Source organism: Shimia marina (genome assembly GCF_001458175.1).
In the GTDB taxonomy this organism is placed as follows: domain Bacteria; phylum Pseudomonadota; class Alphaproteobacteria; order Rhodobacterales; family Rhodobacteraceae; genus Shimia; species Shimia marina.
This window is the reverse complement of the sequence record NZ_CYPW01000017.1, coordinates 138,881-192,467: the sequence shown is the minus strand read 5'-3', so window position 1 is coordinate 192,467 and position 53,587 is coordinate 138,881. Positions and strand designations below refer to the sequence as shown.

At 56.1% G+C, this 53,587-nt stretch carries 60 protein-coding genes and 1 other RNA gene (1 of these 61 only partly in view); 35 read left to right on the top strand and 26 right to left on the bottom strand.

The annotated features are described in order from the left end of the window. Nucleotides 1-848: the 3' portion of an SEL1-like repeat protein gene (locus SHM7688_RS09255; protein WP_058239643.1), read on the top strand. The gene continues 256 nt to the left of window position 1, outside the view; 848 of the gene's 1,104 nt are visible here — the last part of the coding sequence; its start codon lies off the left edge, out of view; its stop codon occupies nucleotides 846-848. A 66-nt stretch (nucleotides 849-914) separates the two neighbouring features. Here SHM7688_RS09255 and SHM7688_RS09250 read toward each other — a convergent pair whose 3' ends face one another. From SHM7688_RS09250 to ffh, 11 genes are all read right to left on the bottom strand, one after another. Continuing rightward, a complete protein-coding gene (locus SHM7688_RS09250; protein WP_058239642.1) occupies nucleotides 915-1,250 on the bottom strand; it encodes a YegP family protein in 336 nt (111 codons plus the stop codon). 97 nt (nucleotides 1,251-1,347) lie between these two features. Then, complete coding sequence (gene trmD / locus SHM7688_RS09245; protein ID WP_058239641.1) at nucleotides 1,348-2,154, bottom strand: tRNA (guanosine(37)-N1)-methyltransferase TrmD; 807 nt, start codon at nucleotides 2,152-2,154, stop codon at nucleotides 1,348-1,350. Next, entirely contained in the window at nucleotides 2,154-2,672 is a 519-nt protein-coding gene (rimM, locus tag SHM7688_RS09240; RefSeq protein ID WP_058239716.1) for a ribosome maturation factor RimM, read from the bottom strand. The genes trmD and rimM overlap by 1 nt, the downstream gene beginning before the upstream one ends. Nucleotides 2,673-2,737: 65 nt before the next feature. Continuing rightward, nucleotides 2,738-3,367, bottom strand: coding sequence for a 5,6-dimethylbenzimidazole synthase (bluB, locus tag SHM7688_RS09235; RefSeq protein ID WP_058239640.1), 630 nt, complete (start codon nucleotides 3,365-3,367; stop codon nucleotides 2,738-2,740). Between the two features lie 17 nt (nucleotides 3,368-3,384). After that, nucleotides 3,385-3,738, bottom strand: a complete 354-nt coding sequence (gene rpsP / locus SHM7688_RS09230; protein WP_058239639.1) for a 30S ribosomal protein S16 — start codon at nucleotides 3,736-3,738, stop codon at nucleotides 3,385-3,387. Nucleotides 3,739-3,854: 116 nt separating this feature from the next. Further along, complete coding sequence (locus tag SHM7688_RS09225) at nucleotides 3,855-4,151, bottom strand: chorismate mutase (protein ID WP_058239638.1); 297 nt, start codon at nucleotides 4,149-4,151, stop codon at nucleotides 3,855-3,857. Continuing rightward, a complete protein-coding gene (locus SHM7688_RS20035; RefSeq protein WP_058239637.1) occupies nucleotides 4,144-4,749 on the bottom strand; it encodes a GNAT family N-acetyltransferase in 606 nt (201 codons plus the stop codon). Before SHM7688_RS20035 ends, SHM7688_RS09225 begins: the two co-directional genes overlap by 8 nt. Beyond that, nucleotides 4,749-5,294 carry a GNAT family N-acetyltransferase gene (locus SHM7688_RS09215; protein ID WP_058239715.1) on the bottom strand — a complete coding sequence of 182 codons (546 nt, stop codon included), beginning with the start codon at nucleotides 5,292-5,294 and terminating at the stop codon, nucleotides 4,749-4,751. Before SHM7688_RS09215 ends, SHM7688_RS20035 begins: the two co-directional genes overlap by 1 nt. Continuing rightward, a complete protein-coding gene (locus tag SHM7688_RS09210; protein WP_058239636.1) occupies nucleotides 5,294-5,803 on the bottom strand; it encodes a GNAT family N-acetyltransferase in 510 nt (169 codons plus the stop codon). The genes SHM7688_RS09215 and SHM7688_RS09210 overlap by 1 nt, the downstream gene beginning before the upstream one ends. Before the next feature lie 16 nt (nucleotides 5,804-5,819). Next, on the bottom strand, nucleotides 5,820-6,164 hold the full coding sequence (locus SHM7688_RS09205) for a hypothetical protein (protein ID WP_144432535.1): 345 nt from the start codon (nucleotides 6,162-6,164) through the stop codon (nucleotides 5,820-5,822). Between the two features lie 16 nt (nucleotides 6,165-6,180). After that, nucleotides 6,181-7,716: a signal recognition particle protein gene (ffh, locus tag SHM7688_RS09200; protein WP_058239634.1), complete on the bottom strand. Its 1,536-nt coding sequence runs from the start codon at nucleotides 7,714-7,716 to the stop codon at nucleotides 6,181-6,183. Between the two features lie 265 nt (nucleotides 7,717-7,981). Here ffh and SHM7688_RS09195 point away from each other — a divergent pair, with 265 nt between their 5' ends. After that, nucleotides 7,982-8,524, top strand: a complete 543-nt coding sequence (locus tag SHM7688_RS09195; protein ID WP_058239633.1) for a prolyl-tRNA synthetase associated domain-containing protein — start codon at nucleotides 7,982-7,984, stop codon at nucleotides 8,522-8,524. 90 nt (nucleotides 8,525-8,614) lie between these two features. Here the strand turns inward: SHM7688_RS09195 and SHM7688_RS09190 are convergent, their stop codons facing one another. Next, nucleotides 8,615-9,160 carry an FMN-dependent NADH-azoreductase gene (locus SHM7688_RS09190; protein ID WP_058239632.1) on the bottom strand — a complete coding sequence of 182 codons (546 nt, stop codon included), beginning with the start codon at nucleotides 9,158-9,160 and terminating at the stop codon, nucleotides 8,615-8,617. A 125-nt stretch (nucleotides 9,161-9,285) separates the two neighbouring features. Here SHM7688_RS09190 and SHM7688_RS09185 point away from each other — a divergent pair, with 125 nt between their 5' ends. From SHM7688_RS09185 to SHM7688_RS09175, 3 genes are all read left to right on the top strand, one after another. After that, nucleotides 9,286-10,170, top strand: coding sequence for a LysR family transcriptional regulator (locus SHM7688_RS09185; protein WP_058239631.1), 885 nt, complete (start codon nucleotides 9,286-9,288; stop codon nucleotides 10,168-10,170). Beyond that, nucleotides 10,167-11,084 (top strand): DMT family transporter, encoded by a 918-nt coding sequence (locus SHM7688_RS09180; RefSeq protein WP_370733257.1) that lies wholly within the window; start codon nucleotides 10,167-10,169, stop codon nucleotides 11,082-11,084. The genes SHM7688_RS09185 and SHM7688_RS09180 overlap by 4 nt, the downstream gene beginning before the upstream one ends. A gap of 157 nt (nucleotides 11,085-11,241) precedes the next feature. Next, on the top strand, nucleotides 11,242-11,781 hold the full coding sequence (locus tag SHM7688_RS09175; protein WP_058239629.1) for a ClbS/DfsB family four-helix bundle protein: 540 nt from the start codon (nucleotides 11,242-11,244) through the stop codon (nucleotides 11,779-11,781). On the opposite strand, the gene SHM7688_RS09170 is transcribed toward SHM7688_RS09175, so the two are convergent. Further along, a complete protein-coding gene (locus SHM7688_RS09170) occupies nucleotides 11,708-12,055 on the bottom strand; it encodes an ArsR/SmtB family transcription factor (protein WP_058239628.1) in 348 nt (115 codons plus the stop codon). The two genes, SHM7688_RS09175 and SHM7688_RS09170, sit on opposite strands and share 74 nt — an antisense overlap. Nucleotides 12,056-12,426: 371 nt before the next feature. On the opposite strand from SHM7688_RS09170, the gene SHM7688_RS09165 reads away from it, so the two are divergent. From SHM7688_RS09165 to SHM7688_RS09135, 7 genes are all read left to right on the top strand, one after another. Then, a complete protein-coding gene (locus SHM7688_RS09165) occupies nucleotides 12,427-13,314 on the top strand; it encodes a LysR substrate-binding domain-containing protein (protein WP_058239627.1) in 888 nt (295 codons plus the stop codon). Between the two features lie 222 nt (nucleotides 13,315-13,536). Next, on the top strand, nucleotides 13,537-13,893 hold the full coding sequence (locus tag SHM7688_RS09160) for an AtpZ/AtpI family protein (RefSeq protein ID WP_058239714.1): 357 nt from the start codon (nucleotides 13,537-13,539) through the stop codon (nucleotides 13,891-13,893). A 53-nt stretch (nucleotides 13,894-13,946) separates the two neighbouring features. After that, nucleotides 13,947-14,654: a F0F1 ATP synthase subunit A gene (locus tag SHM7688_RS09155; protein WP_370733282.1), complete on the top strand. Its 708-nt coding sequence runs from the start codon at nucleotides 13,947-13,949 to the stop codon at nucleotides 14,652-14,654. 88 nt (nucleotides 14,655-14,742) lie between these two features. Continuing rightward, nucleotides 14,743-14,967: a F0F1 ATP synthase subunit C gene (locus tag SHM7688_RS09150; protein WP_058239626.1), complete on the top strand. Its 225-nt coding sequence runs from the start codon at nucleotides 14,743-14,745 to the stop codon at nucleotides 14,965-14,967. 87 nt (nucleotides 14,968-15,054) lie between these two features. Continuing rightward, entirely contained in the window at nucleotides 15,055-15,597 is a 543-nt protein-coding gene (locus tag SHM7688_RS09145; protein WP_058239625.1) for a F0F1 ATP synthase subunit B', read from the top strand. Nucleotides 15,598-15,602: 5 nt separating this feature from the next. Further along, nucleotides 15,603-16,166 carry a F0F1 ATP synthase subunit B gene (locus SHM7688_RS09140; RefSeq protein WP_058239624.1) on the top strand — a complete coding sequence of 188 codons (564 nt, stop codon included), beginning with the start codon at nucleotides 15,603-15,605 and terminating at the stop codon, nucleotides 16,164-16,166. Nucleotides 16,167-16,299: 133 nt separating this feature from the next. Continuing rightward, nucleotides 16,300-16,689, top strand: coding sequence for a hypothetical protein (locus tag SHM7688_RS09135; RefSeq protein ID WP_058239623.1), 390 nt, complete (start codon nucleotides 16,300-16,302; stop codon nucleotides 16,687-16,689). Nucleotides 16,690-16,704: 15 nt separating this feature from the next. Here the strand turns inward: SHM7688_RS09135 and SHM7688_RS09130 are convergent, their stop codons facing one another. Beyond that, nucleotides 16,705-17,349, bottom strand: coding sequence for a ribonuclease T2 family protein (locus SHM7688_RS09130; RefSeq protein ID WP_370733280.1), 645 nt, complete (start codon nucleotides 17,347-17,349; stop codon nucleotides 16,705-16,707). After that, nucleotides 17,349-18,191: an ankyrin repeat domain-containing protein gene (locus tag SHM7688_RS09125; protein WP_058239622.1), complete on the bottom strand. Its 843-nt coding sequence runs from the start codon at nucleotides 18,189-18,191 to the stop codon at nucleotides 17,349-17,351. Before SHM7688_RS09125 ends, SHM7688_RS09130 begins: the two co-directional genes overlap by 1 nt. Nucleotides 18,192-18,344: 153 nt before the next feature. On the opposite strand from SHM7688_RS09125, the gene SHM7688_RS09120 reads away from it, so the two are divergent. After that, nucleotides 18,345-19,103, top strand: a complete 759-nt coding sequence (locus tag SHM7688_RS09120; protein ID WP_058239621.1) for a DUF1013 domain-containing protein — start codon at nucleotides 18,345-18,347, stop codon at nucleotides 19,101-19,103. 184 nt (nucleotides 19,104-19,287) lie between these two features. Here SHM7688_RS09120 and recR read toward each other — a convergent pair whose 3' ends face one another. The 3 genes from recR to SHM7688_RS09105 all read right to left on the bottom strand — a co-directional run bounded on the left by recR (nucleotide 19,288) and on the right by SHM7688_RS09105 (nucleotide 22,286). Then, entirely contained in the window at nucleotides 19,288-19,878 is a 591-nt protein-coding gene (gene recR / locus SHM7688_RS09115; RefSeq protein ID WP_058239620.1) for a recombination mediator RecR, read from the bottom strand. Between the two features lie 80 nt (nucleotides 19,879-19,958). Further along, on the bottom strand, nucleotides 19,959-20,303 hold the full coding sequence (locus SHM7688_RS09110; protein ID WP_058239619.1) for a YbaB/EbfC family nucleoid-associated protein: 345 nt from the start codon (nucleotides 20,301-20,303) through the stop codon (nucleotides 19,959-19,961). A gap of 198 nt (nucleotides 20,304-20,501) precedes the next feature. Then, entirely contained in the window at nucleotides 20,502-22,286 is a 1,785-nt protein-coding gene (locus tag SHM7688_RS09105; protein ID WP_058239618.1) for a DNA polymerase III subunit gamma/tau, read from the bottom strand. A gap of 144 nt (nucleotides 22,287-22,430) precedes the next feature. Here SHM7688_RS09105 and SHM7688_RS09100 point away from each other — a divergent pair, with 144 nt between their 5' ends. Continuing rightward, nucleotides 22,431-22,943: a phosphatase domain-containing putative toxin gene (locus tag SHM7688_RS09100; RefSeq protein WP_058239617.1), complete on the top strand. Its 513-nt coding sequence runs from the start codon at nucleotides 22,431-22,433 to the stop codon at nucleotides 22,941-22,943. 71 nt (nucleotides 22,944-23,014) lie between these two features. Here SHM7688_RS09100 and SHM7688_RS09095 read toward each other — a convergent pair whose 3' ends face one another. Next, complete coding sequence (locus SHM7688_RS09095; protein WP_058239616.1) at nucleotides 23,015-23,542, bottom strand: c-type cytochrome; 528 nt, start codon at nucleotides 23,540-23,542, stop codon at nucleotides 23,015-23,017. Nucleotides 23,543-23,685: 143 nt separating this feature from the next. Here SHM7688_RS09095 and SHM7688_RS09090 point away from each other — a divergent pair, with 143 nt between their 5' ends. Next, nucleotides 23,686-24,531: a prephenate dehydratase gene (locus tag SHM7688_RS09090; RefSeq protein ID WP_058239615.1), complete on the top strand. Its 846-nt coding sequence runs from the start codon at nucleotides 23,686-23,688 to the stop codon at nucleotides 24,529-24,531. 92 nt (nucleotides 24,532-24,623) lie between these two features. Here the strand turns inward: SHM7688_RS09090 and SHM7688_RS09085 are convergent, their stop codons facing one another. Both SHM7688_RS09085 and nudC read right to left on the bottom strand, forming a co-directional pair. Next, nucleotides 24,624-25,091: an SRPBCC family protein gene (locus tag SHM7688_RS09085; protein ID WP_058239614.1), complete on the bottom strand. Its 468-nt coding sequence runs from the start codon at nucleotides 25,089-25,091 to the stop codon at nucleotides 24,624-24,626. Nucleotides 25,092-25,151: 60 nt separating this feature from the next. Beyond that, nucleotides 25,152-26,126: an NAD(+) diphosphatase gene (gene nudC, locus SHM7688_RS09080; protein WP_058239613.1), complete on the bottom strand. Its 975-nt coding sequence runs from the start codon at nucleotides 26,124-26,126 to the stop codon at nucleotides 25,152-25,154. A 211-nt stretch (nucleotides 26,127-26,337) separates the two neighbouring features. Here nudC and SHM7688_RS09075 point away from each other — a divergent pair, with 211 nt between their 5' ends. From SHM7688_RS09075 to SHM7688_RS09055, 6 genes are all read left to right on the top strand, one after another. Beyond that, nucleotides 26,338-28,236, top strand: a complete 1,899-nt coding sequence (locus tag SHM7688_RS09075; RefSeq protein WP_058239612.1) for a bifunctional 2',3'-cyclic-nucleotide 2'-phosphodiesterase/3'-nucleotidase — start codon at nucleotides 26,338-26,340, stop codon at nucleotides 28,234-28,236. Nucleotides 28,237-28,308: 72 nt separating this feature from the next. After that, an RNA gene (gene ffs, locus SHM7688_RS19415) (signal recognition particle sRNA small type) lies at nucleotides 28,309-28,405 on the top strand. Between the two features lie 242 nt (nucleotides 28,406-28,647). Beyond that, nucleotides 28,648-30,585, top strand: a complete 1,938-nt coding sequence (locus SHM7688_RS09070) for an extracellular solute-binding protein (RefSeq protein ID WP_058239611.1) — start codon at nucleotides 28,648-28,650, stop codon at nucleotides 30,583-30,585. Nucleotides 30,586-30,592: 7 nt separating this feature from the next. Then, nucleotides 30,593-31,693 carry a microcin C ABC transporter permease YejB gene (locus tag SHM7688_RS09065; protein ID WP_058239610.1) on the top strand — a complete coding sequence of 367 codons (1,101 nt, stop codon included), beginning with the start codon at nucleotides 30,593-30,595 and terminating at the stop codon, nucleotides 31,691-31,693. After that, nucleotides 31,693-32,799, top strand: a complete 1,107-nt coding sequence (locus SHM7688_RS09060; RefSeq protein ID WP_058239609.1) for an ABC transporter permease — start codon at nucleotides 31,693-31,695, stop codon at nucleotides 32,797-32,799. The genes SHM7688_RS09065 and SHM7688_RS09060 overlap by 1 nt, the downstream gene beginning before the upstream one ends. Next, entirely contained in the window at nucleotides 32,796-34,376 is a 1,581-nt protein-coding gene (locus tag SHM7688_RS09055; RefSeq protein ID WP_058239608.1) for an ABC transporter ATP-binding protein, read from the top strand. Before SHM7688_RS09060 ends, SHM7688_RS09055 begins: the two co-directional genes overlap by 4 nt. Nucleotides 34,377-34,390: 14 nt before the next feature. On the opposite strand, the gene hemN is transcribed toward SHM7688_RS09055, so the two are convergent. Then, nucleotides 34,391-35,746, bottom strand: a complete 1,356-nt coding sequence (gene hemN, locus SHM7688_RS09050; protein WP_058239607.1) for an oxygen-independent coproporphyrinogen III oxidase — start codon at nucleotides 35,744-35,746, stop codon at nucleotides 34,391-34,393. 69 nt (nucleotides 35,747-35,815) lie between these two features. Between hemN and fnrL the strand changes: the two genes are divergently transcribed. Further along, nucleotides 35,816-36,556: a transcriptional regulator FnrL gene (fnrL, locus tag SHM7688_RS09045; RefSeq protein ID WP_058239606.1), complete on the top strand. Its 741-nt coding sequence runs from the start codon at nucleotides 35,816-35,818 to the stop codon at nucleotides 36,554-36,556. Nucleotides 36,557-36,622: 66 nt separating this feature from the next. Here fnrL and SHM7688_RS09040 read toward each other — a convergent pair whose 3' ends face one another. Continuing rightward, nucleotides 36,623-37,462 (bottom strand): universal stress protein, encoded by an 840-nt coding sequence (locus SHM7688_RS09040; RefSeq protein ID WP_058239605.1) that lies wholly within the window; start codon nucleotides 37,460-37,462, stop codon nucleotides 36,623-36,625. 219 nt (nucleotides 37,463-37,681) lie between these two features. On the opposite strand from SHM7688_RS09040, the gene ccoN reads away from it, so the two are divergent. The 9 genes from ccoN (at nucleotide 37,682) to ccoS (ending at nucleotide 46,848) form a co-directional block, all read left to right on the top strand. Next, nucleotides 37,682-39,283 (top strand): cytochrome-c oxidase, cbb3-type subunit I, encoded by a 1,602-nt coding sequence (gene ccoN / locus SHM7688_RS09035; protein WP_058239604.1) that lies wholly within the window; start codon nucleotides 37,682-37,684, stop codon nucleotides 39,281-39,283. A gap of 15 nt (nucleotides 39,284-39,298) precedes the next feature. Next, a complete protein-coding gene (gene ccoO / locus SHM7688_RS09030) occupies nucleotides 39,299-40,030 on the top strand; it encodes a cytochrome-c oxidase, cbb3-type subunit II (protein ID WP_058239603.1) in 732 nt (243 codons plus the stop codon). Between the two features lie 12 nt (nucleotides 40,031-40,042). Then, entirely contained in the window at nucleotides 40,043-40,228 is a 186-nt protein-coding gene (locus SHM7688_RS09025; RefSeq protein WP_058239602.1) for a CcoQ/FixQ family Cbb3-type cytochrome c oxidase assembly chaperone, read from the top strand. Continuing rightward, the gene (gene ccoP / locus SHM7688_RS09020; protein ID WP_058239601.1) at nucleotides 40,225-41,106 is read left to right on the top strand and encodes a cytochrome-c oxidase, cbb3-type subunit III; all 882 of its coding nucleotides are present in this window, start codon (nucleotides 40,225-40,227) and stop codon (nucleotides 41,104-41,106) included. The genes SHM7688_RS09025 and ccoP overlap by 4 nt, the downstream gene beginning before the upstream one ends. Before the next feature lie 348 nt (nucleotides 41,107-41,454). Continuing rightward, on the top strand, nucleotides 41,455-42,462 hold the full coding sequence (locus SHM7688_RS09015; protein WP_144432533.1) for an AraC family transcriptional regulator: 1,008 nt from the start codon (nucleotides 41,455-41,457) through the stop codon (nucleotides 42,460-42,462). A 132-nt stretch (nucleotides 42,463-42,594) separates the two neighbouring features. Further along, nucleotides 42,595-44,019: a cytochrome c oxidase accessory protein CcoG gene (ccoG, locus tag SHM7688_RS09010; RefSeq protein WP_058239599.1), complete on the top strand. Its 1,425-nt coding sequence runs from the start codon at nucleotides 42,595-42,597 to the stop codon at nucleotides 44,017-44,019. After that, entirely contained in the window at nucleotides 44,019-44,492 is a 474-nt protein-coding gene (locus SHM7688_RS09005) for a FixH family protein (RefSeq protein WP_058239711.1), read from the top strand. Before ccoG ends, SHM7688_RS09005 begins: the two co-directional genes overlap by 1 nt. Nucleotides 44,493-44,495: 3 nt before the next feature. Beyond that, nucleotides 44,496-46,685 carry a heavy metal translocating P-type ATPase gene (locus SHM7688_RS09000; protein ID WP_058239598.1) on the top strand — a complete coding sequence of 730 codons (2,190 nt, stop codon included), beginning with the start codon at nucleotides 44,496-44,498 and terminating at the stop codon, nucleotides 46,683-46,685. Between the two features lie 4 nt (nucleotides 46,686-46,689). Further along, the gene (ccoS, locus tag SHM7688_RS08995; RefSeq protein WP_058239597.1) at nucleotides 46,690-46,848 is read left to right on the top strand and encodes a cbb3-type cytochrome oxidase assembly protein CcoS; all 159 of its coding nucleotides are present in this window, start codon (nucleotides 46,690-46,692) and stop codon (nucleotides 46,846-46,848) included. Between the two features lie 83 nt (nucleotides 46,849-46,931). Here ccoS and SHM7688_RS08990 read toward each other — a convergent pair whose 3' ends face one another. Both SHM7688_RS08990 and SHM7688_RS08985 read right to left on the bottom strand, forming a co-directional pair. Further along, entirely contained in the window at nucleotides 46,932-48,275 is a 1,344-nt protein-coding gene (locus SHM7688_RS08990; protein ID WP_058239596.1) for a D-alanyl-D-alanine carboxypeptidase family protein, read from the bottom strand. A gap of 237 nt (nucleotides 48,276-48,512) precedes the next feature. Then, nucleotides 48,513-49,211, bottom strand: a complete 699-nt coding sequence (locus SHM7688_RS08985; RefSeq protein WP_058239595.1) for an HAD family hydrolase — start codon at nucleotides 49,209-49,211, stop codon at nucleotides 48,513-48,515. A 108-nt stretch (nucleotides 49,212-49,319) separates the two neighbouring features. On the opposite strand from SHM7688_RS08985, the gene clpS reads away from it, so the two are divergent. Genes clpS through hemF form a run of 4 tightly spaced genes read left to right on the top strand, consistent with a single transcriptional unit; the run spans nucleotide 49,320 to nucleotide 52,438 of the window. Further along, nucleotides 49,320-49,637: an ATP-dependent Clp protease adapter ClpS gene (gene clpS / locus SHM7688_RS08980; protein WP_223229228.1), complete on the top strand. Its 318-nt coding sequence runs from the start codon at nucleotides 49,320-49,322 to the stop codon at nucleotides 49,635-49,637. A gap of 27 nt (nucleotides 49,638-49,664) precedes the next feature. Next, nucleotides 49,665-50,651: a class I SAM-dependent methyltransferase gene (locus SHM7688_RS08975; protein WP_058239593.1), complete on the top strand. Its 987-nt coding sequence runs from the start codon at nucleotides 49,665-49,667 to the stop codon at nucleotides 50,649-50,651. Between the two features lie 45 nt (nucleotides 50,652-50,696). Further along, a complete protein-coding gene (locus SHM7688_RS08970; RefSeq protein WP_058239592.1) occupies nucleotides 50,697-51,497 on the top strand; it encodes an SDR family NAD(P)-dependent oxidoreductase in 801 nt (266 codons plus the stop codon). A 47-nt stretch (nucleotides 51,498-51,544) separates the two neighbouring features. Next, on the top strand, nucleotides 51,545-52,438 hold the full coding sequence (gene hemF, locus SHM7688_RS08965) for an oxygen-dependent coproporphyrinogen oxidase (protein ID WP_058239591.1): 894 nt from the start codon (nucleotides 51,545-51,547) through the stop codon (nucleotides 52,436-52,438). Between the two features lie 57 nt (nucleotides 52,439-52,495). Here the strand turns inward: hemF and hemC are convergent, their stop codons facing one another. Continuing rightward, nucleotides 52,496-53,455, bottom strand: coding sequence for a hydroxymethylbilane synthase (hemC, locus tag SHM7688_RS08960; RefSeq protein ID WP_058239590.1), 960 nt, complete (start codon nucleotides 53,453-53,455; stop codon nucleotides 52,496-52,498). Nucleotides 53,456-53,587: the final 132 nt, after the last annotated feature.

The following is a 53,587-nucleotide window of genomic DNA, read 5'->3' as shown; positions in this document are numbered from 1 at the left end:
TAGATCCGGAGGCGGCGGCGCTTTGGTATCAGGCAGCGATTAAGAGCGGGCGCGATGGGGCGCGCACCTCCTATGCAAAGCTGTTGATGTCTCAAGAGCAAGCGCTGGCGTCTCTGGAGCAGCTTGATATTGCCTCTGATCTTGGCATTGAGCGGGCGCAGGCTCTGCGTGCGGCCTATCACTATCAGAAACGGTTTGGAGCGCAGTCGGATATCGCGTTTGGCCGCAAAGAACTGACGCGATTTGCGCAGGCGGGCCATGTTCCTTCGATGCAAATTGCATTGGCTGCCATGCGTCAAGGCGCGGAGTTTGATCTGAATGCTGCGAAGCTGCAGGCGCAGTTGGTGGATGTGGCCCGACAGGATCAGGCCAAGGCAGGTGGTAAAGCGGCGGAGGCGCTTCTCAAACTGCTGCAGGAGGAGCGCGGAGCAGAAGCACTTGCTTTGCGTGCTGAAATGGTGGCGCATCCGAGCATTCGCACAAGGGTGCGTGCCGAGCAGGCGCTTTATCTGGCATATGCTACACAAAGCCACCGCGCCTTCCGCGCGTCAGCGACAGAGATTGTTGCCGGAACGCCAAATCCCGATTTTGAACGCGCGCTGTTTGTGGTCTCGCGCCTCGACAAAAACGCCTATGTGCATGTGTTGCAGGAAGAGATGCGCGCCAGAGGGTACGCCGTGGGGCGCACGACGGGCATTTTCAACACGCGCACGTTGAATGCTGTGGTGCAGTTCTGCGCAGACACCGACATTCAGAAAGACTGCCGTCTCGGGCCGATGCGGTCAAAAGTCATCAAAGTGATTGTGGGGGAGCTGTCAGGGATCGACCGGTTGCAGAAAACGCCCTGACATTCTTCTGCAGTGGTACGCAGGCTCTGCTCGTGGGGTGCCGGGCCTGCGTCGCGTTTTAAGGGATCACGCGGTTTGATCGTCAACCGCAGCCTCTGGTGCGTTTTTCTTGACGGATTCAATCCCATTGTCGCGACCAGAAGCGCTGGTGTAGCTTTGAGAGGTGCCAATCACCTGCCCATTGGTGGCTTTGAGATTGAACATATATTTTCCTGCCGCCGTTTCTTTGCGCTCATAGCGAGCATCTTCGGACGCGTTTTTTTTGACGGATTCAATGCCGTTTTCGCAGCTGGCTTTCTGTTTGTAACCTTCAGATGCGAGGATGTTCTCGCCGTTGCCTGCTTTCAAGCGGAAGCGATATTCACCGGCTTTATCAGTGTAGAGTTCAAATTTTGCCGCCATGATCGTGGTCCCTGTTCAAAATTCATATGCAGGGACAAGAGCATAGAGAGTGGCCGAGGCGCAAGGATTTGGTTGCGCCTGAGCTATACGCGGAGATTCAACTGTCTTTTTGCGCCTGAAAGGCATCCCACATATCCGGGCGGCGTTCTTGGGTGATGTCTTCTGACATCTGGCGGCGCCATTGTTCGATTTTGGCGTGGTGACCTGACATCAGCACGTCAGGAATGGTGCGCCCCTGCCACTCAGCTGGCTTGGTATATTGCGGGTGTTCCAGCAGGCCGTTTGAGTGGCTTTCTTCTTCAATGCTGTCGGCATTGCCCAGCACCGACGGCAGCAGGCGCACGGTGGCGTCTATCATGGCCTGTGCGGCAATTTCCCCTCCGGTGAGGACAAAATCGCCGAGGCTGACCTCCTGAATATTGTAGTGATCCAGAACGCGCTGATCCACGCCCTCAAAGCGGCCGCAGAGCATGGTGATGCCATCGGCCTGTGACCAGGCGCGTGCCATGCTTTGATCAAAGCGACGGCCACGGGGGGACAGGTAGACCAGCGGCCAGTTGCCGCGCGCGCCGCGCATGGTGTGTTCAATGGCAGGGCCAAGCACATCAGGGCGCAACACCATACCTGCGCCACCGCCAGCGGGGGTGTCATCCACATTGCGGTGTTTGGTCAGCCCAAAGTCCCGCAGGTTGGTTGTTTCGAGCTGCCATTTGCCGTCTTTGAGCGCCTTGCCGGTGAGGCTTTCGCCCAATACGCCGGGAAAGGCATCGGGAAAGAGCGTGATGATGCGCGCGGACCAGACCTTGGCCAGTCTCGGGTTGTGGGTGATCAGCTCACGCGGTTTCAGGCTGGCTGAAATAGACAGGCGACCATGGGATTTGGGTTTCTTGGTCTCGTTGGTCATCAATCAAACAGCCCTTCAGGCGGGTCGGCAATGATGCGGCCAGAGGCGATGTCGACGGTTGGCACAGCGGCCAGTGTAAACGGCAGCAATACGGTGTCGGAACTGCCGGGCACCAGCACTTCAAGAATGTCCGTGGAGCCGTGGTTGACCACGGTTTTTACTTTGCCCAATACCGCGCCGCCGGTGTCGCGCACCTCCAGCCCGACAAGATCGGTGTAGTAATATTCATCATCTTCGGTTTCTGGAAGTCGGTCACGTGGCACGAAGAGTTTCACGCCCTTGAGGGCATCAGCCTGTTCTTTGGTCGCGATGCCGGACAGGCGGGCTGCAAGCCCGTTTTTGATGCCGCGCGTGATGGTCACCGTAAATTCAAAGGCACCATCCTCTGTCAGCAGGGGGGCATAGTCTTCGAGGGCATGTGTTTCTGCGGTGAAGCTTTTGAGGCGGACTTCGCCGCGCACACCATAGGCGCCGCCAATGGCGCCAACACAGATCAGATCAGAAGGGGTATCGCTCATGGCGGGGCCTTTGCTTTGCATGCGGCTGTTTTCTCCGATTGCGCGCGGGGACGCAAGGGAGAGGCTTAGCGGCTCAGGATGGAGAGTGCGCTGTCGCGGTCTTCCCAGCCAGCTTTGGCAAGTTCGGGGGTTTCCGAAAGCTCTTCTGGCCAGCCGACGCAGAGGTAGGCTACCAGTGCCCAGTCTTCGGGCACCTTCAGATCGCGATTGAGCTGTGCCGGATCCAAAATGGAAACCCAGCCCACACCGAGACCAAAGCTGCGCGCGGTGAGCCAGAACTGGGTGATGGCCCCCACCACGGAGTATCGGCGCATTTCAGGCATGGTGCCAGCCCCGAGGCCGCGACCTTTGGCGGTGGCTTCGTCGCAGTAGATGGCCAATTGGACAGGAGACTCTTTCATGCCGGAAAGTTTGAGATTGGCATAAAGCTTGGCCCGGTCGCTGCCGTAGCCCTTGAGCGCCTTTGCGTTGGCGGTTTCGTAATTTCTGAGAGCGGCGGTGCGGGCGTGGTCGCTATCGACGCGCACCACACGCCAAGGTTCTGACAGGCCCACGGAAGGGGCGAGCTGAAACGTGTCGAGGCACGCCTGAAGGAGTGCCTCGTCCACTGGATCGGTGCGGAAGCGGCGCACATCGCGTCGCCACCGCATGAGCCGGTGCAGATCGTCCCGGAATTCGGAAGAGAACTTTGTCATTCCGGGGCCGGTCCGTCTTACTCTTCTGCAGCTTCAGCCGCTTTTGCAGCTTTTTCTTCTGCGCGCTCTTTGGCTTTTTTGCCAGGCTCAGCTTTTTTCGGGTTGTTGCGCTCTTTCTTGGTCACAACACCAGCAGCTTCCAGGAAGCGGGACACACGGTCAGAAGGCTGTGCGCCCTGGTCCAGCCAGTACTGAACGCGCTCCATGTTCAGTTTTACGCGCTCTTCGCTGTCTTTTGGCAGCAGTGGGTTGTAGGTGCCGAGCTTCTCGATGAAGCGGCCGTCACGTGGCATGCGACTGTCCGCTGCAACAACGCGATAGAAAGGACGCTTTTTGGAACCGCCGCGGGCGAGACGAATTTTCATAGCCATGGTGTTATCTCCTAGTAATGGCGTGTGCACCGGTGTGTTTCGGTGGTGCAGAGTGTGTGCACCAGCACGGTGCGGGTTGGTGTCGAAGAACAGAGTTCTGTCTGTTCAACGGTTTGCTATTCCTGATGTTTCTTGTGGTGCTGAATGACCTCAGCAATGATGAAATTCAGGAAATTCTTGGCAAATTCGGGGTCCAGATCGGCCCGTTTTGCAAGATCTTCGAGACGTGCGATCTGTTTCGCTTCGCGATCGGGATCGGACGGGGGAAGGTCGTGGGTGGCTTTCAGTTTCCCGACAGCCTGCGTGTGTTTGAAACGCTCGCCCAGCGTGTAGACGAGGATCGCATCGAGGCGGTCGATGCTTTCGCGGTGCTCTTTGAGCACATCTGCGGCGCGGGATACAGCGTCAGTCAAGAGCGTAGCCTTTCGGTTTGAACATCGGATCGGCGTAGTGGCTGATTTCCATTTCGATGGCGTCGCCAATCTGAGAGGAAGCCAGTGCTTCGGGCGAAGGGTGGCGGTAGACCACGTCGTGCCCATCCACCGATGGGGCGGATTTGTCCTTGGTGGCGCCCAAACGTTCGGCCAGCCGGATGCTGTCCAGATTTTTTGGGTCGATGTAAGACACGGCACCGTCCCAGCCCAGATCATGGTAGAAATAGCGGCGCACAGCATGGGTCGCTTCAAGGGCATAGCCGTGTCCGGCTTTGTCAGGCCAGATGATCCATGCGATTTCGCGCTCTGGCCATTTGGCCGGGAACCAGCCACCCGCCATGCCGAGTGTTTCGTCGGTGTTTTTGTCGTGGATCATCCACATGCCATAGCCGCGAATGTTCCAGTGGCCAATTTCAGCCGCATAAAGCATCCATGTTTCATAGGCATTAAGCGGTCCGCCCATGAAGCGGGAGCGGTAAGAGGCGAAGGTGGCCTTGAAGTTTGGATAATCTTCAGGCTCTGGCCCGCGCAGGATCAGGCGTTTGGTTTCGAGAATGGGAATAGTCTTTTGTGGCATCAGGCATAGGCCTCCATACCGCCGTTCACAAGATCGGCTGGTGCAGGGTGGCGCCAGATTTCGATCTGCCCATATTCGGGATCTTCAAAGTGTTTTTCAAAGCGCGCGCCAAGGCGTGCGGCGACAGCTTTGGAGGCGTCATTTTTCGGGTCGATTTGAGAGATCGCGGTCTCCCAGCCAAGGACGTCATGGGCATGGGTGCGGGCTGCGAGGGCGGCCTCGGTGGCATAGCCTTTGCCTGTGGCATCATTCATGAGGGTCCAGCCGATTTCTTTTTCCAGCCAGCCGTCAGGGAACCAGAGGCCAGCCCGACCGACATATGCGCCGGTCGCCTTTTCTTCCAAAGCCCAGAAGCCAAATCCGCGCAGCGCCCAGTGGCCCATCATCATGGCAACGGTGCGCCACGCGCGGTGCGGCGGTATCGGGCCGCCGACAAATTGGGACGCATCCGTCGCAAAGAACGCTTTTTCTGCGGCAATGTCACTTTCGCGGTGACCGCGTAGGATGAGACGCTCTGTTTCCAGTTGGGGAACTTCGTAACGCATCATACGCCCACCTTCAGAAAGCGATAGGTGACCGCTGTAGGCATCCAGCTTGGCGCGGCTTCATCTGTCAACGTGGCACCGAGACTTTCAGCGAGTCTACGTGACGGCGTATTTTGTGCATCCACACGTGAGATAAGGCCTGCCCATTGCGCGTCTTGCAATAAATGATCCAGCACTGCGGCGCTGGCTTCTTTCGCGATCCCCTTGCCTTCGGAGGTTTCGTTCCAGAGCGTCCAAGTCATCTCTGGATCCTGGCCACTTTCCAACGCCAGAGGGCCAACGTGGCCAACAGGTGCGCCCTTATGTTCGATAATATATCGTCCAAAGCCGCGTAGTACCCAGTGGCCCGCCATCGCCGCCAGCTTCTCAAATGCTTTCACCGCGTCAAAAGGGCCACCCACAAAGCGTGCGCGATCACTGGCGCAATAACCCGCGTAAGCAGGGAAATCTCCGGCTTCGGGCTGGCGCAGCGTCAGGCGTGCTGTGGATATGGTGGGCGCAATGGTCATGTGGATTTACGTCAGCTTAAACCGGGGGACACTCATCGAGCTCAAAAATGAAGCTGCTTGAGACACCGGACTGCAGCTTTTGGGTGTCATTGTTCAGGATGCGGACTTCGCGACAGCCTGTTTGGCGGCGCAGTTCCGTATCCGCCAGAGCAAAGAGCTTGCCATAGCCGATGGAGCCACCGGTTTCGGTGAAGTTCACCTCGGCCTCATGGGCGCGCGCGGTCACAGTGGTGGGAATGCCGTCAAGCACGGTGCGATAATCACCGCGCACGGGGCCATCTGGTGCTGTGTCCAGATCAACGGTGATCACGTCACCGCAGGCAGCGAGAGAGCACAACAGAACAAGGGGGAGATATTTCATGATCATAGACCTCTGCTTATTTCTTCTTGCCCAGACCGGACAAGCCAGACGGCAGCCCCATGCCGCCACCCAGACCGCCAAGTCCCCCGAGACCTCCAGGCAGACCGCCTTTGCCACCCATGGCTTTGGCTGCGGCTTCTAGAGCTTTGGGATCCATTTGAGACGGGTCCATGCCAGCCATGTCAGGCGCGCCTTTACCGCCCATCATGCCTTTCATGGCTTGCTTGAGCATGCCGCCTTTGCCCATTTTTCCCATCTTTTTCATCATGTCAGACATCTGGCGCTGCATCTTGAGCAGCTTGTTGAGGTCGGAGACCTCCATGCCGGAGCCTTTGGCAATCCGCTTTTTGCGGGAAGCTTGCAGGAGTTGTGGATTGGCGCGTTCCATTTTGGTCATGGATTGGATCATGGCGATCTGGCGCACGATCATGCGGTCATCAAAACCGGCATCCTGTACCTGTTTGGCCATTTTCCCCATGCCTGGCAGCATGCCCATCATGCCTTCCATGCCGCCCATCTTCTGCATCTGTTCAAGCTGCATCTTCATGTCATTCATGTTGAAGCGGCCCTTCTGAAAGCGCTTCATCATGCGTTCGGCCTGTTCGGCCTCGATGGTTTCCTGCGCTTTTTCAACAAGGGCTACGATGTCGCCCATGCCCAGAATACGGCCAGCGATCCGGTCGGCTTCGAAGGTTTCAAGCGCCTCCATCTTTTCGCCGAGACCGACGTATTTGATGGGCTTGCCGGTGACCGCGCGCATGGACAGTGCCGCACCGCCACGGCCGTCGCCGTCCATACGGGTCAGGACCACACCGGAGATGCCGATCTTGCCGTCAAATTCTTCGGCGACTTCCACGGCCACCTGACCGGTCAGCCCGTCGACCACCAATAGGGTCTCGCGCGGGGTGACCGCATCGCGGACGTCTTCGACCTCTTGCATCAGGGTCTCGTCAATCTGCAGACGACCGGCAGTGTCGAGCATGTAGACGTCATAGCCACCCAAGGTGGCCTGCTGCTTGGCGCGTTTGGCGATTTGAACGGCGGATTCGCCTGCCACGATGGGCAGGGTATCAACGCCGATCTGGGTGCCAAGGACAGCCAACTGCTGCATCGCGGCGGGGCGGTAGATGTCGAGCGAGGCCATCAGCACGCGCTTGCCGTCTTTTTCTGTCAGGCGTTTGGCAAGCTTACCTGTGGTGGTGGTCTTACCAGAGCCCTGCAGGCCGACCATCAGGATCGGCGCTGGCGGGTTGTCAATTTTCAGCGTGCCGGGTTCAGCATCGTCATTGCCAGCCAAGACGGCTTTCAGCTCATCGTGAACGATTTTCACAACCTGCTGACCCGGTGTCACGGATTTGGTAACGGCCTGACCAGTGGCTTTTTCCTGCACCGCTTTGACAAAATCTCGCGCGACGGGCAGCGAGACATCGGCCTCAAGCAGGGCCACACGCACTTCGCGCAGGGCGGTTTTTACATCGTCCTCAGAGAGGGCACCCTGTTTGGTCAGGCGATCAAAGACACCAGAGAGGCGTTCGCTTAAATTTTCAAACATCGCTACCGGCTCCTTATCACCGCTTCCATTATGGCCCGAACATAAGTGCGAACCGCCCAAACGCCAATGTCCCCCGTGGGCGAAACTCGCTGACGGGGGGCGATCCCGGCACATAGGCCAAGGGACCGGAAGTATGACGGACTCCCGGAATTGAGTGGCCGTTTACGCCTGTGGAGTCGCAGAGTCAAGTATAGCAGGCGGTTTTGGGGTTTCGCCGTATGCGCCGTTGCGGCATGGAGGAGCGATCTACATAGGGGAGGCATTCATGGACGCATCATCTCAGTTTCAGGATACATTGCCGGTCAGCTCAGACGCGCTTTTGGCGCAGCTTGACGACTGGGGGCTTCCTTATGTGCTGCATGAGCATGTACCGCTGCGCACGGTGGAGGATGCCAAATCCGTGGAAGAGACGATGATTGTCCCCGGTGAAAAGGCCCTCCGCATCAAAAATCTCTATCTGCGGGACAAGAAGAAGCGCAATTATCTGGTGACGCTGGAGCAGGATCGCGAGATTGATCTGAAGGTGCTGGGGGCGCAGCTGGGCGTGGGCAATCTGTCGTTTGGCTCCGCAGACCGGTTGCTGGAGAACCTTGGCGTGCGGCCCGGTGCGGTGACACCGCTGGCGATGATCAACGGCGCAGAGAAAGGCGTGCGGTTCTTTATGGATGACGCCGTGAAAGAGGCAGATGTGATCTACGTGCACCCTTTGGTGAATGACCGAACGGTGGCAATGGAGGTCAGTGCGCTATGGGCGTTTCTGGAGAAACTTGACGTGACGCCTGAGTTTTTGGAGATGGCGTGCGATTGAAGGCGCGGCTTTACAGGCGTTTTGGCGATGTGATTGGCTTTCGGTTGCCATGGCCGGGCGCATATCGGCACCCGGCGGCTGTGCATGGATTTATGCGGCTTTGGGGGCAATTTCCCGCCCCTCTTTGTCAAGGATTGTCACATCGGTGATGCCAATGAAACCTAAGACAAAGCGCAGGTAGCTGCTGGTGAAGTCGAATTCTGAACCAATGGGCGTGCCGCCTGAAGCGACGGTGATAAGGGCCTTTTTGCCACTCAGGAGGCCTTTGGGGCCTTCTTCGGTATAGGCGAAAGTGACGCCCGCGCGGGCGACCTGGTCAATCCAAGCCTTCAGTGCAGCCGGGATTGAGAAGTTGTACATGGCGACACCTATTACGAGAGTGTCCGCCGCTTGCAGTTCGGCGACGAGCGTATCTGAGAGGGCAAGAGCGGCGTTTTGCACATCTGTGCGCGCCTCGGGCGGCGTAAACGTGGCTTGTGTGAAGGTTTCGTCCAGAAAGGGGAGTGTGGTGGTTGCCAGGTCACGGCGCACAACGGTGTCGGCATTTTGTTCAGACACCAATTTGGCGGATGCTGCGCGCGAGAGGGAATCTGAAATACGGGCGGAAGAGTCGATGTGCAGGACTGTGTGTGTCATGGTGATATACCTTCGATTTATCTGTGAGCGTCTGTGCCGTCTGACAAAATGATGGGGTATTGCAATTTTACACACAATAGCAGCTAATGCGCATGAATTGTTGATATTTGCACAGAGGTGTCCTGATGAAAAACTGGGATGAAGTGCGCACCGCCTTTCAGGTGGCGCGATTGGGGACGGTGAGTGGCGCAGCGGAAGCGCTTGGCGTCCATCATGCCACTGTGATCAGACACATCGATGCTTTGGAGGCGCAGCTTGGAGTAAAGCTGTTTCAGCGTCATGCGCGTGGCTATACCGCCACCGAGGCTGGGGAAGACTTGATGCGGGTGGCGCAGGCCACCGATGATCAGTTTGGTCAGCTGGAGGGGCGCATCAAAGGCCGTGGAGCCGATGTGGCGGGTGAATTGGTCGTGACCTCTCTTGGGGGATTGGCCCCGTTGATTTCGCCTATATTGGCTGATTTTCAGGAGGAGCATCCTGATCTTTTGGTGCGATTTTTAACCGGGGATCGTGTGTTTCGGCTGGAGTATGGAGAAGCCCATGTGGCCATTCGTGCGGGGGACGGGCAGGTGCAGCCGGACAATGTGGTGCAGCCATTGGCGCAGCTGCCTGCTGCGATGTATGGGGCAAGTGCCTATGTTACGCGTCATGGCGCGCCCAAGGATGAGGCGGATTTGGTCAATCACCGATTTGTCGGCCATGACAATCCAGACAGTCGCGCGCCTTTTTATCGCTGGCTAAAGGCGCGTGTGCCGCGTGACAGAGTTGTGTTCCGGTCAACATCTGATCGGGCAATTGAGGCCGCCGTGCGTCGTGGGGCAGGGCTTGGTTTTTTGCCGGTTTGGGCCGCTCAGAATTCTGGTGATCTGCTTGAAGTGATGCCGAGCAATCCAGAGTGGGATATCAATGTGCGCCTCATCACACATGTGGATCTGCACCGAACCACCAAAGTTCAGACATTTCTGAATTTTTTGAAAGGGCGTGCGAAGGAATGGGTGGTCAACGGATGAGACCCTTTGCACGACCGATGCGCAAGCCGAAGCTGACTTTAGCGTTGCGGGGGCACCTGGCGATGCTTTTGTTTTCGGCATTGGTTGCGGGGTCATTTTCGCTCGGTGCGATGAGCGCCAATGCCTTGCCACCTGCGGCGCTGAATGCGGTACGCTTTTTGATCGCTGCGGTTGTGATTGGCGTGGTTGCACTTGCGACCAAGGGCTTGCCGAGCAGTGCGTGGAGAGCGCCTTGGCGCTACTTGATCTTGGGCGGATTGTTTGCAGGTTATTTTGTTCTGATGTTTGAGGGATTGAAGACCGCGCATCCGGTGAGCACCGCTGCGGTTTTCACGCTCACGCCGATCATGTCGGCCATGTTTGGCTGGGGACTTTTGGGGCAGATCACCACCCGCCGGATGGTGATTGCGCTTACAATTGGCGCGCTTGGGGCGCTATGGGTGATTTTTCGCGCTGACTGGCAGGCGTTTCGGCGCTTTGAGGTCGGACAAGGAGAACTCTACTACTTTTGGGGGTGTGTCCTGCACGCACTTTACACGCCCATGGTACGCAGGCTCAATCGCGGTGAGGCTCCGGTTGTTTTCACGTTTGGGACACTTTTGGCCGGATTGCTTGTTTTGCTGCTGTATGGCGCACACGATATTTTACAGACCGACTGGGCAATGGTCTCGGCTCAGGTCTGGTTGATTATCCTGTATCTGGCTGTTTTTGCCAGTGCCGCTTCATTTGTGCTGGTACAGTTTGCGGCTTTGCATCTGCCCAGTGCCAAGGTGATGGCATACACTTATCTTGTTCCAAGCTGGGTGATCTGCTGGGAGATTGTTTTGGGCAATGGCGCCCCGTCGCCTTTGGTGCTTGTGGGGATCGCTTTGACCTGTGTGGCGCTTTATCTGCTGTTGGAGAAAGACTTCTAATCTGGTCACAGATGGCATCTGCCAAATGAGAATCATTTGAATGCTCAGGGCTGTTTGAGGGGCTGTAAATGTACAGATTTACCCTTGGGCAGCTTATGATCCTGATCAAAGACATATGGGGCAAGTAGGATGTATCTTTGGTGCAGGAGGAAATTGAATGCCTGCAGCAACGACGAAAGAAGATTTGTTGGCGATCGCCGATAAGGAATTTAGTACCCTTCTAAAGGTGATTGCCACCGTGCCGGCGGGTGCAGCTCAGGCTGTGGTTGATGACAATTGGAGTATCTGCGACGTTTTGGTGCATCGCGCGCATTGGATTGATCTCTTTCTGGGCTGGTATGCTGATGGTCAGGCGGGCAAAATTGTGGCCTTTCCTGCGCCGGGCTATAAATGGAACCAGCTGCGCACATACAATGATCACGTGCTCTCAGAAAATGCGGAGGTGGGCTGGGCAGAGGCCAAGTTGCGGTTTGTGATGGCGCATCAAAGATGGCACGCATTGGTGGATCGTCTTGATCAAGATGAGCTTTATGGGGCGCCAATGAAAGGTGGCAACAATAACTGGAGCACTGGACGTTGGGCAGAGGCGGCAGCCTCTTCTCACTATCGATCGGCAGCGAAATTTATTCGGGCGTGTCTGCGGCAGATGGATCAGGCAGCTCAGTTGCCAGAAACCGCTCAAAGGCATCGAGGTTGATGGGCTCAAATTGTCCGAACCCCTGCATCCAGACAGAGGCAGGGCGTAGGGCGTCTGGCTCCAGCTTGCACCATTTCACCCGGCCACGTTTCTCCTGAGAGATCAGCCCGGCTTTGGTGAGGATCATCAGATGTTTGGAAATGGCGGCCAGCGAGATGTCAAAGGGCTCTGCCACGTCGGTCACAGCCATGTCGTCTTCAAGCAGCATTGTGAGGATCGCACGCCGGGTAGGGTCGGCGAGGGCAGAGAAGACAGTGTCGAGGGCGTCAGACATGCTCTTCTCCTAACGGTTTGTGGGCTTGGGGGAAAGAGTGGGCGCGCGATCAGACCCAGGGCGGGCGCAGATGATGCATTTGCGTGTCAGGGGCTGAGTGAGGTGTTTCGTCTGGCAGACCCGCGTCTTTTCTCAGATGTGGCGAGATGGGCTGAGCGGGAGACACGAGGCTTTGGATGCTGCGGTAAGCTCTGTGCAAGGGGCTGGAGAGGAAAGAGGCAAAGAGACTGGGGGCGCGCCAAAGCGCGGTAAAGACATGAGGCATGGGTGCTGACCAGATAAATGTGATATCTTGACTATTTCAGAGATCAAAGTGGCGCTCAAACAGCATTTCTTGACATCCGGCGTGCTAAAAAGGCACAAGTTTCTGGATGAGCCGCAACCTGCCCCCCCTGAATGCTCTGCGCGCCTTTGAGGCAGCGGGACGCCATGAAAGCTTCAGCAAAGCGGCTGGGGAGCTTAATGTGGCGCATTCCGCCATCAGCCGGCATGTGCGTGGCCTTGAGGCGCGTCTGGGGGTGAAGCTGTTTCGCGATCTGCCACGTGGGGTGGCGCTGACCCCGGAAGGCAAAGCCTATCTGGAAAGGATGATAGAGGCGCTGGATCTTATCGCGGAGGCGACTGAGGATCTGGCGGACACGCCGGTGGGCAAGGTGGTGGTGAACAGTGAGGCGTTTTTTGCGGAGCGTTTTATTGTGCCCCGGCTGGGGCGGTTTTATGCGGCCTATCCAGAAATCGACCTGCGGTTGGAGACCTCGGATCATCTGGCAGATGTGGAACGTTATGAGGCGGATCTCGCTGTACGGTTTGCACATTCCGGGGTTTTGAGCGTGCCTTGTGATCGACTGTCAGATGCGCGGGTTTATCCCTATGCCGCACCCGAGGTGGCACAGGGGATTTCGGGGCCGGAAGACCTGTTGCATGTGACGCGCTATAGGGATCGGCGAGATGATCTGTGGCGGGCGTGGTTTGAAGGAGTAGGGGTGGTGCCCATCGGCGTGCCTGAGGCAGATTGGCGGTTGCAGAAAACCATGGCCTATGAGGCCACCTTAAATGGGTTGGGGGTGCTGCTGTGCTCTGAAGAGGTGACTGCGGCGGATGTGGCGCGGGGGCGGCTGGTGAAATGCTGTGAACACGGGCTAACGGACGGGGCTTTTTTTCTGGTGCATGGTAGTCGTGGCGTGCGCCGGGCTGCTGTGCGCGCCTTTCAGGGATGGCTGCTTGGAGAATCGGCACCGTTTCGTGCCGCATCAAGTTGAAGGGGGCGTACGCGCAAACATCAACCAAATGGTTGAATATGCTGCTCATGCCAAATTTGCCACTTTGCTGGCCGTGGGCGCGTGCCCGTTCCATCTTCATTCTGTAAAAAATACCAAAAAATCAAATATCTAAGTCCCTTCGCTCCGCCCAGTTTTGGATGGTTGACTCAGGCCCTGCTGCACCGTAGCAATGCGCCAACGTTAGCAAGGGGTTAATTGCGCGTGAGCGAGACCGATCACAAAAACCAGATGAAGCGTCTGGAGGAGCGGATCGCAGCGGTCAAAAAGACCCAGGAACCCAAACCCCGAGCTGATGAACACTATTCGGCAGCCAATTTGGCCTGGCGCATGGTGATCGAAATGGTTTCCGGTCTGGGGATCGGATTTGGCATAGGATATGGGCTGGACAGCCTGCTCGGGACACTCCCGATCTTCTTGGTGCTGTTTACATTGCTCGGTCTGGCCGCTGGCATCAAAACGATGCTTAACAGCGCCAAAGAGATCGAAGAGAAACAAGCGGCAGACGCCGCAGAGATTGAACAGGCGGCCGAGGTCGCTCAGAGAGACGAGAGGGATTGAACGTGGCAAGCGAAGCACACGGCGCGGAACAAGGCGGTCTGGAATTCCACCCAATGGACCAGTTTCTGGTCAAACCGCTGTTTGGCGGTGACCACATTGGCCTTTTCACCATCACAAACGTGACCCTGTGGATGGCTCTCGCCGTGATCGCAGTTGTGGCGATGATGGTTGTGGGGACCCGCCGTCGCGCGATTATCCCAAGTCGTGGTCAGTCCATTGGCGAACTGGCTTATGGCTTCATCTACAAAATGGTCGAGGACGTGGCTGGCAAAGACGCCGTGAAGTTCTTCCCATACATCATGACCCTGTTTATGTTCATTGTGATGGCAAACTTCCTCGGTCTGCTGCCAATGTCCTTCACCACGACATCTCACTTTGCGGTGACCATTGGTCTTGCTCTGCTGGTGTTCGTAACCGTGACGGTTGTGGGCTTTGTGAAAAACGGCGCGGCTTTCCTGGGGTTGTTCTGGGTCTCCAGCGCGCCACTGGCATTGCGCCCCATTTTGGCGATCATCGAGGTGATCTCCTACTTCGTGCGCCCTGTCAGCCACAGCATTCGTCTTGCTGGTAACGTGATGGCAGGCCACGCCGTGATCAAAGTTTTCGCGGGCTTCGCCGCGATTGCTGTGGTCAGCCCGGTGTCCATCGTCGCGATCACCGCAATGTATGGTCTTGAGGTCCTGGTGGCCTTCATTCAGGCCTACGTCTTTACCATTCTGACCTGTGTTTATCTGAAGGATGCGCTGCATCCGTCGCACTAAGGATTATGGTGCGCCATGAAGGCGCACCCTACACAGGTTCAATCCAAACAACCCTGAATTCAAACTTCCAATCGTAAGGAGATACACCATGGAAGGTCAACTCGCACACATCGGCGCAGGCATCGCAGGTCTGGGTACTGGTATCGCAGCACTGGGTGTTGGCAACGTTGCAGCCAACTTCCTGGCCGGCGCACTGCGCAACCCATCCGCAGCTGCTTCCCAGACTGCAACTCTCTTCATCGGCATCGCATTCGCAGAAGCCCTGGGCATCTTCTCGTTCCTGGTTGCTCTTCTGCTGATGTTCGCCGTCTAATCCGAACGGAACCATCCTTACGTGCGGGTGCGGGCGCGACTTGACGCGCCCCACCCGTGACCCAACGGAAGTTCCCAGGAGGACGACATGGCGAGCAACACAACTGACGCCGCAGGCCACGCAGCAGAGGCCGCCTCTGCATCGGGCATGCCACAGCTTGATTTCTCAAGCTGGGGTAACCAGATTTTCTGGCTCCTGATCACCCTCGTAGTGATCTACTTCGTCCTATCGCGCATCGCGCTGCCGCGCATTGCTGCGGTTCTGGCCGAGCGCCAGGGGACCATCACAAATGACATCGCCGCAGCCGAAGAGCTGAAGGCGAAGGCCGTGGAAGCGGAAGAGGCTTACAACAAAGCCCTTGTGGATGCCAAAGCCGAAGCAGCGCGTATCGTTGCGGAGACCAAGGCAGAAATCCAGGCTGATCTGAATGCGGCCACTGAAAAGGCCGATGCAGAAATCGCTGCTAAGGCGGCTGAATCGGAGAAGGCGATTGCCGAAATCCGTGCCGGTGCGCTGGAAAGCATCAAAGATGTGGCCAACGCCACCACAGCAGAATTGGTTTCCACCCTGGGTGGCAAAGCTGAAGATGCAGATGTGGCCAAAGCCGTAGACGCGCAGATGAAGGGCTGAGAGATATGCGGAAACTGACCACAGTTGCAGCTGTCATGGCGCTGAGCGCCACTCCGGCGCTGGCCGCAAGCGGCCCGTTCTTCTCGCTGCGCAACACCGACTTCATCGTGACTTTGGGTTTCATCCTGTTTGTTGCGATCCTGCTGTACTTCAAAGTACCGTCCATCATTGGCAATATGCTGGACAAGCGCGCAGATGACATCAAATCTGAGTTGGACGAAGCCCGCGCGCTGCGCGAGGAAGCTCAGACAGTTCTGGCGTCATATGAGCGTAAGCAGAAAGAAGTTCAGGAACAGGCAGAGCGCATTGTTGCGCAGGCGAAGGCAGAAGCCGAAGCCGCTGCTGAGCAGGCGAAAGTGGATCTCAAAGCCTCCATTGCACGCCGTCTGTCTGCTGCTGAAGATCAAATCGCTTCTGCTGAAGCCGCTGCCGTTAAGGAAGTGCGCGACCAAGCAGTGGTCGTGGCGATCAGCGCGGCACGTCAGGTGATCGCAGGCCAGATGACGGCCGCCGATGCGAATAAGCTGATTGATGCGGGCATTGCGGAAGTGGATGCCAAGCTGCACTAAGCTGCATTTGACATGAGATTGAAGAAACCCGGTTCGAACTGAGCCGGGTTTTTTCGTTTTCTGCCTCCTTGGCGCCGTAATCTCCTGAATAACTGGCGCAAGATTTGGACTCATGGGGACAAGGAGCGGTTTGATGCGTGAGATTGCAATCAGCTTGATGGCAACAGCTATTCTGGGATTGGTCGGCTGTGGTGGCACGACAAAAGTGTCGAGCCAATCCGTAAATTTGGAGCCGGGTGAGGTGTTCTGGGCGAAAAACCAATTGGCTGAACAAACTGCGCGCCCAGGAGAGGCACGGTTCGATAGCTTTGAAGTGCTTGAACTCAGCAACGGAGATCGTGTTTATTGCGGCCGCATGCAGGCTGTCAGTGACAGCGGCATTTCGGCGGGCTATGTGCCCTTTTATATGCGCCGCAGCGGCGGCGCTGTGAAAGCTTTGAACTGGTCGGAAAACAGCGCTGATTTCTCTGCCGAGAAATGTGAGGACGCCCGAAATGGCGCCCTGCGGATCAACAAGGTTTAAGCTGCCCCAAGGGGCTTAGCGCACCGGATCGAAACGCGCGTCTGTCAAACGACAGTCGCGTACAGCATCCTGTCCGCAGGGCACAGGCGACAGATCCTTGCTCAAGCAAATACGCGCTTCTTGGATAAACCCATCGCGGCAGGTGATGGTCACCATATCCGGCTCAAGCGCGGGATTGGCTTTGAGAAAGGCCGCTTCGACAACAGCCGCAGGCAGCGTGACGGTGTCTTCCAGCTTGCGGAAAACCGGCGGGCGCGCGATGCTTTCATAGGCTTTGCGTGCGGTTTCATAATAGGTTTCGCCGGAAAGGCCAGAACAGGTGCCGTGTTTCTTCCACTGATACCAAGCGAGCCCTGATGTGCCCATGATGTCGGCCATGGCATTGGTCAGGTGACGTGGCGGATTGCGCTCTGTCGTGGGACAGTAGGCAGGCCAGCCGCGGTGAAACTGTGGCCATAGCCCATGCATCACCCAGCCATGGTCTTCCTTTGGGTCACATTGCGGGCTGTGTTTTGCATCGCCTTCCAGAGCACACCAATTCGGAGACCAGCTGAGCGCCAAAACGTAATAGTCAAACTCACCTGCTTTTTCACCATCTGCCATGAGGGCGGAGGCAGAGAGTGTCAGTGCAAGGCTGGTGGCCTTTAGTATTTTCAGGATCACTGGCTGTCTCCTGTTGCGGCCGTGGGTGGTTCAAAGCCTGACTGAGCGTAAAGCTTTGCAATCTCCGCATCCAGCTCCTTTTGGCTCATTTTGCCGGATTGGACACGCGGTGCGAATATCTCACGTAACAGGTCGGCACCTTCTCTGATTTCCTGCAGTTTGGCTTTCCGGTCAACATCATGGCGTATGTCTGCCAAGGTTTGCGGCAGATTGCTGGAGGTGGCAATGGCCTGTTGATGTTTGGTACTAGGGTTGGAACAGTTCTTGAGCCAGAGCGTGCGGGCAGTCTCTTGTGATGGGTCTGCGCCTGCTTCTTCCAGAAGTGTTAAAATCTCAGGGTATGGCTGACGCGCTTCATAGTAGGGCTGTGTGACCATGAAGGGCACCAGCTGGAAAGGGTTCTCTGACGTGGGGTGGCAGGTTCTCAGGTTGATCCTGCTGGCGAGCAGAGCGAGATCATAGGCATCTGCGCCCTCTGGATTTTTGTGTTCAATGCTGGCCGTCACACTGGCATTTTCCAACAGCACCCGGACGATTGGCAGATAGCCTGCGCTGGCTGCCAGCATCAGCGGAGTGCGGCCTTTGGCATCCTGCGCCACGAGAGTTTCAGGAGATTGGCCTTCCACGTGTTTAAGGGCGGTGAGCGCCTTGTTTTCCAGTGTGCGCCATTGTTCTGGCGTGCCACCGCTACGCTCGGCAAGACGATAGATGTCTTTTGAGAGGGTTGTGATGACTTGATGCGCACTCGCAGGCGGGGTTGCGAGGGATACTGTTTCTGAAGCCACAGCGCTGGAGGCGACGTTCGTTGTTAAAATCGCAGCGCAGATCAATAACCGCATTCACTCTTTCCTTTTTTACTTGGGCGCACTATATCCCGATCAAGTTCCCCGACAACGGAAACCCGCACCAGACCATCGGTGCCGTCTGATGAAAGTCAGGCGACGGGACAGATGTATGCTGTGTGGGGAAGATATTTGTAAGGAGTAGATGACATGGCTAAGCTGTTGCACCCGAAGGCCACCGCCGTTTGGCTGGTGGACAACACCACGATCAGCTTCAAGCAGATTGCGGATTTTGTTGGCATGCATGAGTTGGAAATCCAGGGCATTGCAGATGGCGATGTGGCCACCGGCGTGAAGGGCTTTGACCCTGTGGCTAACAATCAGTTGGTTCAGGAGGAAATCATCTCTGCAGAGAACAGCCCGCTGCATAAGCTGCGTTTGAAATTCAATGCGGCGGCTTCCGGGGAAGAGAAGCGCCGCGGCCCACGGTATACGCCACTGTCCAAACGTCAGGACCGTCCAGCGTCTATCCTTTGGCTGGTTAAATTCCACCCGGAGCTGTCTGATGGCCAGATCGGCAAGCTTGTGGGGACAACCAAACCGACCATTCAGGCGATCCGCGAACGTACCCATTGGAACATTGCCAATATTCAACCGATTGATCCGGTTGCGCTGGGGCTCTGTAAGCAGTCCGAACTGGATGCGGCTGTTCAGAAAGCGGCTGCGAAGAAGGCTGCTGAAGGTGGCATCATGTCTGATGACGAGCGCCGTAAGCTTGTGTCGACTGAGCAGTCTCTGGAAATGGAAGCAGAGCCCAAATTCCCATCCGCGATCGAAGGTCTGGAGACATTCTCTCTGGCCGATGATGACGATGAGGATGATCTGGACACCCGCTCGGATGATGCCTTTGCGGATGCTGACAGCTTCTTCAATCTGCCAGGTGGCGATGAAGACGAACAGCCACGCTGAACTGGGCCTTAAAAAATCTACCGAAATGGGGCGCCTGCAATTGGGTGCCCTTTTTGTATGGTGCAGAGTGTATGGTGCAAAGCCAGCGACGGCACGACGCCTGCAACCTGTGCAACATGAGCGGTGCGGCGGGTAGACCCTTGGTGGCAACTGCCGCTGTCGGTGACCCGCCGCTTTGCTGGCGTCAGAGCGTTTTGCGCGCGGAAAGGGCGGCGGAAATCGTGCCTTCGTCCAGATAATCTAGCTCACCGCCCACAGGGACGCCCTGCGCCAGCGAGGTCAGGGTCACCTGATCCTCCAGTTGGTCTGCGATATAGTGCGCTGTTGTTTGCCCATCCACAGTGGCATTGAGGGCCAGAATGACTTCGGTGATGCCCTCGCTGGTGACGCGGTCAATCAAGCGGGGGATGGAGAGATCTTCGGGGCCGACACCGTCCAGTGCGGAGAGCGTGCCGCCCAAGACATGGTAGCGGCCATCGAAGACTTCTGCGCGCTCCATGGCCCAGAGATCAGAGACGTCTTCCACAACGCAAAGCACGCCGGTGGCGCGCTTCTCTGAATTGCAGATGTCGCAGATATCAGAGGTGCCCACATTGCCGCAGTTGAGACATTCTCGGGCCGTTACGGCCACTTCCTGCATGGCGTCAGCCAGAGGGGTGAGCAAAAGCGCGCGCTTGCGGATCAAGTGGAGCACGGCGCGCCTTGCGGAGCGGGGGCCAAGCCCGGGCAGCTTGGCCATCATTTCAATCAGCGCATCAATTTCGGAACTGCTCATGTCCGGGCCTTTTCTGACAACCCTTTTCTTAGGGTATAGCAAGGCCCAATCTGAAACACACGCGCCTTTGCTGCCGTCCTTTAGAAGGGCAGCTTCATGTCTGCTGGCAGACCAAGCTCAGAGGTGATTTTGCCAAGCTCTTCCTGTGCGCGATCATTGGCTTTGCTCTGGGCATCTTTGATGGCGGCAAGGATCAGGTCTTCGACCACTTCTTTGTCGTCGCCGTTAAAGATCGACGGGTCGATGTCGAGCGCTTTCAGCTCGCCTTTGGCAGAGGCGGTGGCCTTGACCAGACCTGCACCGCTTTCGCCCACCACCATGATGTTATGCAGTTCATCCTGCATCTCGGTCATCTTGGTTTGCATTTGCTGGGCTTTTTTCATCATGCCGGCCATATCGCCGAGATTGCCTAGACCTTTGAGCATTGGCTGTCTCCTAGAAACTTTGTTTGAGGTGTAGATACGGATGAAGTGTCCGCGTCACAAGGGGGGGGCATGTTTCGTAAGATGCTGGAAGGCGTTCTCGTGACGGTCTGTGACCGTAAGGTCTAAACTATTGTGTGTCCGTGGGCAGATGGCTTGTCGCACCAGAAACGATCCACTGTCTCGTTTCTGAGACGGTGCTCACTCCTCAAACGGATCCCATTCATCCTCAACTTCGGGCAGCGCTTCTGCCAAGGCTTCATTGGCCAGCTCGCGACGGGATTTGATGTCGGTGATTTTGGCCTTGGGAAAGGCACTCAGCACCGCTTGCACCAGCGGGTGTGCCGAAGCCTCGGCGCGCATCTGATTTTTGGCAGCATCGCGAATTTCAGCGACGGAGGGTGCGCCGCCTTCGTTGACCAAAATGATGGCCCAGCGTGCCCCTGTCCAGCGTTGCAGCTGGCTGCCGAGCCGCTGTGCAAGATCATTGGGTGCACCGGGGGCGGGTTCAAATTCGATACGACCGGGCTGATAGGAGGCCAGTCGGACATACTCTTCCACATGCACACGCAGCACCCCATCGCGGCGCGTGCGGATCAGTTCGAGGACATGTTCGAATGTGACATATTTGGCCAAGGCCGCATCATTTTGCACGGCCAATGCCGTCGCTGCAACGCCGCTTGCACGCCCCTGCGCCGTTGGGGCGCCATGTATCGGGCCGGAGCCTCCGCCCATGGGGCCGCCTTGCGCATTGGTAGACCCCGGCCCTGTGCCACCGGCGTAGCCTCCGCCACCGCCATTGGGGGGTGGCGGGGGCGGTGGCGTGTCTTGCAGTTTGCGCAGCAGTTCTTCTGGGCTTGGCAGATCCGCCACATGGGTCAGGCGTATGATCGCCATTTCAGCGGCCATCATCGCGTTGGGCGCTGCGGCCACCTCTTCCAGTGCCTTGAGCAACATTTGCCACATGCGAGTCAGCACGCGCATCGGCAATTCATTGGCCATGGTTTGACCGCGTGCGCGCTCATCGGGGCCAACTGTGGGATCTTCTGCGGCCTCGGGCGTGATTTTCACAACGGACACCCAATGGGTGATCTCTGCAAGATCGCGCAGCACAGCCATCGGGTCTGCGCCATCTGCGTATTGCGCGGCGATTTCATTGAGGGCGTTGCCTGCGTCGCCACGCAGAATCATGTCGAAGAGATCCAGTACGCGGCCGCGGTCTGCAAGCCCGAGCATCGCACGCACCTGCTCGGCTGTTGTCTCTCCCGCGCCGTGGGAAATGGCCTGATCTAGCAGAGAGGTGGCATCCCGCGCAGAGCCTTCGGCGGCGCGGGTGATCAGCGCCAGCGCGTCTTCGGCAATCTCTGCCCCCTCAGAGGTGGCAATGCGGCGCAGCATGCCAATCATGTCTTCCGGTTCGATTCGGCGCAGGTCAAACCGCTGACAGCGAGACAGCACGGTCACAGGAACTTTGCGGATCTCAGTGGTCGCAAAGATGAATTTCACATGGGCGGGCGGCTCTTCCAATGTTTTGAGCAGCGCATTGAACGCGCTGGTGGAGAGCATATGCACCTCATCAATGATGTAGATTTTATAGCGCGCCGAGGCCGCGCGATAATGGACCGAATCGATGATTTCACGGATGTCATTCACACCCGTGCGAGAGGCAGCGTCCATCTCCATGACATCGACATGCCGGCCTTCCATGATGGCAACGCAATGTTCACATTGGCCACAGGGGTCCGTGGTGGGCCCAGAGCCGCCATCCGGCCCGATACAGTTCATGCCTTTGGCAATAATCCGGGCGGTGGTGGTTTTGCCGGTGCCGCGAATGCCGGTCATGACAAAGGCCTGCGCAATGCGGTCCGCTTCAAAGGCATTTTTGAGCGTGCGCACCATGGCATCCTGCCCAACCAGATCCGCAAAGGTTTCTGGGCGGTATTTGCGCGCTAGAACCTGATAGGCGGTGTCGGGTGTATCGGTCATGTGAGTCCTGAAAATGCTGAGCCATTGAGATTCGGCTGGTCAGATGGAGTGGTCTGGCGCAGGTTAAGGGGGGTAAGGCGGCGCGTCCACCGGATAAGCGGCGGCGTGGCCTGATTGGCTTGGTGATGATTAGGAGGGGTATGGGTGGACGTAGAAGAAAACCTGGGACTGGAACTTTACGCATTGACTGTGGGAGGCGGCCAGCTGGCGTTGTCCCCTTTGCCCGGTGCCGGTGGGAGGCATGAGCATGATGTGGCTACGCTTCGTGCTTGGGGTGCTGATTTGGTCATTGGGTTGACGGAGGTGTGTGAAATGCAGGCCTTGGGAGCGGCTGCGTTACCGGATGCGCTTTCCGGGGCAGGGATGACATGGGTTCACTGGCCGATTCGAGATTTTGACGTTCCTGACCGCGCGCGAGAGAGGGAATGGCCGGCACTCCTTGCGCAGGTCAAAAAGGTGCTTGAGGCAGGTGGCAAAGTGCTCGTGCATTGCCGTGGCGGATGCGGCCGCTCAGGTATGGTCTTGCTGCGTTTGCTCTTGGGGATGGGGGAACCCTTGGGCGAGGCGCTGTCGCGTCTGCGCGACTTGCGCCCCTGCGCCATTGAAACAGATGCGCAGATGGTCTGGGCGACCGAGGGGCGTGTTGAGCGGGCTTAGCAACAAGCGCGTAAAACAAAAAAGACCGCAACGGGTGTTGCGGTCTTTTAAACAGATCGAAGCTGTTTGGCTTAGCCGCCAATTGTCTCCAGATACGCGATCAGGTTTGCGCGATCGGTTGCCTTTTTCAGGCCGGAGAAAGACATCTTGGTGCCCGGTGCGAATTTCTTCGGGTTGGTCAGGAAGCCGTCGAGGTTTTCTGGCGACCACGTGTCAGCGACGGCTTCCAGAGCGCCGGAGTAGTTAAAGCCAGCGACCGAATCCACCTGGCGATTCACCACGGCATAGAGGTGCGGGCCGGTGCCGTTCGCGCCATCATCTAACTTGTGGCAGGCCTTGCATTTGCCAAACACCTTGGCACCTTTGTCGACGTCTGCACTGGCGAGCAGCTCTTCAAGAGTTGGGCCTTCGTCCACTTCAGCTGCGGCTTCGTCGCCGCCTTCTACTTCAATCACATAGGCCTGCTTGGCTTCGCCGTGGCCGTGGCCAGAGGGTCCTGTGTGGTAAAGCGCTTCTGCGGCCCAGCCGCCCAGCATAAAAACCAGCAGGGTGCCGCAAAGGGCGCCCACTACTTTGGTGATTGTCATCGTGTCAAACATGCTACGTTTCCATCTCGTGGCGTTTGTCGGCTATCTATCCGCTTCCCCTAACAGAACGCAAGGTATAGTTACCGCGACGAAACGCCCCCCTAGCGTAGAAGTTGCTAAAAAAACGACGAGTTTCGGGGGAACGAGGGACGGACATGATCAAGACGACCAATCGTATCGCATTTCAGGGAGAGGCCGGGGCCTATTCTCATGAAGCCTGTCAAAAAGCGCGTCCAGATATGGAGGCCATGCCCTGCCGCACATTTGAGGATGTGATTGCGGCAGTGAAGACCGGCGAAGCGGATCTCGCGATGCTGCCGATTGAAAATTCGACCTATGGGCGCGTGGCGGATATTCACCGCCTGCTCCCAGAAAGCGGATTGCACATTGTGGATGAGGCTTTCGTGCGCGTGCGCATCAGCCTTATGGGGCTGCCGGGCGTTTCCATTGATGAGATTGATACGGTGCGCGCTCATCTGGTGCTCTTGCCTCAGTCTGCGAGTTTTCTGAAATCACACGGCATGAAAGCCTTTTCTGCGGTGGACAGTGCCGGCGCTGCGAGAGAGCTGTCGGAGGGGCAAAAACGTAACGAGGGGGTGCTTGCTTCTGAGTTGGCTGCAGAGATTTATGGCCTAGATGTCCTGGCACGTGATGTTGAGGACCATGGGCACAATACAACCCGCTTTCTTATCATGTCCCGCGAGCCAGATTATGCGCGCCGTGCGGATCGCAAAATGATGACAACGTTTGTGTTTGAAGTGCGCAACATCCCGGCGGCCCTTTATAAGGCCATGGGCGGTTTTGCGACGAATGGCATCAACATGACGAAGCTGGAAAGCTACATGGTGCGGGGTAGCTTCACAGCAACGCAGTTTTATGCCGATATTGAAGGCCATCCAGAGGACCGTGCCGTACAGTTGGCGATGGATGAATTGCGGTATTTCACAACCAACGTATCCATCATTGGTGTGTATCCGGCAGAACGAGACGGGTTGCGCTAAACGCTTCCGCTGGACTTCTAAATGTAAAAAGAGCGCCTTTGTCGGCGCCTTTTCTGTTGCAGAACATTGGCTTTAACTCGCGCGGGGGCGGTTTAGCTCATACGCGAATAGCGATCCTGAAGGTCTTCGCGCAGAGCCGCAAGACGTTTGGACAGACGGGTGTTGAGGTTGCCCCGGGCCAATTTCAAAGATTGCAACAGAAGCCGTGCGGAGAGAGACTTAGCACGCATGCCGCTCCAGAACTGAATGCGCGTCTTGGTTCTTGAGAGTGCAACAAGTTCCACTTTGATATCGGTTTCGAGGCCTTGCAGCTTGGCCTGCATCCCAATTTCGTTGGGAGAATCAAAGCTGATAATTTCCAGCTGCATTTCGCGCGGTTTGCCCCGAAACTCAAAGGCGATATCCCATTTCGCACCCACGCCGGCTTTGGCCAGACTGTCCTGCCTTGTCACTTCGGCCCCCCGACGTAGGGCGGCACGCTCATAGACTTCCACATCGGTCAGCATTTCAAATGCTTGGTCGATGGGTACGTCGATGTCTTCTCTGCCTGTGAGTTCCATGGTGCCTCTGTTCAATTAAGGGGGTGGGGAAAATGCGTTTGATTGGCCGCTATAGTCGCGTCAATCCATCCTGTCTGCAAGCCAGTTTCGCAGGAGAAAATGCGCAATTGCGCCTTTGCGGGCAGGTTTTAGTTTTTTGTGCTGACCTGCAAAAACCTGAAGCATTTCCTCGCGACTGACCCAGAGGGCATCCTCAAGTTCGTTTGGGTCGACCGTAATCTCATCGGTTAAGGCTTCGCCTTTGCAGCCAAACATCAACGATGACGGGAAGGGCCAAGGTTGGCTGGCCAGATAGCTGACTGCTCCAACTTTGATACCAGCTTCTTCGACCACTTCGCGACGGACCGCAGCCTCGAGCGTTTCGCCCGGTTCCACAAAGCCGGCCAGAAGTGAGTACATGCCTTCTGGCCAGCCAGGAGACCTGCCCATAAGGACTTTGTTGCCACGCGTGACCAACATGATCACGACTGGATCCGTGCGCGGAAAGTGAGGGGTTTGACAGCTTGGGCAATTGCGTTGCCAGCCCGACATGGCCATGCGGCTTTCTGCGCCGCAAGCCGCGCAAAATCGATGTGATTTATGCCAGCCAAAGATGGCGCGCGCTGTTGCGGCAAGTTCTGCGTCACGTGCTGACAAACGAGTCATGACGCCGCGCAGCTCTAAGAAGAGATGGTCGTTGGGCAGAGCGGGGTGGTGTTGTTCAGATGGATCAAAAAACTGCTGCAGGCTTTTGGTGTCCAAACCTTCCGGAGCCCAAGCTGAGACGTCCCTGGCAAAAACAGGATGGCCTTCATCAGACAAGCCAAGAAAAATGGGGGGCACTTGCGGCGGTGGCAGGTCAGCGAAGAGGATGTGGTTCATTGGCAAGAGGGCAAGCCTATCGTGATCTGTACCTGCGATGAGAGGCTTACCACGCCACAGGACAATCGTCCGACTGTTGATATCTGTGGCCAATTGATCGGCTGTGTCGCCGCGCAACTCTGCGGCGCGGTTCAGGCCCGATCCGCCAAAAGTGACTGTTTCTGCGTGTTTCATAGCTGTCTCCTGCTGCTCGAGACGTCGCATTTTCCCGTGTGAGCTGCAATCCTGACCTTGCCAGTATCGACAAAGGGTACCGTGAATTTATTGTGAGCTTTTGAGGGGTTTGTGGGATTACGGTTTCTTTCGTAGTCAAGATGCGTAACAGTCTCTGCGGTTCGGGGCGGGTTCATCGAGCGGTCAACTCAAGTGACGAAAAGGAAGGCATGTGCCCGGACAGAATGACGATCCTGTGGATGTACGCCGTGTCCAGGTACGCGTGCTTGCAACCAGCGACATCCACGCAACGCTGTTAGATTATGACTACACAAAAGATCGCGCTACGGCTTTCGGATCTTTGGCGCGCGTGGCCTCGCGCGTCAAGGCGTTGCGCAGCCAGAGTGTTGCAACGCTGTTGTTTGACAACGGCGATTTTTTGCAGGGCGCTGCGATCGCAGATGGGGTTTCCGAAGACCGTGATACAGTAAAAGTCTCCCCCGTCATTCAAGCGATGAACCACCTGAAATATGATGCGGTGGGGCTTGGAAATCACGAATTCAATATTCCGGCTTCTGAGTTGCGATCTGCATTGGGGCAAGCGCGTTTTCCTGTTCTTTGCGCCAATCTTCATGCCAGTGCCGCAGCAGGTCATGAGGTTTATGAGGGGCTATGGCATGCCACGAGCCTCTTGTCTCGGGAGGTATCTGACCAGCTTGGTGAGACACATATTCTCAAAATTGGGGTTGTGTCCGTTTTACCACCGCAAGTGGTGGCTTGGGACAAGTTGCGCATTCAAGGGCGCCTGATTGCTGAAGACATGACGTCTGCCGTTCGCAAAAATGTAGCGGATTTGAAAGAACGTGGCGCGGATGTCGTGGTTGCATTGGCGCATACGGGGGTGTCCGAAGTGGATGGTCATGGCAGTGCTGAGAATGCGGGATTACGCATTGCAGGTGTTGATGGGGTAGATGCCGTGGTTTGTGGCCATGTCCATAGGGTGTTTCCCAGCGCGCAATATGGGATGTTTGATGAGGTCGATCCGCATGCCGGGACGCTGAGCGGAACGCCAGCGGTGATGCCGGGAGCACATGGATCGCATCTGGGGCAGATTGATTTGACACTACATCAGACGCCTGATGGCTGGCGTGTGACTGGGTCCCAAGTTGAGGTGCACGGGCTGAACGGTGATACAGAGATGCAGCCGGTCGAAGACCCACTTTTCCAAGCGGTGATTGCGAAAGCACACAAGGCCACATTGGCGCGCATGCGGCGGGGTGTCGGGGCGTTGCTGGAGCCTGCCACGAGCTATTTTGCAATGGTCAAAGATGACTGCGCTTCCCGGTTGGTTGCGGAAGCAAAGATCGCCTACGTGCAAGAAGCTTTGTCTGGCACACGTTTGAGTAGGGTGCCAATACTGGCTTCTGTCGCACCTCTGAAGTGTGGTGGCCGAGGCGGGCCTGCGCACTATGTCGATGTTGCAGCCGGTGAAGTGTCCGTCCGCGCGGTCTCTGATATGCAGCCCTATTCAAATCATATCAGTGTGGTCGAGGTCGCAGGGCGTGATGTTGTTGAGTGGCTTGAGAAGGCCTGCTCGCTCTACAATCAATTGCGCCCTGAAGAACTTAGTCAGAGTCTTTTTGACAGTGATGCGGCGACTTACAATCGAGAGGCAATCTACGGATTGTCCTATACTGTCGATCTGTCAAAACCGGCCCGATATGCGTCTGATGGCAGTTTGATCAATCCGCAATCCAGGCGGATTTCTAACGTTTCCCTGAAGGGTATTCAGATTTCCCCGGATCAGGCGTTTTTGCTGGTTACAAATGACTATCGCGGTGGCGGTGGTGGGAATTTTCTGTCGCTGGATCAGGCCAAAGAGATCAATGTGCCTCCAATACGCGTGAGAGATGTGCTGACCCGGCATATTGCAAGGACATCGGGACGTCAGAACCGTGCGCTTGAAACATGGCGTTTCAAACCTTTGGCACAGACCGCCGCTGTCTTTGAAACAGGACCGGGGGCTGCGGCCTATCTGGAGGATGCTGGACTGCCGCTGGTGTTTCTTGGACCCGGCGAGAGGGGGTTTGACCGCTATCGCATGGATTTTGCTGCTTTGACCCAGCGTTGAGGTTTGATTGGTCCGCACAGACAGGGCAGCAGGTGCTTGCATCGCGGCGGCAGGCATCTTATATGCCCTCTTGAGAGGTTGGCGCGGGTAAGCGCCTCGCCAACCCGGTCAGATCCGGAAGGAAGCAGCCGTAACGAGCCCCGCTTGGGTCGTTGTCCAGCCTCTCACCCTGATAACTCCCCTGAAAATTGGTGTTTTCTGCCTGTGCGTTCGGCGTCCTAACGTCTGAGTTAGTGGCGTGTCACTGACAAATTATGCAGGTTTCATCCAGTGGAAGGCATGGGCCGCAACAGGGAATCACGCCTTGTTGAGCCATTCGGTGCTTGAATGTTGCCGTGGCCCACTATTAGCTTGATGAGAAAGCAAAAAGGCCAAAGATTGGCTGTCAGATGCAAGCTTAAGGGGAATGGAATGGCTCACTCGCGTGTCGCAACGATCAAAGAGGCTCCTCCGAAGACTCTGAATAAGTTTCTCGTTGCCGGGGCTGTGATGTTGGGGCTTTTGGCGAGCGCTTCTGGCTTGAAAGCAGAGGGAGATGGCGTCATCCGCAGCCACGGGTATTCCTTCTATGGGGATCTGAAATATCCGGCAGATTTTGAGCATTTTGACTATGTGAATCCTGATGCTCCCAAAGGTGGTGAAATTGCGCTTTGGGCTCCAGGGACATTTGACTCGATGAATCCCTATAGCCGAAAGGGTCGTGCGGGACGATACAGCTGGATGATGTTTGAGAGCTTGTTGGGGGAGATGCCTGCAACCGGAGGTGCGGCACCTGCAGACACATATGGTGAGGCCTATGGGCTGCTTGCGGAAAGTCTTGAGTATGACGAAGGCAAGACTTGGGTCATTTTCCACATGCGCAAGAACGCCAAGTTCTCTGATGGTACTCCCGTTACGGCGCATGACGTTTTGTTTAGCCACAATCTGCTGCTGGAACAGGGGCTTCCCTCTTATGCGCAGGCGGTGAAAAAACGCATTCCCCGCGCCGAAGTGATCGATGATCACACCATCAAGTTCTATTTTACGGAAGGCATCTCTCGCCGGAGCCTGATTGATCAAGTTGGCGGTGTGCCTGTTTGGTCAAAGAAATGGTATGAAGAGACCGGTGCGCGGCTGGATGAGCCCCGAATGGAGACATCACCCGGATCTGGCCCATATGTGATTGACAGTTACGATGTGAACCGTCGTATCGTTTATAAGCGCAACCCAGAGTATTGGGCCAAGGATCTGCCCATCAATGTGGGGCGGCATAACTTTGACAGCATCCGGATTGAGTATTTTGGCGATGCCTCCGCTGCTTTTGAAGCATTCAAAGCCGGAGAGTATACCTTCCGTGCAGAGACCAACTCTAAGCAATGGGCGACGGGCTATGATTTTCCAGCCGTTGAAAAAGGCGATGTGAAGACGGTTTCTCTGCCTGATGGAACGCCGCCAACGCCCAGTGGTTTTGTGTTCAACCTTGGACGCGAGACTTTGCAAGACCGCCGCGTGCGCGAAGCCATTTCCATGGCCTATAATTTTGAATGGGTGAATGAATCCCTGCAGTTTGGTCTGTTCAAGCAGCGCCACAGTTTTGTGCAAGGCGCACCTCATGAAGCTATGGGGCTGCCAGAGGGCGCTGAGCGCGCGCTGTTTGAGAGCCTTGGGGATTTGGTGCCAGACGCGGTGTTGAACGCGCCTGCGATCATGGCGCATGAATCCAGTTCTGCGCGGGAAATTGATCGTCGAAATCTGCGCAAGGCCATGGGACTGCTGGATGAGGCAGGTTGGATCGTGGGGGACGATGGCCTGCGCCGCAATCAAAAAGGTGAAACCTTGAAGATCGTGATCCCTTATTCGTCGTCAGATTCCGCAACCATGGGGGCTATTCTTGAGGTTTTTGTGCAAAATCTCGGCCGTATGGGGATTGATGCCAAGGCGGATAAGATTGATCCGGCACAGTTTACATTGAAGCGGCGTGAGCGCAGCTACGATATGATCTTCGGAAGCTATGCCAGCTTCCTTGGAACTGGCACAGGCTTGCTGCAGCGCTACGGTTCGGAAGAAGCTGCGATTTCGCTCTTTAATCCCGCAGGTTTGGCCAGCCCGCTTGTGGACAAAATCATCAACATTTCTCTCGAGGCGCAGTCTTCTGAAGAAGAAGCGACGGCACTTATGGCTCTGGATCGGGTTCTGCGTTATGAGCGGTTTATGATCCCGGTTTGGTTTAATGATGCCAGCTGGGTTGCGTATTACGATCAGTATGAATACCCGCAGGACCTGCCGCCATATGCCGTAGGTGTTCTCGATTTCTGGTGGTACAATGAAGAAAAAGCTGCCCGGCTGAAGGCCGAGGGTGCATTGAGGTAACGGCCGTATGGGCGCCTATATTCTCCGCAGGTTGCTGCTGATCATTCCGACCCTTCTCGGGATCATGATAATTAATTTCACTCTGGTACAGTTTGTGCCCGGTGGCCCTGTGGAGCAGGCCATTGCCCAGATGCAGGGGGAAGGGGACGTTTTTGAAGGCTTTTCCGGCACCGGTCAGGACGCCGGAGAACTTGATCAGAACAGTTTTACCGGTGGTGGCGGGAGTAAATATGCCGGTGCTGAAGGCCTCCCACCCGAGTTCATTGCGCAGCTTGAGAAAGAGTTTGGCTTTGACAAGCCGCCCCTTGAACGGTTCCTTTCGATGCTTGGCAACTACATGCGACTGGATTTTGGGGAGAGCTATTTCCGCAAGATCACGGTGATTGATCTGGTGCTGGAGAAGATGCCGGTTTCGATCACGCTGGGCTTGTGGTCAACGCTCATCGCTTATTTGGTGTCGATCCCACTGGGCATCAAGAAAGCCGTACGGGATGGAACTCCTTTTGATACCTGGACATCGGGTGCGATCATTGTGGCCTATGCCATTCCCGGCTTTCTGTTTGCGATCATGCTTCTGGTGCTTTTTGCCGGTGGATCTTACTGGAAGATCTTTCCGCTCAGGGGGCTGACCTCTGATAACTTTCAAGATCTTACGATGATGGGCAAGATTATTGACTATATGTGGCACATCACATTGCCAGTGATCGCGTCGACGATTTCGGCTTTTGCCACGCTGACATTGCTGACGAAAAACAGCTTTCTGGATGAGATCAAGAAACACTATGTGATGACAGCACGGGCCAAGGGGCTGGCAGAGAACCGGGTGCTTTATGGGCATGTCTTCCGCAATGCGATGTTGATTGTGATTGCGGGCTTCCCGGCCGTGTTCATTGGCGTGTTCTTTGGCGGATCGGTGTTGATCGAGACGATCTTTTCGCTGGATGGGCTGGGGCGGCTTGGCTTTGAAGCGGCTGTGGCGCGGGATTATCCGGTGATCTTTGGCACGCTGTTTGTCTTTGGTTTGATCGGCCTTGTGGTCGGTATTCTGTCGGACCTGATGTATGTGCTGGTTGATCCACGCATTGATTTTGAGAGGAGGGAAGGCTGATGGCATTGTCCCCGCTCAACCAACGTCGTTGGAGCAATTTCAAACGCAACCGGCGTGCTTTCTGGTCGCTGATCATCTTTATCGTTGTGTTTGTGGTGTCGCTGTTCGCCGAGTTTATCGCCAATGACAAACCCATTTTGGTGAATTATCGAGGCGATTGGCGCACGCCGATTTTTACGTTTTATCCTGAGACCGCTTTTGGAGGTGACTTCAAAACGGAGGCAGATTACCGGGATCCTGTGGTGCAATGTTTGATCGCTACGGGCGGGGTTGAGGATTGCTTTGACACACCCGAAGATATCCTCTCTGAGGTGGACGCGGGCACCTATGCCGCGGAGGATTTTGAACCCGGCTGGGCGCTTTGGCCTCTGATTCCATATAGCTATGATACACCGGTCGATCGCGCGGGGGCGGCGCCGCTCCCCCCCAATGGGCAGAACTGGCTGGGCACGGATGATCGCAAGCGGGATGTGGTGGCGCGTGTGCTTTATGGCTTCCGCCTGTCGATCCTGTTTACTTTGATTGTCACCACTGCTGCGAGCCTGATTGGGGTTATTGCGGGCGCGGTTCAGGGGTACTTCGGCGGCTGGCTGGATCTGGTGTTTCAGCGGGTGATTGAAATCTGGGGGGCGACACCCAGCCTTTACATCATCATCATTATGTTTGCGATTTTGGGGCGCAGTTTCTGGCTGTTGGTTCTGCTGACTGTGTTGTTCAGTTGGACAGCGCTTGTCGGTGTTGTGCGGGCTGAATTCCTGCGTGCGCGCAATCTTGAATATGTCCGCGCGGCCAAAGCTCTTGGCGTGAGCAATCGGGTGATCATGTTCCGGCATATGCTGCCAAACGCCATGGTGGCCACGGTGACGATGCTGCCTTTCATTGTGACCGGTACAATCAGCACGCTGGCAGGCCTTGATTTTCTCGGCTTTGGCTTGCCATCTTCTGCGCCGAGCCTTGGGGAGTTGACGCTGCAGGCCAAGCAGAATTTGCAGGCGCCATGGCTTGGCTTCACGGCCTTCTTCACCTTCGCCATCATGCTGTCGTTGCTGGTGTTTATCTTTGAAGGCGTACGAGATGCCTTTGACCCAAGAAAGACCTTCTCATGAGTATTCTTGCCGTCAATGATCTGCGGGTGGCTTTCCGTCAGGATGGTCAGCGCCATGAGGCTGTGAAAGGCGTGAGTTTCTCTGTGGATCGCGGGGAGACTGTGGCGCTTGTGGGGGAATCCGGGTCTGGCAAATCTGTTACGGCGCTTTCGACGGTGTCTCTCTTGCCGGGCAGTGCCGAAGTCTCTGGCTCTGTGACATATGATGGGCAGGAAATGGTCGGCGCGACAGAGAAAGATCTGCGGCGTGTGCGCGGCAACGACATCAGCTTCATCTTTCAGGAGCCGATGACCTCGCTCAACCCACTCCACACCATTGAAAAGCAGTTGGGCGAGAGCCTTGCGCTGCATCAAGGGGTGACAGGGGAGGCGGCACGCGGGCGGATTTTGGACCTTCTGAATAAAGTCGGCTTGCGCGATGCAGAGCAGCGTTTGACGGCCTATCCACATGAGCTTTCCGGGGGGCAGCGTCAGCGGGTCATGATCGCTATGGCACTTGCCAATAAACCAGACATTCTGATCGCGGATGAACCCACCACGGCGCTTGACGTTACTATTCAGGCGCAGATTTTGGACCTGCTGGCAGAGCTGAAAGCCAGCGAGGGCATGGGGCTGTTGTTTATCACCCATGACCTTGGGGTGGTGCGGCGGATTGCCGACAGAGTTTGCGTAATGAAGAATGGCGAAATTGTCGAGGAAGGGCCTGTGGCTGAGATCTTTGACAATCCACAGCACCCCTACACGCAGCTTTTGCTCAGTGCGCAGGCCAGCGGCGCGCCGGATCCTGTTGCAGAGGCGGCAGAGGTCATTACTAAAACAGAAAATCTGCGGGTTTGGTTTCCGATACAGCGGGGGCTGCTGAAGCGGACCGTGGGGCATGTGAAGGCCGTAAATGATGCCAGCCTGTCTGTCCGGGCAGGGGAAACCCTTGGCATTGTTGGTGAAAGTGGATCAGGCAAGACCACACTTGCCTTGGCGATCATGCGGTTGATCAGCAGCGAGGGCAAAATCGGATTTGTCGGCAACGATGTGCGACAGTGGAGCACGCGACAGCTGCGGGCCCTGCGCAAGGATATGCAGATTGTGTTTCAGGATCCGTTTGGCAGCCTGAGTCCGCGCATGACTTGCGAGCAGATTATTGCAGAAGGGTTGGGCGTGCATGGCAACCCTGACGGGCGGGATAGCCGCACGTTGGTGGCAGAGGTCATGGAGGAAGTCGGTCTTGATCCGGCAAGCATGGACCGTTACCCGCATGAGTTTTCAGGAGGGCAACGCCAGCGTATTGCCATTGCGCGGGCGATGATCTTGCGCCCGAAACTTGTTGTGCTGGATGAGCCGACATCGGCGCTGGATATGACCGTGCAGGTGCAGATCGTCGATCTGTTGCGCAAGCTGCAGTCAAAATATGGGCTGGCCTATCTCTTTATCAGCCATGACCTGCATGTGGTGCGTGCTATGAGCCACAAGATCATGGTGATGAAAGCCGGAGATGTGGTGGAGCAGGGCTCTGTGGATGCGTTGTTTGACAATCCACAGACAGACTATACACGCGCCCTTCTTGCGGCTGCGTCGTCCTAAGCGGTGCGCCGCGATTAAATCGCGGCGCTGTGTTGGGCTTTGCTCATATCGTAGTCATCAAAGGCACGGGCAACTATGCGCGTGAGTGGGCGCGCGGCAACGGGTATGACCAATGCGTTGCTTTCCAGTGCCAGTACGTTTGGAAATTGCGCCATGACGTTTGAGAACATCTCATTCAGTTGGGCGCGGGAGACGTCAAAGGTTTCCACGATCTCATCGGCATCCACACGGAAGTCGCACATCAGCGCCTCGATGATCCTGCCCCGCATGAGATCTTCTCCTGCGAAGCGGTGCCCTCTGGAGGTCGAAAAACGCCCTTCCCGGATTGCTGCAGTATGCGCAGAGGTGGCCGGTGCGTTTTGGGCATAACCTTGCGGGAAACGCGCAATTGAGGAGGCGCCGACCGCAAGCAGTACATCGGCTGTGTCATCTGTGTAGCCTTGGAAGTTGCGCCGCAATGTGCCTGCACGCTGTGCAACAGACAGACCATCCGTCTTGGTCGCAAAGTGATCAATCCCGATTTCGTCGTAATTGTCCCAGAGAAACAGATTCCGCGCCGTCTCAAAGAGGGCCAGCCGCTCCTGTGGTGTTGGCAGAGCATCTGAGGGAATCATCTGTTGCCGCTTCGCCATCCAGGGCACATGGGCGTATCCATATAGCGCCACGCGGTCGGGTGAGAGCGATAGCAGCTTTTGCACGCTTTCGGTGATCCGTTCCTGCGTTTGATGCGGCAAGCCAAAGAGAATGTCGGCATTCACGCTTTGCACGCCGTGGGCGCGGATCATATCCACCGCGTCCCGTGTGATGTCGTAGCCCTGAATGCGTCCAATGGTTTTTTGAATGTCGTCATCAAAATCTTGGACACCGATAGAGGCGCGGTTCATACCTGCCTGCGCCAGAACAGACAGGCGGGCATCGTCAATCTCGTTGGGGTCAATCTCAACAGAGAACTCTCCGTCTTCTGCCAGAGGTGCAACGTCAAAGATGCTGGCGGCGAGATCTTCCATCATGTCGGGCGCAAGAAGGGTAGGCGTGCCGCCTCCCCAATGCAGTCGGGAAAGAGAAACGCCTTCTGGAAGGGTCTTCTTGAGCAGAGATAATTCTGCTTTGAGCGTCTCGACATAGGCCGCGACGGGCGAAAGTGTCGATGTGCCCTGTGTGCGGCAGGCGCAGAACCAGCAAAGTCGGCGACAAAATGGCACATGCACGTAAAGGGAGACTTGTGCTCCCCTTGGGATTGCCTCTATCCACCGCCGATAGGTATCTGGCGTGACGTCATTGTTGAAATGTGGGGCGGTTGGATAGCTAGTGTAGCGCGGCACCTTTGCGTCGAACAGTCCCAGCTTCGCCAATTGTTTTTCCGTTTCCATGGGCGTACACATAAAGATGAGTTACAAGTGCGCCTTTGACCCAGATCAAGTCGGTATGCGAGCCAGATCATGAATGAAATTTTGAACCTGTCCATTGGTTGTGAAAATTGTCCAATCCAGCACCGCGCCGTCTGTGCGCGCTGTGATGCGGGCGAACTCGAGCAGCTCGAAGCGATCAAATACTACAGGAGCTTTGAGGCCGGCCAAACCGTGATTTGGTCTGGTGATCGTATGGAGTTTGTTGGATCGGTGGTTTCAGGCATCGCGTCTTTGACACAAACGATGGAAGATGGTCGGACGCAGATGGTTGGCCTCTTGCTACCGAGCGACTTTGTTGGGCGCCCAGGGCGTGAGAGTGCGAGCTATGATGTGGTGGCGACGACGGATTTGGTCATGTGCTGCTTCCGCCGCAAACCCTTTGAAAAGATGATCAGCGAAACCCCTCATGTCGCTCAAAGACTGCTAGAGATGACGCTGGACGAATTGGACGCAGCACGTGAGTGGATGCTGGTGCTGGGGCGCAAAACTGCGCGAGAAAAGATTGCGAGCCTATTGTCGATCATTGGCCGTCGCGATGCATCGCTGAAGCTTGAGGGTATTTCCGGGAAGATGGTGTTCGACTTGCCGCTGACCCGTGAAGCCATGGCCGACTATCTCGGACTGACGCTTGAGACCGTGAGTCGCCAGATGTCAGCGCTCAAGCGAGATGGTGTGATCGAATTGGAAGGCAAACGTCATGTGACGGTGCCAAGCTTCCAGCGTCTTTTGGATGAAGCGGGTGACGACAGTGATGGCGGCCTGATGGCCTGAGGCTCAAGTATAGAGGTTTGGTTGAAACAAAGGCGCTCAAGAGCGCCCTTGTTTTCTGTTCACTTATCAGTGCGCTAGGAATACGGGGATGTTTGCCTGTTCCAGCATATTGCGCGTGGCTCCACCCAGAATGGCCTCGCGGAAACGCGAATGCCCATAGGCCCCCATCACGATCATGTCGGTTTTTGTGTCGGTCGCGTGACGTAGCAGCACGTCAGAGATCCGTGGCTGTGTTTTGGACAGTACGTCGACCTCAACGCGTACACCGTGGCGCGACAGGAATTGTGAAAGAAGACCGCCGGGGTCGGATCTGTTCGGCCCATGGGTCGGAGGGTCGATGACGACCACATGCACCACATCTGCCGCTTTCAGGAAGGGCAGCGCTGCGCGGGTCGCGACTAAAGCTTCCGCACTTTCGTTCCATCCGATCGAGATTGTTTTGGGGGTGGTGATTGGGGCGGCAGCTTCGGGCACCATCAGAACAGGGGCTTGTCCCTCAAAAAGCGCGGCTTCCAAAGTGGGCTCCAGCTCGGTGCCCTGTGTTTTCCCGTAGGGTTTGGGGAGAATCACCAAATCGGCAAAACGCGCACGTGCTGCGACGTGACGTCCAAGGTCCGCGATCTGCGCAACGCCGGTATCACACCCCCAACGAATGTTTGTCACGCTCAATGCTTCTGTTGCAGTTTGCTGGATGGCCTCGGCTTCATCGCGCGCCCGCCGCAACATCTCTTGCATCAGCATCGCATCTGCGCCTGCGTAAAAATAGCCTGTTTGAGAGCGATCGACTCCCAGCGCCAGTACATCAAGGTGTGCATCTTGTGTCTCGGCCAGAGCGACACCCTGTGCAAGTGGCGCCTTTGCGAAGTCTGAGTCCGTGAGGACGCAAAGCAAAGATCTGTAGTCCATTGTCACCTACCCGTGATATTAAGAGATGTATTTTAGATACGACTTTGCTGATCTGATTGTAGTGCAAGCCGCCCGTCTGCCAGCCAATACAGCGGCATGGGTCTTTTCTTTCCTTGATGCAGATCAAGGCGGTTGTGTCGCGGCAAGATCAAAACACGATCAGTCTAAATCAGCTTAGGGCCTGCAAGAATCAGGTCCAGCAAGACGAAGGGACGCGAAATGGTAAATTACTTCAAGCTGATCGCGCTTGGCCTCATCACATTCTTTGCGATGATTGCGGCCAACTACGCGCGTGATTTGGCTTATATGGTACACGCCCTCCTAATCGCGGGCGTGTCCTTTGGGCTGTTTATTTGGGTTCTGCGGGGGGTTGGCACGAAAGTCGTGCATCCGCAGGACGAGTACATGGATGATGTGATCCGGTTCGGGGTCATTGCTACCGCCTTTTGGGGCGTTGTGGGCTTTCTGGCAGGCGTGTTTATCGCGTTTCAGTTGGCGTTTCCGGTGCTCAACTTTGATTGGGCGCAGGGCTATGCCAACTTTGGCCGCCTCCGCCCACTCCACACTTCCGCTGTGATTTTTGCCTTCGGTGGCAATGCACTTCTGGCGACGTCTTTCTATGTTGTGCAGCGCACCAGCGCGGCGCGTCTTTGGGGCGGCAATCTGGCTTGGTTCGTTTTTTGGGGCTATCAGCTTTTTATCGTTCTGGCAGCAACAGGCTACCTTTTGGGCGGCACCCAATCCAAAGAATACGCGGAGCCTGAATGGTACGTTGACCTCTGGTTGACGGTTGTCTGGGTTGCTTATCTGGCCGTTTTCCTTGGCACAGTCATCAAGCGTAAAGAGCCGCATATCTATGTGGCCAACTGGTTCTTCCTGGCGTTTATCGTGACTGTGGCGATGCTGCACTTGGTGAACAATATGACCATCCCTGTGTCGATCTTTGGGTCCAAATCCGTGATCGTTTGGGCCGGTGTACAGGATGCCATGGTGCAGTGGTGGTATGGCCACAATGCTGTGGGCTTCTTCCTGACCGCGGGCTTCTTGGGTATGATGTACTACTTCATTCCGAAGCAGGCCGAACGTCCGGTGTTCTCCTACAAACTGTCGATCATCCACTTCTGGGCGCTGATCTTCCTGTATATCTGGGCGGGTCCACACCACCTGCATTATACCGCACTGCCTGACTGGGCTTCGACACTGGGCATGGTTTTCTCCATCGTTCTGTGGATGCCAAGCTGGGGTGGTATGATCAACGGTCTGATGACGCTGTCTGGCGCTTGGGATAAGCTGCGCACGGACCCGGTGATCCGTATGATGGTGATCTCTGTGGGTTTCTACGGCATGTCCACCTTCGAAGGCCCGATGATGTCCATCCGCGCGGTGAATTCTTTGAGCCACTACACCGACTGGACCATTGGTCACGTGCACTCTGGTGCGCTTGGTTGGAACGGTATGATCACTTTCGGCGCGTTGTACTTCCTTGTGCCTGTGCTTTGGAAACGTGAGCGTCTGTATTCTCTGCAACTTGTCAGCTGGCACTTCTGGCTCGCGACTATCGGCATCGTCCTCTATGCGGCCTCCATGTGGGTGACCGGCATTATGGAAGGTCTGATGTGGCGTGAAGTGGATGCCAATGGCTTCCTGGTGAACAGCTTTGCCGACACTGTGGCAGCGAAGTTCCCAATGTATGTGGTGCGTGGTCTGGGCGGTGTGATGTTCCTCGCAGGCTCCATCATCATGTGCTTCAACCTGTGGATGACTGTGCGTAAGGCACCGGCCAAAGAGGCCAGCCTCACCGTCGCAGTCCCGGCTGAATAAGGAGGGCCGGCAGCTATGGCTATTCTCGACAAACATAAGATCCTCGAGACCAACGCGACCCTCTTGCTTGTATGCAGCTTCTTGGTTGTGACCATCGGTGGCATCGTGCAAATCGCTCCGCTTTTCTGGCTGGAAAACACAATCGAAGACGTGGAAGGAATGCGTCCCTACACGCCTTTGGAACTGGCAGGTCGTGAGATTTATATCCGCGAAGGCTGTTATGTGTGCCACAGTCAGATGATCCGTCCGATGCGCGATGAAGTTGAGCGGTACGGTCACTATTCTCTGGCGGCAGAGTCCAAATATGACCACCCGTTCCAGTGGGGCTCCAAACGTACAGGGCCAGACCTTGCACGGGTTGGTGGACGCTACTCGGATGACTGGCATGTGGACCACCTGCGTGATCCTCAAGCGGTTGTGCCTGAATCTGTGATGCCGAAATACGGCTTCCTGGAAAACGCAAAGATCGACGGCAAGTACATCGGTGATCTGATGTCAACGCAGGCTCTGCTTGGTGTGCCATACACCGAGGAGATGGTGATCAATGCGCAGGCCGACTTTGCGGCGCAGGCAGATCCGGACAGCGACTATGATGGTCTTTTGGAGCGTTACGGAGAAGACAGCGTGGTCGTGCGCAACTTCGACGGGCAGTCCTATCTGACGGAAGCAGATGCACTGATCGCTTATCTTCAAATGCTGGGTACTTTGGTTGATTTCTCGACCTTCACCCCAGTGGCATCTCGTTAAGGAGGGGAATTGATGGAAACCTATTCCTTACTGCGCGAGTTTGCGGACAGCTGGATGCTTTTGTTCCTGTTCCTGTTCTTCATGGCCATTGTGTTCTGGGTATTTCGCCCAGGCGCAACCAAGGAGTACCGCGACACAGCCAACATCCCGTTCCGCCATGAAGACAAACCCGCCACGAATGAGGAGGCGCGGACATGAGCAAAGCACCAAAGAAGTTTGACAACGATCCGAGCACCACTGGTCACGAGTGGGACGGCATCGAAGAGTTCAACAATCCTTTGCCGCGTTGGTGGCTGTGGGTGTTCTACGCCACGATTGTGTGGGGCATTGGTTACACTATCGCCTATCCAGCATGGCCGGGCATCAGCAATGCAACCGCAGGTGTCATGGGGTGGTCCACACGGGCGATCATTGCCGCCGACCTTAAGGAAGCCGAGGACAAGCTTGCGCCGATCAACGCAAAGCTGGAAGCGGCTGAATTGACAGAAATCGCATCTGATCCCGAATTGGGGCCTTATGCGGTGTCTGCCGGGTCTGCAGTGTTCAAAACCTGGTGTGCACAATGTCACGGTTCAGGGGCGGCGGGTGCCAAAGGCTATCCAAACCTTCTGGACAATGACTGGCTCTGGGGTGGTGACATCGAGGCGATTTATACAACGATCAGCCACGGCATCCGCAACGAAGATGACGACGATGCGCGTTATTCTGAAATGCCTGCCTTTGGTGAACTTCTTGAAAAAGAAGAGATCGATCAGGTTGTGAATTTCGTGATGTCCTTGTCTGGTGAAGCTCCTGATCCGTCTTTGGTTGCTGCGGGCGCGGTCGTCTACGAAGACAACTGCTCTGCATGCCACATGGAAGATGGCACTGGTGACCGTGAACAAGGGGCGCCAAACCTTGTGGATGCGATCTGGCTCTATGGGGGAGACTACGACACTCTCAAAGAAACAGTCACCTACAGCCGCTATGGCGTGATGCCACCTTGGTCGCGTGACGCTTCGTCTGCGGGCCGCTTGACCGAGGCACAAGTGCGAGCTGTGTCGGCCTATGTGCACCAGCTTGGTGGCGGCGAGTAAATCGCAAGTCCATTTTAAAGAAACAGCCGTCCCAGATGTTGGGGCGGCTTTTTCTTTGGCCCAGTGTGAAGGTTTCTCGGAAAAACGGCACTTACTTGACCAAGATCAAGTTGGTTGAGATGCAAAGTTGCTAGTCTCTATCTAAGGGCAGCGCGAAGCAATCGCCGCTGTCCGTTGCCTGGGTGTTTGTTCACCAAGGTATTGGGTGCCGGTCAGTCCGTCCTGTTCGCGCGTTTCCTGGAAGGATCGGCACCCGCAACTCCCATCTCAGTCTAATTGCTGATTGTGCGTGCTCTTGGTTTGCGTGGCCCTTGCTCTTACATTGCAAGCGAACCCAAAGAGGCCGCGATGCAGAAACACCCCCGATATCATGCACATAAATCGACTCCCAAGGTGCTGGAAGCTGTCGGTATTTCTGTGGAGCGTGTGCTGAAGCGGTGCGGGTTGCCTTCGGACCTTTTCGAGATTGACCACCGGGGGCTGACTGCGGAACAGTTTTTTCTGCTGTGGCAAGCCATCGCGGATGAAGCAAACGATCCTGAGATCGCGATCACGATGGCAAGAACCATGGCGCAAGGTCCTTTCATCCCGGCTGTTTTCGCATTTTCATGCTCTCCGAATATCGCTGTTGGGCTGGAAAGGTTGTCCGTTTTCAAGCCGTTGGTGGCTCCAGTTAGGCTTGCGGTGATAGAGAGCGATCGCCATGTGGCGATGGAACTTCACGTGATAGACCCCAAGTTGAAGATACCAGAATGCATGGCTGCTTTTGAAATGGTGTATTTTCTGGAGCTGTGTAGAACATTTACTGGCGTGGATCTTTTGCCCGTGGAAGTTGGCGTGCCAGAGCTGATCGAGCACCAGGATGTCTATGATCGGTATTTTGGGCGCAGGGCAGTATTGTGCCGTGTGCCCCGGTTGACCCTTACAAAAGAAGATGCCCACCGTCCTTTGGTTTCGGAAAACCGCCAGCTGTGGGCAGGCTTTCGGCGGGAATTGCAACGCCAGTTGGCAGAGCAGAACCGAAATACATCCATGTCTGTGCGTGTGAGGAACGCTCTTTTGGAGCTGCTGCCAGCCGGCCAAGCATCCGTAGATGCGGTATGCGCGCGACTTGTGACAAGCCGTCGCAGCCTTCAGCGATATCTGAGTTCCGAGGGAATGACTTTTCAGTCGATCCTAGACAAAACGCGTTCTGACCTGTCACTTCACTACTTGGGGCAAGATGGGATGAGTGTCGAAGAAATCGCTTATTTACTTGGTTATCGCGACCCTAATTCCTTCTATCGCGCGTTCCAAAACTGGACAGGGCGGACACCTTCGCAGGTGCGCGGATCACTCAAATCGGAACTGGCGTAGACCTTTACATCACTCGACTGTGACGGCGCAAAGGTGAGTCACAGATGTGGGATTTGACCCATGTCAATGTTCTGTTGTGATAGGGTTGGGAAAAGACAGAACTAACTCTATTCCCAACATACGAGTGATTCCGTGAGCAAAAGTCCCGCACCTTCTCTCTACGCGGCACGAGAGCCAATCTTCCCCAAGCGCGTAAACGGCGCTTTCCGAAACATGAAATGGATCATTATGGCGGTGACGCTAGGGATCTATTATCTGACCCCCTGGTTGCGCTGGGATCGAGGGCCGAGCCTGCCTGATCAGGCGGTTCTGATCGATATGGCAAACCGTCGTTTCTTCTTCTTTATGATCGAAATTTGGCCTCACGAATTCTACTTCGTTGCCGGTTTGCTGATCATGGCTGGCTTGGGGCTGTTTCTGTTCACGTCAGCTTTGGGGCGTGTCTGGTGCGGCTATGCCTGTCCACAAACCGTATGGACGGATCTGTTTATTCTCGTGGAGCGATGGATCGAAGGGGATCGGAATGCGCGTTTGCGTTTGCATCGCCAGAAGAAACTTGATTTTCGCAAGGTGCGGCTGCGTATTACGAAATGGATTTCATGGCTGTTGATTGCGATGGCCACCGGAGGCGCGTGGGTGTTTTACTTCGCCGATGCCCCCACTCTAGCGATCAATCTCGTAACGGGTGCGGCACATCCAATTGCCTACACAACCATTGCCATCTTGACGTTCACCACTTTCTTGTTTGGTGGTTTCGCGCGAGAGCAGATCTGTATCTATGCCTGTCCTTGGCCGAGAATTCAGGCGGCGATGATGGACGAGGATACTTTGACAATTGGCTATCGCGATTGGCGCGGTGAACCTCGTGGGAAAGTCCAGAAAGGCAAAGAGAGCGAAACGGGTGACTGTATCAACTGTATGGCGTGTGTGAATGTCTGCCCGATGGGGATCGATATTCGTGATGGGCAACAGATGGAGTGCATCACTTGCGGCCTGTGTATCGATGCCTGCGACGACATCATGGAAAAAATCGGGAAGCCCCGCGGGCTGATCGACTATCTGGCTCTGTCTGACGAAGAGCGCGAACGCTCTGGCGAGCCACCGCGCAGTGTCTGGAAACATGCATTCCGACCGCGAACCATCATGTACACTACGCTTTGGTCTTTGGTGGGTATCGGTCTTGTTGTGGCGCTGTTCCTGCGGTCAGACATTGAGGCAACTGTTGCGCCGGTGCGTAACCCGACATATGTCACGCTGTCTGATGGCTCTATTCGCAATACCTATGAGGTGCGCTTGCGGAACAAACATGGCGATGACCGGATGTTCAGAATATCCTTGAAAGGTGACCCGGCTTTGCGTGTGCAGATTGAGGGCACGCCTTACGAAGCGGTGCCGGTGCCTGCAGACCAAATGCGTAATCAGCGCGTGTATGTGATTGCGCCGGCTGGCTCACTCCCGGCTGACAGTGAGACAACTCCGTTCCGTTTCTGGTTTGAAGATGTAAGCAACGGTGACCGGGTATACAAAGACACGATCTTCAACGGAAAGGCCCAATGATGGCGGACGAACGCGCGGAGAAAAAGTTTACAGGACTTCATTTTCTCCTGATCTTTGTGGGAGCCTTTGGGGTGATCATCGCCGTGAACCTGGCTTTGGCGTGGAATGCCGTTGCGACCTTTCCCGGACTGGAGGTGAAGAACTCCTACGTTGCCAGCCAACAGTTCGATGAGCGTCGTGATGCACAAGAAGCGCTTGGCTGGGATGTCTCAGCGCGTGCCGCCGGAGGGCTGTTGATCCTATCAATCAAAGATGCCGACGGTAAGTCCATTCAGGTGACCAATCTTGAGGCCGTGCTTGGACGTGCCACCCATGTCAAAGATGACCGAGAACCCGAGTTTCAGTTCGATGGGAGAGCCTATGTCGCGCGCGAAGAGCTTACACCCGGGAACTGGAATATCCGGATGAAGGCAACCGCGCTTGATGGCACCGCATTTGAACAGCGTGTTGTGCTTCATATTGATGAGGGTTGATCCGTGACAGCAGCATTGCGCCCGGGGCTTTCTGCCTGTCCAGCCTGTGACGCCGCTCCTGCGGCAGAGGCGCTGGCGGAAAATGCCTTGCAACAAGAAGATGCGCGTATCGCACTTTCGGTGCCCGGCGTGCATTGCGCCGCTTGTATTGCAACGGTGGAAGGCGCGTTGACCGCGCACCCCGGGGTGACCTCTGCACGGGTTAATCTGACGCTCAAGCGGGCTTCCGTTGAAGCGGAGGCTGGGGTTTCCGCTGAGGACCTCGCGAAAACGCTGGAAAAAATTGGCTATGAAGCCCATGAACTGGATGCTGGTACGCTAAGCGCCACTGAGGCAGACAAGGCCGGGCGTGATCTGCTGATGCGTCTCGCGGTTGCTGGGTTTGCCTCCATGAATGTGATGTTGCTCTCTGTTTCCGTGTGGTCGGGTGCAGAAACTGCGACACGGGATATGTTCCACTGGATTTCGGCCGCCATCGCACTGCCGACAATTGTTTTTTCAGGCAAACCGTTTTTCACGCATGCTTGGAGTGCGTTGAAGCACCGGCGTCTGAACATGGATGTGCCGATCGTTTTGGCTATTCTTCTGGCTGTTGTGACGTCCCTTTGGGAAACCTCTTTGTCAGGGGAACACGCCTATTTTGACGCGGCTCTGACCTTGGTGTTTTTTCTGCTGGCTGGGCGCTATCTGGATCATCGCACGCGTGCCGTAGCGCGTTCTGCTGCTGAGGAACTGGCCGCACTTGAGGTGCCGCGGGCCATTCGAATTGTGGATGGCGACGAGGAGACGGTTGCTGTCAGGGACCTTAAGGTAGGTGATGTGATCCAGGTGCGGCCGGGCGGGCGCATGCCTGTTGATGGCGAGATCATAGAAGGGCAATCTGAATTGGATCGCTCCCTTCTGACAGGGGAGACAGTTCCTGTCTTTGCGCAGCCGGGTCAACATGTCAGTGCGGGGGAAGTCAACCTGACAGGCCCCCTTCTGATCCGCGCCAGTGCGGTTGGGGAACAGACCAGCTTGCATCGTATGGCAGATCTGGTGGCCGTGGCTGAGGCGGGCCGTTCCAACTACACGTCCCTAGCGGATAAGGCCGCCAAACTCTATGCGCCCGGCGTCCACATCCTATCAGCGTTGAGCTTTCTTGGGTGGTACCTCTACACCTTTGATGTACGCACTGCGCTGAACATTGCGGCAGCGGTTCTGATTATCACGTGCCCCTGTGCTTTGGGGTTGGCGGTGCCTGCTGTGACCACGGCTGCGTCTGGGCGCTTGTTTCGCAAAGGCATGCTCATCAAGCATAGCACCGCGCTGGAGCGTATGGCGCAGGTCGATACAGTGGTGTTTGACAAAACGGGCACTTTGACCGCAGGCACGCCGGAGCTCACCAATTTAGAAGAGTTCTCCAACGAACAGTTAGGCGTCGCCTTGGCGCTTGCTCTGGGCTCGGCACATCCGCTCAGCATGGCTTTGAGCAAAGCGGCGCAAGCGGCGGGGATCCGTCCCGCGCGGGTGAGCGACATTGAGGAAGTCCCGGGGTATGGCACACAGGGGCGCATGGACGGACAGCTTGTACGTCTTGGGCGTGCCAGTTGGGTCGGCGCACAGGCCGGTGATCGGACGGCGGCATATTTGTCTGTGGGGGATCAGCCTGCGCGTGGGTTTTTCTTTGCTGATGCGTTGCGCGCTGGCGCAGAGGAGGCCGTTAAGGTGCTTCAGAAGTCGGGTAAGGAGGTCGTGTTGATTTCCGGCGATACGGCAGGTGCGGTTGAGGCGCTTGCGTTGCGCTTGGGGATCAAACGCTGGGTTGCGGAGGCGCTGCCAGCAGATAAGGCCAAACGTGTACAGGCATTCACTCAAGAAGGCCGTCATGTTCTGATGGTTGGGGATGGTCTCAACGATACGGCCGCTTTGGCGGCGGCACATGTCTCCATATCACCAGCCTCCGCTTTGGATGCAGCACGCGTGGCTTCCGATATTGTCCTGCTCGGCGGCGACCTGTCGCCCATTCCAACCGCAATTGACACCGCACAGAGTGCCACACGCCGTATTCGCGAAAATTTCCGCATTGCCACTGTGTACAATGTGATCGCGGTGCCTTTGGCTGTCGTCGGGCTGGCAACCCCTCTGATCGCTGCCTTGGCGATGTCTTTGTCGTCTATTACAGTATCGCTGAACGCGCTCCGACTAAGGTAATACAATGCAGGTTCTTTCCTACTTGATCCCTATTTCGCTCCTGTTGGGGGGCGTTGGCCTGTTGGCGTTTCTCTATACTGTGAGGTCCAATCAATATGATGACCCGGAAGGGGATGCGCAGCGTATTTTATCGGGTCAATATGATGACCGGCCCAAGCAGTAGGCGCGATGGGATTATACATAGCAAAACGCCTTCCCTGTTGTCGCAGTGGAAGGCGTTTTGATTTTAGCGTGTTCTCAAGGCGATCAGCTCGGACCGAGCGTGTAGCAGGTGATTTGGCGCGCCTGTAGGCGACGGCAGGCAAGATCCGCAGTGTCTTTGGACAGCCCTAAGAAGTTCGCTTCAAAGCCGCGTGAGTTTTTCTCTACTTTGCGCAAGCTGCCATCCAGTGTCGCCATCTCCGCCAGAGCCGTTTTCAGCAACATTTTTTCGGCGGCATAGCGGCTGTTGTAGCGGCCGACATTGATGCCCCAATGACGTCCACCGGCGGTGGAAATTCGGGTGACAACTTTGGGCTCGGGCGGCGGTGTCGGCTCTTCTTTGAGGCTGGCGAGCGTGATGCTGCCATCTTCCTGAGCTTGCAACAGAGCGGATTGGATATCGTGCTCAATCACCGTGGCACTTGCGACCAATGTGGTATCCGCTGTGGTTGCATCAGCAACCACGGGTGCCTGTTGTTCGGTCGCTTGTGTTGGGCGCAGAACCGGACGTAGAGACTTTTTGACGGCAGTCGCAACGCGGATCGTTTTACCCGCAGGTTTGACTGTGCCCTGATAATTCGGGACATCCGGCTTGCGCAGGGCCACACGGCTTGCAGATCTGGTGAAACCCATATCAAGAAGCTCGGCCACGCGGGCGTTGCGTGTCGCGGTTGAGCGCCCGCCAAAGACCGTTGCGATCACGCGTTTGTTGCCACGTTCAGCGGAGGCCACGAGGTTGAAACCTGCGGCACGGGTGTAACCGGTTTTGATTCCGTCGGCTCCTCTGTAGGCAGCCAGAAGGCGACGGTTTGTATTGTTGACTGTCTTGATGCCCGCACTTGTGGAGCGGCGGGAGAAGAGATTGTAGTAATCCGGATAATCATAGAGCACGTGACGCCCCAGCGTTGTCATGTCGCGCGCTGTGGACATATGCCCGCTTTCCGTAAGGCCATGTGCGTTTTTGAACGTCGTGTTGGACATGCCAAGGGCCTTTGCTGTGCGGTTCATTCGGCGCGCAAAAGCGGCCTCCGATCCTTCCAGCGCTTCGCCAATGGCGGTGGCCGCATCATTGGCGGATTTTACAGCTGCGGCGCGGATAAGATAACGGAGGGCAATACGCTGCCCTGCGACCAACCCGAGTTTAGAGGGGGGCTCTGCTGCGGCATTTTTGGAAATCTTAACTTTGGTATCGAGACTGATTTCACCGTTCTCGACAGCTTCAAAGGCGATGTAGAGCGTCATCATCTTTGTCAGCGAAGCTGGGTGCAGTCGTGTATCCGCGTTGCGGCTGTGCAACACTTTGCCATTGCGTGCATCAATGACCATCGCCGCATAGGGCGCTGCAAAAGACACTACAGGTGCCAATGCAACACAGAACGCAAGCGTCATGAAAAATAGCCCGAATCGGGCCGGCTGTTTGCGCCGAGCCTTCACTTGAACTGCCCTTATATCTGCCTCTGGCCGCCGATTTTTCGGTCTAACCTTAATTATTGGGATGACGCTAGCACAGGCACTCAAACGAATAAAGTCTCTGTTTCCAGAGTGTCGTCCGCTGGGATCACCTTCGTGAGAGGATCTTGTGGCCTTGTTTGCAATAGCCACAAGACTTGTTCTCATCGGGTAAGATCAGAGATTTGCGATATGTGACAAAACATCGGACAGTGATGAAAGAGCCACAAAGCGTGCATGATTTTTTGGCACTTCTGCTTGCTCTAAGGCCCATGCAGGGCCATTGGGAACATGTACAGCCCAGCTTCCCACGCTCAGCGCTGGTAGGATGTCAGACCGCAGCGAGTCGCCGATCATCATGGCGTGTTGTGGGCCCTCTGCATGTTGGGTGAATGTTCGCTCATAGATTGCCGGAGTTTTGTGGCTGACAATTTCCACCCAATCGAAAAAATCCCCAAGACCAGACTGCGCCAACTTGCGTTCCTGATCCAGAAGGTCACCCTTGGTGATCAATAGGAGCCTGTGAGATTTGGAAAGCGTTTCCACAACGTCACCGGCGCCTGGCAGAAGGTCAATCGGATGGGCCAGCATATCGCGTCCGCAGGCCATCAGTTCCGAGATCACAGAGGCTGGAACAGTTTCTTCTGTGACCTCAATTGCGGTTTCGATCATGGACAATACAAAACCTTTGATGCCAAAGCCGTAGTGCCCAACGTTTCTGCGCTCCGCCTCCAAGAGGCGTTCGTGCAGGTGCTCGGGTTCGGTGTAGTCCGCAAGCAAATCTGCGAAATGTGCCTGCGTGAGGCGAAAAAACCGTTCTGTATGCCACAACGTATCATCTGCATCAAAAGCCACGGTGGTGAGGGAAACTGGCATGAAAAACTTCCGATTGTTGCAGACCTCTTTTCTAATTCCATCTTCAGGCTATATAAACAGCAAACCACAGACCGGATTCTTGTGAATATGCCTTTTGGGAACGTACAAATGACGATGGGTGATGACGACGGCGGAGACGTTGGGGTCGCACTGGAAACACGTGTGCGCACCAAAAAACCACCTTTGTACAAGGTGTTGCTGCTGAACGATGACTATACTCCGATGGAGTTTGTCGTGCATGTGCTGGAGCGCTTTTTTGGCATGACCCACGCTCAGGCGTTTGAAATCATGCTTACGGTGCACAAGAAAGGTGTGGCCGTCGTTGGCGTGTTCAGCCATGAAATTGCGGAAACCAAAGTCACGCAGGTGATGGATTTGGCACAACGTCATCAACATCCATTGCAATGCACCATGGAGAAGGAGTGATCGGCGTAGGCCGATCTCCGAAGAGCGATGTCTCACAATAGATTGTCTTTGGCCGTTGAAGAGCACGGCCTGTCCCTTCCTGCGGAGGGCCGCTTGGCCGTTTTCGCCCCACGCGTTGGTTATGATCTCAGCTTGCTGCCGCGTGAGAGATGCGATGTCATCCAACCGTTAAAACCTGATTTTGATACCTTTGAGGCGGCTGGCTATGCCGCAAAGGTCGCAGAAGAGCCTGGCACATATGCTGCCGCTATTGTGGTTGTCCCGCGGGCCAAAGCGCAGGCGCGCGATCTGATTGCTCGCGCTGCGCAGGTTGCTGATATTGTCATTGTCGATGGCCAGAAGACGGATGGCGTCGACAGTCTCTACAAAGAATGTCGTAAGCGAGGCGAGGTGCTTGGGAGCTTTGCCAAGGCGCATGGCCGCCTGTTCTGGTTTTCTGGGGGAGACTTTGAAGATTGGCGCGCGGGGCCTGCGCGCCAGATCGATGAGGGCTTTGAAACCCGCCCCGGTGTCTTCAGTGCCGATGGCATTGATCCGGCGTCTCAGCTTTTGGTGGCAAGCCTGCCGAACAAACTTGGGCGTGTTGTGGCGGATCTTGGCGCTGGCTGGGGATTTCTGTCACGCCATGTGGCCGCGCGTGATGGTGTTGAGGTGATGCATTTGGTTGAGGCGGATCACGTTGCTCTGGAATGTGCCCGCACCAATGTGAAAGACGCACGGGCCCAGTTTCATTGGTCTGATGCGACCAACTTTAAACCTGGCCACCGGGTGGATACGGTTGTGATGAACCCACCGTTTCACACCGGACGCAAAGCGGAACCCGATCTTGGAAAAGCCTTTATTTTGGCCGCTGCCAAGATGTTGGCGCCCACGGGCCAACTCTTTATGGTGGCAAACCGGCATTTGCCTTATGAAGCTACGCTAAGAGAGGCGTTTCAGCAGGTCGAAGAAGTTGCTGGCGACACACGCTTCAAAGTTTTGCAGGCGCAACGACCAAGCCGCACACGTGGGTGAAACAGACTTTGTTTGACAATTGTGACAGCGTTATGGGGATCGTGAATGTCATTTTCTATTTCAGGTAAGACGGCCATCATCACGGGGTCGGCCAATGGTATCGGCCTCGCTGTCGGGCGGCATTTCTTGGAACATGGTGCGAATGTCATGTTTGCGGATTTGGATGAGAAAAGCCTGTGTTCGGAGTTTGGGGAACGACCAGAAGAAGGCAATGTGCGTTATTTTGCGGGGGATCTGCGCGAAAAGTTAACGATCAACAATTTGATTTCGGCGACGATTGATGCCTTCGATCAGGTAGATATCCTGATCAACGGCTGTCGTCAGGTGACGACCAGCGATCCGTTGGATCCGGATGATGAATCCGTTGAGCTGATGTTGCAGCAGAACCTGATGACATCGCTCAAGTTAAGCCAGATCGTGGCCAAGCGGATGATCAAACAGGCCGAGGGCAAAGAAGAGGGCAGTGCGGGTACGATTGTGAACCTCTCTTCCATTGCTGCCCAACGCTCTCAGCCGGATCTGCTTGGCTATTCCGTTGCGACGGCCGCGTTGGATCAGATGACGCGTGCTTTGGCTGTGGCTCTGGCGCCGGAACGTATCCGCGTGAATGCGGTGGCGATTGGATCCGTGATGTCCGCAAGCTTGCAAACCGCGCTGAAAGACAATCGCGATTGCCGTAATGAAATCGAGCAACACACGCCACTGGGGCGTATTGCGGCGCCGGGTGAATTGGCGGATGCGATACAGTTTTTGTCCTCAGAGGCTTCGGGTTTCATGACAGGGCAGATCGTGACCGTTGACGGTGGTCGCTCACTGCTGGACACGGTCAGCACGCCGGCACATTAGAACAAAGCTTGCTTTGTAAGACGCGGCGAAGAACGGAGGAGGGGCGGATGAGCGCATCCATGGAAACGGAAAAGCAAACAGCCAGCACGTGGTTTCGCACATTACGTGATGAGATTGTTGCGGCTTTTGAAGGGCTTGAGGATAGCCACTCGGAAGGCCCCTTTGCGGATCAGGCCGCAGGCCGGTTCGAAGTCACAGAAACGAAACGCGCCGGTGCAGATGGGGAGGATGCGGGCGGCGGCCTTATGTCTGTGATGCGCGGCGGGCGTGTTTTTGAAAAAGTTGGCGTGAATGTCTCCACGGTTTATGGCCAGTTGGGAGAGCGGGCGCAGATGGCCATGGCGGCGCGCAAAGGGCTGCCAGGCATGAAAGATGACTCTCGGTTCTGGGCGTCAGGCATCAGTCTGGTGGCGCATATGCAGAACCCGCATTGTCCGGCAGTTCACATGAACACGCGAATGTTCTGGACGCCACATGGCTGGTGGTTTGGCGGCGGTTCTGATCTGAACCCCTGTTTGGAATATGAGGCAGATACGGCGCATTTCCACAGTGTGCAGAAAGCCCATTGCGATCGGCACGGAACAGCCCACTACCCACGGCTTAAAGCCTGGGCGGATGAGTATTTCTATATTCCGCATCGCAATCGTGCGCGTGGCGTGGGCGGGATTTTCCTTGATGATCACAACAGCGGTGACTGGGCGGCGGATTTCGTCTTTATCCAAGACATCGGGCGGGCCTTTTTGCCTGCGTTCCTGCCGCTGATTGAAAAGCGCCGGGTGCAATCCTTTGGGGATGCAGAGAAAGAGGCGCAGCTGGTGCATCGTGGTCTCTATGCGGAATACAATTTGGTCTATGATCGGGGGACGAAATTTGGGCTGGAAACCGGGCATGACGCCAATGCGGTTTTGATGAGCCTGCCGCCACTTGCAAAGTGGATCTGATAGAAAAAGCGCCGGAGAAATCCGGCGCTTTTTTGATTTAAACATGTGGATCCGCGTTTAGCCGCGCCAGTCAAAGAAACCGGCACCGCCACGTGCAAGAAGCTGGCCTGCCATGATTTTTCCAAGCTCTGCGCCGTCTTCAATTGGGGCTGTTTGATCTTCGCTGAGGCTTTCCGAGCCGTCTGGACGCAGGACTTCGCCACGCAGGCGCAGGGTGTTGCCGTCGAGCTCTGCCAGTGCGGCGATGGGGGTTTCGCAAGACCCATCGAGTGCGGCCAGGAAAGCGCGTTCCGCAGCAAGACGTTGGCCGGTTGGCGTATCGTGAATCGCCTCCAGCAGCGCAGCAGTGTTCATATCATCGGCGCGGCGTTCAATACCGATAGCCCCTTGAGCGACAGCGGGCAGCATATCTTCGGGTGCGATTGCGCTTGTGGCGACATGGGCCATGTCCAGACGGTTCAGGCCGGCCATGGCGAGGAAGGTGCAATCCGCGACATTGTCCGCGAGCTTCTTCAAGCGGGTTTGCACGTTGCCGCGAAACTCCACCACGTTGAGATCTTTGCGAAAATTCAACAGCTGCGCACGGCGACGCAGGCTGGAGGTGCCCACAGTTGCCCCCGCAGGCAGATCTGCCAGAGAGGCGTGATTTGGCGAGACAAAGGCATCGCGCGTGTCTTCACGCGGCAGATAGGTGTCGAGCAGAAGACCTTGGGGTTGCAACACCGGCATATCCTTCATGGAATGCACTGCGATGTCGATGCGACCTGCGCTGAGGGCTTCTTCAATTTCCTTTGTAAACAGGCCCTTGCCGCCGAGTTCTTTCAGAGGTTTGTCTTTTGCGATCAGCTGAGCGTTATCGCCGGATGTGGTGATCACCACGATCTCGAAGGCCTCTTCTGCGAGGTCAAAGGCCGCCATCAACCTGCGCCGGGTTTCGTAGGCCTGCGCCAAAGCGAGCGGAGAGCCGCGGGTGCCAATTTTCAGCGTTGAGTCGGGGGTGGGCAAAGTCACTGTCATAGGCGCTTGGATAGCTGTGACAGGGTGTCCTGACAAGCGCCGTGGTCTTGACATCTTGCCGCTGTTGCCAGACCACGAACAGGAAACACAGGAGAGGGTTACCATGGCCGAGAAGACGATCTTGCGGGCGCT

Excerpts from the sequence above, each read along its gene's own strand:
- ccoN (WP_058239604.1), top strand. The coding sequence starts at position 37,682 with ATGGTAAATTACTTCAAGCTGATCGCGCTTGGCCTCATCACATTCTTT.
- SHM7688_RS09040 (WP_058239605.1), bottom strand. The coding sequence starts at position 37,462 with ATGGACTACAGATCTTTGCTTTGCGTCCTCACGGACTCAGACTTCGCA.
- SHM7688_RS09090 (WP_058239615.1), top strand. The coding sequence starts at position 23,686 with ATGATCAAGACGACCAATCGTATCGCATTTCAGGGAGAGGCCGGGGCC.
- ffh (WP_058239634.1), bottom strand. The coding sequence starts at position 7,716 with ATGTTTGAAAATTTAAGCGAACGCCTCTCTGGTGTCTTTGATCGCCTG.
- SHM7688_RS09205 (WP_144432535.1), bottom strand. The coding sequence starts at position 6,164 with ATGAAATATCTCCCCCTTGTTCTGTTGTGCTCTCTCGCTGCCTGCGGT.
- rpsP (WP_058239639.1), bottom strand. The coding sequence starts at position 3,738 with ATGGCTATGAAAATTCGTCTCGCCCGCGGCGGTTCCAAAAAGCGTCCT.
- SHM7688_RS09005 (WP_058239711.1), top strand. The coding sequence starts at position 44,019 with ATGGCGGACGAACGCGCGGAGAAAAAGTTTACAGGACTTCATTTTCTC.
- SHM7688_RS08985 (WP_058239595.1), bottom strand. The coding sequence starts at position 49,211 with ATGCCAGTTTCCCTCACCACCGTGGCTTTTGATGCAGATGATACGTTG.
- fnrL (WP_058239606.1), top strand. The coding sequence starts at position 35,816 with ATGAATGAAATTTTGAACCTGTCCATTGGTTGTGAAAATTGTCCAATC.
- SHM7688_RS09145 (WP_058239625.1), top strand. The coding sequence starts at position 15,055 with ATGGCGAGCAACACAACTGACGCCGCAGGCCACGCAGCAGAGGCCGCC.
- SHM7688_RS09250 (WP_058239642.1), bottom strand. The coding sequence starts at position 1,250 with ATGGCGGCAAAATTTGAACTCTACACTGATAAAGCCGGTGAATATCGC.
- SHM7688_RS08990 (WP_058239596.1), bottom strand. The coding sequence starts at position 48,275 with ATGACGCTTGCGTTCTGTGTTGCATTGGCACCTGTAGTGTCTTTTGCA.
- hemF (WP_058239591.1), top strand. The coding sequence starts at position 51,545 with ATGAGCGCATCCATGGAAACGGAAAAGCAAACAGCCAGCACGTGGTTT.
- trmD (WP_058239641.1), bottom strand. The coding sequence starts at position 2,154 with ATGACCAACGAGACCAAGAAACCCAAATCCCATGGTCGCCTGTCTATT.
- SHM7688_RS09015 (WP_144432533.1), top strand. The coding sequence starts at position 41,455 with ATGCAGAAACACCCCCGATATCATGCACATAAATCGACTCCCAAGGTG.
- SHM7688_RS09110 (WP_058239619.1), bottom strand. The coding sequence starts at position 20,303 with ATGCTCAAAGGTCTAGGCAATCTCGGCGATATGGCCGGCATGATGAAA.
- SHM7688_RS09165 (WP_058239627.1), top strand. The coding sequence starts at position 12,427 with ATGAGCCGCAACCTGCCCCCCCTGAATGCTCTGCGCGCCTTTGAGGCA.
- SHM7688_RS09180 (WP_370733257.1), top strand. The coding sequence starts at position 10,167 with ATGAGACCCTTTGCACGACCGATGCGCAAGCCGAAGCTGACTTTAGCG.
- SHM7688_RS09195 (WP_058239633.1), top strand. The coding sequence starts at position 7,982 with ATGGACGCATCATCTCAGTTTCAGGATACATTGCCGGTCAGCTCAGAC.
- SHM7688_RS09190 (WP_058239632.1), bottom strand. The coding sequence starts at position 9,160 with ATGACACACACAGTCCTGCACATCGACTCTTCCGCCCGTATTTCAGAT.
- SHM7688_RS09025 (WP_058239602.1), top strand. The coding sequence starts at position 40,043 with ATGGAAACCTATTCCTTACTGCGCGAGTTTGCGGACAGCTGGATGCTT.
- SHM7688_RS09135 (WP_058239623.1), top strand. The coding sequence starts at position 16,300 with ATGCGTGAGATTGCAATCAGCTTGATGGCAACAGCTATTCTGGGATTG.
- clpS (WP_223229228.1), top strand. The coding sequence starts at position 49,320 with ATGACGATGGGTGATGACGACGGCGGAGACGTTGGGGTCGCACTGGAA.
- hemN (WP_058239607.1), bottom strand. The coding sequence starts at position 35,746 with ATGGAAACGGAAAAACAATTGGCGAAGCTGGGACTGTTCGACGCAAAG.
- ccoO (WP_058239603.1), top strand. The coding sequence starts at position 39,299 with ATGGCTATTCTCGACAAACATAAGATCCTCGAGACCAACGCGACCCTC.
- SHM7688_RS20035 (WP_058239637.1), bottom strand. The coding sequence starts at position 4,749 with ATGCCACAAAAGACTATTCCCATTCTCGAAACCAAACGCCTGATCCTG.
- SHM7688_RS09215 (WP_058239715.1), bottom strand. The coding sequence starts at position 5,294 with ATGCGTTACGAAGTTCCCCAACTGGAAACAGAGCGTCTCATCCTACGC.
- nudC (WP_058239613.1), bottom strand. The coding sequence starts at position 26,126 with ATGAAACACGCAGAAACAGTCACTTTTGGCGGATCGGGCCTGAACCGC.
- SHM7688_RS09150 (WP_058239626.1), top strand. The coding sequence starts at position 14,743 with ATGGAAGGTCAACTCGCACACATCGGCGCAGGCATCGCAGGTCTGGGT.
- SHM7688_RS09140 (WP_058239624.1), top strand. The coding sequence starts at position 15,603 with ATGCGGAAACTGACCACAGTTGCAGCTGTCATGGCGCTGAGCGCCACT.
- SHM7688_RS09125 (WP_058239622.1), bottom strand. The coding sequence starts at position 18,191 with ATGCGGTTATTGATCTGCGCTGCGATTTTAACAACGAACGTCGCCTCC.
- SHM7688_RS08975 (WP_058239593.1), top strand. The coding sequence starts at position 49,665 with ATGTCTCACAATAGATTGTCTTTGGCCGTTGAAGAGCACGGCCTGTCC.
- SHM7688_RS09085 (WP_058239614.1), bottom strand. The coding sequence starts at position 25,091 with ATGGAACTCACAGGCAGAGAAGACATCGACGTACCCATCGACCAAGCA.
- ccoS (WP_058239597.1), top strand. The coding sequence starts at position 46,690 with ATGCAGGTTCTTTCCTACTTGATCCCTATTTCGCTCCTGTTGGGGGGC.
- SHM7688_RS09095 (WP_058239616.1), bottom strand. The coding sequence starts at position 23,542 with ATGTTTGACACGATGACAATCACCAAAGTAGTGGGCGCCCTTTGCGGC.
- SHM7688_RS09185 (WP_058239631.1), top strand. The coding sequence starts at position 9,286 with ATGAAAAACTGGGATGAAGTGCGCACCGCCTTTCAGGTGGCGCGATTG.
- SHM7688_RS09105 (WP_058239618.1), bottom strand. The coding sequence starts at position 22,286 with ATGACCGATACACCCGACACCGCCTATCAGGTTCTAGCGCGCAAATAC.
- rimM (WP_058239716.1), bottom strand. The coding sequence starts at position 2,672 with ATGAGCGATACCCCTTCTGATCTGATCTGTGTTGGCGCCATTGGCGGC.
- SHM7688_RS09060 (WP_058239609.1), top strand. The coding sequence starts at position 31,693 with ATGGCATTGTCCCCGCTCAACCAACGTCGTTGGAGCAATTTCAAACGC.
- SHM7688_RS09170 (WP_058239628.1), bottom strand. The coding sequence starts at position 12,055 with ATGTCTGACGCCCTCGACACTGTCTTCTCTGCCCTCGCCGACCCTACC.
- SHM7688_RS09175 (WP_058239629.1), top strand. The coding sequence starts at position 11,242 with ATGCCTGCAGCAACGACGAAAGAAGATTTGTTGGCGATCGCCGATAAG.
- ccoP (WP_058239601.1), top strand. The coding sequence starts at position 40,225 with ATGAGCAAAGCACCAAAGAAGTTTGACAACGATCCGAGCACCACTGGT.
- hemC (WP_058239590.1), bottom strand. The coding sequence starts at position 53,455 with ATGACAGTGACTTTGCCCACCCCCGACTCAACGCTGAAAATTGGCACC.
- SHM7688_RS09065 (WP_058239610.1), top strand. The coding sequence starts at position 30,593 with ATGGGCGCCTATATTCTCCGCAGGTTGCTGCTGATCATTCCGACCCTT.
- SHM7688_RS09120 (WP_058239621.1), top strand. The coding sequence starts at position 18,345 with ATGGCTAAGCTGTTGCACCCGAAGGCCACCGCCGTTTGGCTGGTGGAC.
- SHM7688_RS09210 (WP_058239636.1), bottom strand. The coding sequence starts at position 5,803 with ATGACCATTGCGCCCACCATATCCACAGCACGCCTGACGCTGCGCCAG.
- bluB (WP_058239640.1), bottom strand. The coding sequence starts at position 3,367 with ATGACAAAGTTCTCTTCCGAATTCCGGGACGATCTGCACCGGCTCATG.
- recR (WP_058239620.1), bottom strand. The coding sequence starts at position 19,878 with ATGAGCAGTTCCGAAATTGATGCGCTGATTGAAATGATGGCCAAGCTG.
- SHM7688_RS09055 (WP_058239608.1), top strand. The coding sequence starts at position 32,796 with ATGAGTATTCTTGCCGTCAATGATCTGCGGGTGGCTTTCCGTCAGGAT.
- SHM7688_RS09155 (WP_370733282.1), top strand. The coding sequence starts at position 13,947 with ATGGACCAGTTTCTGGTCAAACCGCTGTTTGGCGGTGACCACATTGGC.
- SHM7688_RS09070 (WP_058239611.1), top strand. The coding sequence starts at position 28,648 with ATGGCTCACTCGCGTGTCGCAACGATCAAAGAGGCTCCTCCGAAGACT.
- SHM7688_RS08970 (WP_058239592.1), top strand. The coding sequence starts at position 50,697 with ATGTCATTTTCTATTTCAGGTAAGACGGCCATCATCACGGGGTCGGCC.